Origin of the sequence: Lactiplantibacillus sp. C232 (genome assembly GCF_023806725.1) — a bacterium.
Classification (GTDB): domain Bacteria; phylum Bacillota; class Bacilli; order Lactobacillales; family Lactobacillaceae; genus Lactiplantibacillus; species Lactiplantibacillus plantarum.
This window is the reverse complement of sequence record NZ_JAMSKZ010000001.1, coordinates 173,015-230,685: the sequence shown is the minus strand read 5'-3', so window position 1 is coordinate 230,685 and position 57,671 is coordinate 173,015. Positions and strand designations below refer to the sequence as shown.

At 46.1% G+C, this 57,671-nt stretch carries 52 protein-coding genes, 1 pseudogene, 1 riboswitch and 1 other annotated feature (1 of these 55 cut by a window edge); of the genes and pseudogenes, 18 read left to right on the top strand and 35 right to left on the bottom strand.

Going from position 1 to position 57,671, the window contains the following annotated elements; genetic code table 11:
• Positions 1-254 precede the first annotated feature (254 nt).
• Positions 255-1,517: a replication-associated recombination protein A gene (locus tag MZO41_RS01130; protein ID WP_013355487.1), complete on the top strand. Its 1,263-nt coding sequence runs from the start codon at positions 255-257 to the stop codon at positions 1,515-1,517.
• Between the two features lie 171 nt (positions 1,518-1,688).
• Here the strand turns inward: MZO41_RS01130 and MZO41_RS01125 are convergent, their stop codons facing one another.
• From MZO41_RS01125 to sufC, 19 genes are all read right to left on the bottom strand, one after another.
• A complete protein-coding gene (locus MZO41_RS01125) occupies positions 1,689-2,000 on the bottom strand; it encodes a hypothetical protein (protein WP_003640280.1) in 312 nt (103 codons plus the stop codon).
• 242 nt (positions 2,001-2,242) lie between these two features.
• The gene (gene rplT, locus MZO41_RS01120; RefSeq protein ID WP_003640279.1) at positions 2,243-2,599 is read right to left on the bottom strand and encodes a 50S ribosomal protein L20; all 357 of its coding nucleotides are present in this window, start codon (positions 2,597-2,599) and stop codon (positions 2,243-2,245) included.
• Positions 2,600-2,635: 36 nt separating this feature from the next.
• Positions 2,636-2,830, bottom strand: a complete 195-nt coding sequence (gene rpmI, locus MZO41_RS01115; RefSeq protein ID WP_003638526.1) for a 50S ribosomal protein L35 — start codon at positions 2,828-2,830, stop codon at positions 2,636-2,638.
• Between the two features lie 21 nt (positions 2,831-2,851).
• Positions 2,852-3,352, bottom strand: coding sequence for a translation initiation factor IF-3 (gene infC, locus MZO41_RS01110; RefSeq protein ID WP_003640278.1), 501 nt, complete (start codon positions 3,350-3,352; stop codon positions 2,852-2,854).
• A 44-nt stretch (positions 3,353-3,396) separates the two neighbouring features.
• Positions 3,397-3,520: a sequence feature (ribosomal protein L20 leader region), on the bottom strand.
• 74 nt (positions 3,521-3,594) lie between these two features.
• Positions 3,595-5,559, bottom strand: coding sequence for a threonine--tRNA ligase (gene thrS / locus MZO41_RS01105; protein WP_003644287.1), 1,965 nt, complete (start codon positions 5,557-5,559; stop codon positions 3,595-3,597).
• Positions 5,560-5,891: 332 nt separating this feature from the next.
• The gene (gene dnaI, locus MZO41_RS01100) at positions 5,892-6,827 is read right to left on the bottom strand and encodes a primosomal protein DnaI (protein ID WP_003644286.1); all 936 of its coding nucleotides are present in this window, start codon (positions 6,825-6,827) and stop codon (positions 5,892-5,894) included.
• 3 nt (positions 6,828-6,830) lie between these two features.
• Positions 6,831-8,234, bottom strand: a complete 1,404-nt coding sequence (locus MZO41_RS01095; protein ID WP_003644285.1) for a replication initiation and membrane attachment family protein — start codon at positions 8,232-8,234, stop codon at positions 6,831-6,833.
• A 21-nt stretch (positions 8,235-8,255) separates the two neighbouring features.
• The gene (gene nrdR, locus MZO41_RS01090; RefSeq protein ID WP_003640274.1) at positions 8,256-8,771 is read right to left on the bottom strand and encodes a transcriptional regulator NrdR; all 516 of its coding nucleotides are present in this window, start codon (positions 8,769-8,771) and stop codon (positions 8,256-8,258) included.
• A gap of 41 nt (positions 8,772-8,812) precedes the next feature.
• Positions 8,813-9,406, bottom strand: coding sequence for a dephospho-CoA kinase (gene coaE, locus MZO41_RS01085; protein ID WP_022638675.1), 594 nt, complete (start codon positions 9,404-9,406; stop codon positions 8,813-8,815).
• 9 nt (positions 9,407-9,415) lie between these two features.
• Positions 9,416-10,240, bottom strand: coding sequence for a bifunctional DNA-formamidopyrimidine glycosylase/DNA-(apurinic or apyrimidinic site) lyase (gene mutM / locus MZO41_RS01080; protein WP_003640272.1), 825 nt, complete (start codon positions 10,238-10,240; stop codon positions 9,416-9,418).
• An 11-nt stretch (positions 10,241-10,251) separates the two neighbouring features.
• Positions 10,252-12,900, bottom strand: a complete 2,649-nt coding sequence (gene polA / locus MZO41_RS01075; protein ID WP_003644284.1) for a DNA polymerase I — start codon at positions 12,898-12,900, stop codon at positions 10,252-10,254.
• Between the two features lie 262 nt (positions 12,901-13,162).
• The gene (locus tag MZO41_RS01070) at positions 13,163-13,879 is read right to left on the bottom strand and encodes a Bax inhibitor-1/YccA family protein (protein WP_003640270.1); all 717 of its coding nucleotides are present in this window, start codon (positions 13,877-13,879) and stop codon (positions 13,163-13,165) included.
• 539 nt (positions 13,880-14,418) lie between these two features.
• Positions 14,419-15,306, bottom strand: coding sequence for a helix-turn-helix domain-containing protein (locus MZO41_RS01065; RefSeq protein WP_003640269.1), 888 nt, complete (start codon positions 15,304-15,306; stop codon positions 14,419-14,421).
• Positions 15,307-15,329: 23 nt separating this feature from the next.
• Positions 15,330-15,668, bottom strand: coding sequence for a metal-sulfur cluster assembly factor (locus MZO41_RS01060; protein ID WP_003640268.1), 339 nt, complete (start codon positions 15,666-15,668; stop codon positions 15,330-15,332).
• 293 nt (positions 15,669-15,961) lie between these two features.
• Positions 15,962-17,368 (bottom strand): Fe-S cluster assembly protein SufB, encoded by a 1,407-nt coding sequence (gene sufB / locus MZO41_RS01055; RefSeq protein WP_003640267.1) that lies wholly within the window; start codon positions 17,366-17,368, stop codon positions 15,962-15,964.
• Positions 17,365-17,832: a Fe-S cluster assembly sulfur transfer protein SufU gene (gene sufU, locus MZO41_RS01050; RefSeq protein ID WP_003640266.1), complete on the bottom strand. Its 468-nt coding sequence runs from the start codon at positions 17,830-17,832 to the stop codon at positions 17,365-17,367. The genes sufB and sufU overlap by 4 nt, the downstream gene beginning before the upstream one ends.
• Positions 17,819-19,057 (bottom strand): cysteine desulfurase, encoded by a 1,239-nt coding sequence (locus tag MZO41_RS01045; RefSeq protein WP_003640265.1) that lies wholly within the window; start codon positions 19,055-19,057, stop codon positions 17,819-17,821. Before MZO41_RS01045 ends, sufU begins: the two co-directional genes overlap by 14 nt.
• Positions 19,041-20,342, bottom strand: coding sequence for a Fe-S cluster assembly protein SufD (gene sufD, locus MZO41_RS01040; protein WP_003644283.1), 1,302 nt, complete (start codon positions 20,340-20,342; stop codon positions 19,041-19,043). Before sufD ends, MZO41_RS01045 begins: the two co-directional genes overlap by 17 nt.
• Before the next feature lie 12 nt (positions 20,343-20,354).
• Positions 20,355-21,152: a Fe-S cluster assembly ATPase SufC gene (gene sufC / locus MZO41_RS01035; RefSeq protein ID WP_003640263.1), complete on the bottom strand. Its 798-nt coding sequence runs from the start codon at positions 21,150-21,152 to the stop codon at positions 20,355-20,357.
• A 255-nt stretch (positions 21,153-21,407) separates the two neighbouring features.
• Between sufC and MZO41_RS01030 the strand changes: the two genes are divergently transcribed.
• From MZO41_RS01030 to MZO41_RS01020, 3 genes are read left to right on the top strand one after another with little or no spacing between them, the layout of a single operon-like run.
• Positions 21,408-21,632, top strand: a complete 225-nt coding sequence (locus MZO41_RS01030; RefSeq protein ID WP_022638673.1) for a FeoA family protein — start codon at positions 21,408-21,410, stop codon at positions 21,630-21,632.
• A gap of 1 nt (position 21,633) precedes the next feature.
• Entirely contained in the window at positions 21,634-23,622 is a 1,989-nt protein-coding gene (feoB, locus tag MZO41_RS01025) for a ferrous iron transport protein B (protein ID WP_058906890.1), read from the top strand.
• A gap of 16 nt (positions 23,623-23,638) precedes the next feature.
• Entirely contained in the window at positions 23,639-23,803 is a 165-nt protein-coding gene (locus tag MZO41_RS01020; protein ID WP_003640260.1) for a FeoB-associated Cys-rich membrane protein, read from the top strand.
• Positions 23,804-24,091: 288 nt separating this feature from the next.
• Here MZO41_RS01020 and murC read toward each other — a convergent pair whose 3' ends face one another.
• From murC to ytpR, 3 genes are all read right to left on the bottom strand, one after another.
• The gene (gene murC / locus MZO41_RS01015) at positions 24,092-25,402 is read right to left on the bottom strand and encodes a UDP-N-acetylmuramate--L-alanine ligase (protein WP_003640259.1); all 1,311 of its coding nucleotides are present in this window, start codon (positions 25,400-25,402) and stop codon (positions 24,092-24,094) included.
• Positions 25,403-25,464: 62 nt separating this feature from the next.
• Entirely contained in the window at positions 25,465-28,458 is a 2,994-nt protein-coding gene (locus MZO41_RS01010) for a DNA translocase FtsK (protein ID WP_003644281.1), read from the bottom strand.
• A 32-nt stretch (positions 28,459-28,490) separates the two neighbouring features.
• Positions 28,491-29,132, bottom strand: a complete 642-nt coding sequence (gene ytpR, locus MZO41_RS01005; RefSeq protein WP_013355484.1) for a YtpR family tRNA-binding protein — start codon at positions 29,130-29,132, stop codon at positions 28,491-28,493.
• A 168-nt stretch (positions 29,133-29,300) separates the two neighbouring features.
• On the opposite strand from ytpR, the gene MZO41_RS01000 reads away from it, so the two are divergent.
• Entirely contained in the window at positions 29,301-29,624 is a 324-nt protein-coding gene (locus MZO41_RS01000; RefSeq protein ID WP_003640256.1) for a PepSY domain-containing protein, read from the top strand.
• Between the two features lie 143 nt (positions 29,625-29,767).
• Here the strand turns inward: MZO41_RS01000 and trmB are convergent, their stop codons facing one another.
• The 4 genes from trmB to MZO41_RS00980 form a co-directional block, all read right to left on the bottom strand.
• Positions 29,768-30,412, bottom strand: a complete 645-nt coding sequence (gene trmB, locus MZO41_RS00995; protein WP_003644279.1) for a tRNA (guanosine(46)-N7)-methyltransferase TrmB — start codon at positions 30,410-30,412, stop codon at positions 29,768-29,770.
• A gap of 85 nt (positions 30,413-30,497) precedes the next feature.
• The gene (locus MZO41_RS00990) at positions 30,498-31,283 is read right to left on the bottom strand and encodes a phosphotransferase family protein (RefSeq protein WP_003640254.1); all 786 of its coding nucleotides are present in this window, start codon (positions 31,281-31,283) and stop codon (positions 30,498-30,500) included.
• 118 nt (positions 31,284-31,401) lie between these two features.
• Positions 31,402-32,607 carry an ABC transporter permease gene (locus tag MZO41_RS00985; RefSeq protein WP_003644278.1) on the bottom strand — a complete coding sequence of 402 codons (1,206 nt, stop codon included), beginning with the start codon at positions 32,605-32,607 and terminating at the stop codon, positions 31,402-31,404.
• On the bottom strand, positions 32,600-33,337 hold the full coding sequence (locus MZO41_RS00980) for an ABC transporter ATP-binding protein (protein WP_003644277.1): 738 nt from the start codon (positions 33,335-33,337) through the stop codon (positions 32,600-32,602). Before MZO41_RS00980 ends, MZO41_RS00985 begins: the two co-directional genes overlap by 8 nt.
• Positions 33,338-33,536: 199 nt before the next feature.
• On the opposite strand from MZO41_RS00980, the gene MZO41_RS00975 reads away from it, so the two are divergent.
• From MZO41_RS00975 to MZO41_RS00940, 8 genes are all read left to right on the top strand, one after another.
• Entirely contained in the window at positions 33,537-33,989 is a 453-nt protein-coding gene (locus MZO41_RS00975) for an HIT family protein (RefSeq protein WP_003640251.1), read from the top strand.
• Between the two features lie 10 nt (positions 33,990-33,999).
• The gene (locus MZO41_RS00970) at positions 34,000-34,341 is read left to right on the top strand and encodes a YtxH domain-containing protein (protein ID WP_003640250.1); all 342 of its coding nucleotides are present in this window, start codon (positions 34,000-34,002) and stop codon (positions 34,339-34,341) included.
• Positions 34,342-34,573: 232 nt separating this feature from the next.
• Entirely contained in the window at positions 34,574-35,470 is an 897-nt protein-coding gene (locus MZO41_RS00965; RefSeq protein ID WP_003640249.1) for a peptidylprolyl isomerase PrsA, read from the top strand.
• A gap of 473 nt (positions 35,471-35,943) precedes the next feature.
• Entirely contained in the window at positions 35,944-36,648 is a 705-nt protein-coding gene (locus MZO41_RS00960) for a WxL domain-containing protein (RefSeq protein WP_003640248.1), read from the top strand.
• 18 nt (positions 36,649-36,666) lie between these two features.
• Positions 36,667-37,347: a WxL domain-containing protein gene (locus tag MZO41_RS00955; RefSeq protein ID WP_003640247.1), complete on the top strand. Its 681-nt coding sequence runs from the start codon at positions 36,667-36,669 to the stop codon at positions 37,345-37,347.
• A gap of 9 nt (positions 37,348-37,356) precedes the next feature.
• A complete protein-coding gene (locus MZO41_RS00950; RefSeq protein ID WP_003644276.1) occupies positions 37,357-38,403 on the top strand; it encodes a WxLIP family cell surface protein in 1,047 nt (348 codons plus the stop codon).
• 59 nt (positions 38,404-38,462) lie between these two features.
• Positions 38,463-38,834 (top strand): LPXTG cell wall anchor domain-containing protein, encoded by a 372-nt coding sequence (locus tag MZO41_RS00945; RefSeq protein WP_058906894.1) that lies wholly within the window; start codon positions 38,463-38,465, stop codon positions 38,832-38,834.
• Positions 38,835-38,839: 5 nt separating this feature from the next.
• Positions 38,840-42,127 (top strand): WxL domain-containing protein, encoded by a 3,288-nt coding sequence (locus MZO41_RS00940; RefSeq protein ID WP_013355481.1) that lies wholly within the window; start codon positions 38,840-38,842, stop codon positions 42,125-42,127.
• A 301-nt stretch (positions 42,128-42,428) separates the two neighbouring features.
• Here MZO41_RS00940 and MZO41_RS00935 read toward each other — a convergent pair whose 3' ends face one another.
• Positions 42,429-43,745, bottom strand: a complete 1,317-nt coding sequence (locus tag MZO41_RS00935; RefSeq protein ID WP_003640243.1) for an FAD-dependent oxidoreductase — start codon at positions 43,743-43,745, stop codon at positions 42,429-42,431.
• A 153-nt stretch (positions 43,746-43,898) separates the two neighbouring features.
• Between MZO41_RS00935 and MZO41_RS00930 the strand changes: the two genes are divergently transcribed.
• Positions 43,899-44,525 (top strand): TetR family transcriptional regulator, encoded by a 627-nt coding sequence (locus MZO41_RS00930; RefSeq protein WP_003640242.1) that lies wholly within the window; start codon positions 43,899-43,901, stop codon positions 44,523-44,525.
• Between the two features lie 135 nt (positions 44,526-44,660).
• Here MZO41_RS00930 and MZO41_RS00925 read toward each other — a convergent pair whose 3' ends face one another.
• On the bottom strand, positions 44,661-45,302 hold the full coding sequence (locus tag MZO41_RS00925) for a Crp/Fnr family transcriptional regulator (protein ID WP_003640241.1): 642 nt from the start codon (positions 45,300-45,302) through the stop codon (positions 44,661-44,663).
• Positions 45,303-45,390: 88 nt separating this feature from the next.
• Between MZO41_RS00925 and MZO41_RS00920 the strand changes: the two genes are divergently transcribed.
• Together MZO41_RS00920 and MZO41_RS00915 are read left to right on the top strand one after the other, a co-directional pair.
• On the top strand, positions 45,391-45,954 hold the full coding sequence (locus MZO41_RS00920; RefSeq protein ID WP_003640240.1) for a hypothetical protein: 564 nt from the start codon (positions 45,391-45,393) through the stop codon (positions 45,952-45,954).
• Between the two features lie 176 nt (positions 45,955-46,130).
• On the top strand, positions 46,131-46,691 hold the full coding sequence (locus MZO41_RS00915) for a nucleotidyltransferase family protein (protein WP_003640239.1): 561 nt from the start codon (positions 46,131-46,133) through the stop codon (positions 46,689-46,691).
• A 30-nt stretch (positions 46,692-46,721) separates the two neighbouring features.
• Here the strand turns inward: MZO41_RS00915 and ribH are convergent, their stop codons facing one another.
• Genes ribH through ribD form a run of 4 tightly spaced genes read right to left on the bottom strand, consistent with a single transcriptional unit; the run spans position 46,722 to position 50,084 of the window.
• Positions 46,722-47,201, bottom strand: a complete 480-nt coding sequence (gene ribH / locus MZO41_RS00910) for a 6,7-dimethyl-8-ribityllumazine synthase (RefSeq protein ID WP_003640238.1) — start codon at positions 47,199-47,201, stop codon at positions 46,722-46,724.
• Positions 47,198-48,412 carry a bifunctional 3,4-dihydroxy-2-butanone-4-phosphate synthase/GTP cyclohydrolase II gene (locus MZO41_RS00905; RefSeq protein ID WP_003645212.1) on the bottom strand — a complete coding sequence of 405 codons (1,215 nt, stop codon included), beginning with the start codon at positions 48,410-48,412 and terminating at the stop codon, positions 47,198-47,200. The genes ribH and MZO41_RS00905 overlap by 4 nt, the downstream gene beginning before the upstream one ends.
• Before the next feature lies 1 nt (position 48,413).
• Positions 48,414-49,016 (bottom strand): riboflavin synthase, encoded by a 603-nt coding sequence (locus MZO41_RS00900; RefSeq protein WP_003640236.1) that lies wholly within the window; start codon positions 49,014-49,016, stop codon positions 48,414-48,416.
• On the bottom strand, positions 49,017-50,084 hold the full coding sequence (ribD, locus tag MZO41_RS00895) for a bifunctional diaminohydroxyphosphoribosylaminopyrimidine deaminase/5-amino-6-(5-phosphoribosylamino)uracil reductase RibD (RefSeq protein WP_013355480.1): 1,068 nt from the start codon (positions 50,082-50,084) through the stop codon (positions 49,017-49,019).
• 158 nt (positions 50,085-50,242) lie between these two features.
• Positions 50,243-50,373, bottom strand: a riboswitch (FMN riboswitch).
• Between the two features lie 227 nt (positions 50,374-50,600).
• Here ribD and MZO41_RS00890 point away from each other — a divergent pair.
• Positions 50,601-53,150, top strand: coding sequence for a YfhO family protein (locus tag MZO41_RS00890; RefSeq protein ID WP_027822069.1), 2,550 nt, complete (start codon positions 50,601-50,603; stop codon positions 53,148-53,150).
• 81 nt (positions 53,151-53,231) lie between these two features.
• Here the strand turns inward: MZO41_RS00890 and MZO41_RS00885 are convergent, their stop codons facing one another.
• The 3 genes and pseudogenes from MZO41_RS00885 to MZO41_RS00875 all read right to left on the bottom strand — a co-directional run bounded on the left by MZO41_RS00885 (position 53,232) and on the right by MZO41_RS00875 (position 56,792).
• Positions 53,232-53,645, bottom strand: a complete 414-nt coding sequence (locus MZO41_RS00885; protein WP_013355478.1) for an NUDIX hydrolase — start codon at positions 53,643-53,645, stop codon at positions 53,232-53,234.
• Positions 53,646-53,764: 119 nt separating this feature from the next.
• Positions 53,765-55,801 carry a glycosyltransferase-like membrane protein gene (locus MZO41_RS00880; protein WP_013355477.1) on the bottom strand — a complete coding sequence of 679 codons (2,037 nt, stop codon included), beginning with the start codon at positions 55,799-55,801 and terminating at the stop codon, positions 53,765-53,767.
• Positions 55,798-56,792: pseudogene (locus MZO41_RS00875) on the bottom strand (glycosyltransferase family 2 protein). Before MZO41_RS00875 ends, MZO41_RS00880 begins: the two are co-directional and overlap by 4 nt.
• Positions 56,793-57,478: 686 nt before the next feature.
• Here MZO41_RS00875 and MZO41_RS00870 point away from each other — a divergent pair.
• Positions 57,479-57,671: the start of a VTT domain-containing protein gene (locus MZO41_RS00870; protein ID WP_013355475.1), read on the top strand. Its footprint extends 443 nt past the window's final position; 193 of the gene's 636 nt are visible here — the first part of the coding sequence; its start codon is at positions 57,479-57,481; the stop codon falls past the right edge of the window.

Genomic DNA, 57,671 nt, shown 5'->3' with positions numbered 1-57,671 from the left:
AATCTCCCCAAGCTGACTCAATACCATCTACGAAACAATATCGCCTTTCTCATTCATCAACAAGCATGAAAACTTAAATCAATACGCCTTCAACCCATCACTCGAGCCAACGTCAAACCTATGGTATCAGACTCACTCATTTCAGCATCGTTCCCCGCTAACCTGCCAAACTTTCTTTTTCAGTTTCCAAAATATTAGTGCTATGATGATAGCATCAATTTGACTAAAACACTTAATCAGAAAGGACTTTGAAATTGGCATTTAAAACACCACTGGCTGATCAAATGCGCCCGCAATCACTGGAACAGATGGTCGGGCAACAGGATCTGTTGAAGGCAGGCCAGCCATTACGCCAGATTATTGATCAACATGTTAATATTCCCCTCATTCTGTGGGGGCCGCCGGGAACTGGCAAAACTAGTTTGGCGCAGATTATTGCGAGTCAAGACGATTATCCATTCGTGGCTTTTACTGCTTCGACCGAAAATAAGGCACAGCTGACGAAAGCCATCGCACAATACCCAGAGCAATCGTTTGTTCTATTAATTGACGAAATTCACCGAATGACTAAAACATTGCAGGATTTTTTGTTGCCCTACTTAGAGAATGGGCACGTGATGCTAATTGGCTCAACGACCGAAAATCCGATTATGTCAATCGTTCCGGCCATTCGTTCGCGCTGTCAAATTTTTGAGTTTCAACCACTGAGCGATACAGATATCGAGATTGCTTTACGCCGTGCGGTAACCGACATTTACAACCTAACCGACGATCAGGTGGATGCTAAAGCCCTCAACCTGATCGCTATTTCGGCCGAAGGGGATCTGCGAATTGCGTTAAATATCTTGGAAACGCTCCACGCTATTGACCAGAAGCAAATCACTGTTGCTGCGGTACAACACTTTGCCCAGCAACAGCATTTTAGCTACGACCGGAAGGCAACTAAGCATTATGACTATCTGTCGGCTTATTCGGATTCGATGGCTGGCTCAGATACTGACGCGGCGCTCTACTACTTAACCATTTTGTTAAAAAATGATGACTTACCCTCAGTGGTCCGCCGGCTACGTGAAATTCCATACACTTATATCGGCTTAGCTAACCCGGAACAGGTCACACAAATTGTGGTCGCTGCCAATCAAGCCGAAAAGATTGGCATGCCCAAAGCAAAATATCCACTAATGTTTGCCACCATGCTGATGTGCATTTCACCCAAGTCTGGTTCGTTTGACCAATCTTGGGAAAAACTAGACCAGGACACACAAAATCCAAGTCAGCACCCCATGCCCCGTGGATTGCGCGATATGCACTACAAACACTCCGAGAAAATTACAGGTGGTGGTCTGATCGATAATCCATTCCAAATGCCACATCAGATTGCCCAACAAAACTACATGCCTAAAGGATTGGCTGGTCGTCGTTATTATTACCCTAAAGATAATGAAAATGAACGCAAACTCGGTGCACAATACCTAAAACTGCATCGCTTTATTTATAACGAAGATTATCACGAATAGACAATGGCAGACTGGCTTAACCAATCAGAAATCACACTCGATTTTCATAAATCAGAGTCGCGCACTAAATGGCTCACTTAGGCCGTTATCCACGTATACTCCAAGCGGCATCAAAAAATGGACTCAGTCAAATGACCAAGTCCATTTTTATTTGGCATCATCTTTTATGAATCAGTGCACGCCAGAGACCAAGTCAATTCGCGTCACACTATTATGCCAAAGTTCTTGGGCCGTATAAACATCCTTTTCGAACAACACGACAGTGCCATCCGGTTCAATCCGAGCATTGGCACCCAACCATTCCCAAGATGGCATTAACCACAAATTGCGCCGCTTCCCCTTACCCTTTTTTGGTGACCACGCAGAAACATAGTCATCAATGAAATGTGTACGCATGTATCGAAACTCCCCATTATCAAACTCAATCTGCAAGATGTTGGCGCCCATCCAGACCTTAACTGCTTTAGGTAAAACTGTTGCCATGATGACACCCCTTCTCCAAAGCTCCCAGCCAAATAATTAATCAACACATAAGTAAGCGCTTACATCGTTACTATATCACAATAATGTGTCAAATCAATCTCAAGATTCAGTAAGGACGTCAACACACCGAACCATCTTGTCCAGGAATCGTGTTCCCTTAATCAAGCGTCAAAAAAACGGCCGCCACCCATACAGGATGACGGTCGTTCAAACATTAGAGCAAGCCCTAATTAAGTTTTAAATTAAGCAAGTGCCTTTTTAGCAGTGTCAACCAATGCCTTGAAAGCATCAGCATCGTTAACAGCTAAATCAGCTAACATCTTACGGTTAACGTCAACGTTAGCTAACTTTAAACCGTGCATTAATTGACTGTAGCTGATGTCGTTAATCCGGGCTGCCGCGTTGATCCGGGCAATCCAAAGACGACGGAAGTCACTCTTACGCCGGCGACGATCGCGGAAGGCGTATAGGTATGACTTCATTACTTGGTCCTTAGCAACCTTAAATTGGATGTGCTTAGCACCACGGTAACCTTTAGCTAATTTTAAAATCCGTTTGCGACGTTTACGTGTTACAGTTCCACCTTTTACTCGAGCCATGTTATTTCCTCCTAGATTTAACTAAAACGTTGTGAATTATTTTTGTAATAACTTGTGGTATGTCTTGACCATTGGCTTTTCGATAATAGCCGTACCACGTAATTGGCGACGTTGTTTCTTAGTCTTACCATGGAAACGATGACTAGTAAAAGCGTTGGCGCTCTTAATCTTACCCTTAGCAGTTACCTTGAAACGCTTTGCAGCAGCGCGGTTTGTCTTTTGTTTTGGCATAATCAATAATCCTCCTAGAAATTACTTATCTGTTTTTGGTGCTAGTACTAGGAACATACTCCGACCATCCATCTTAGGATAGGCTTCGACCGTAGAAAATTCCTTAGTAGCTTCAATCATTCGATTTAAGACTTGCCGACCAATATCCTTATGGGTAATAGCGCGGCCCTTAAACCGGATGGAGACGCGAACCTTGTCACCTTTTGACAAGAACTTTTCAGCATGTTTCAGCTTCGTGTTAAAGTCATTGGTGTCGATAGCTGGGCTCAAGCGGACCTCTTTGATGCTGACCACTTTTTGCTTCTTACGGGCTTCCCGATCCTTCTTTTGTTGCTCGAAACGGTACTTCCCATAATCCATAATTCTGGCCACGGGTGGTTTCGCTTTCGGCGCAACCAATACTAGATCTAAACTAGCGTCTTCAGCAATCTGCATTGCTTCTTGTCGTGACTTGACACCTAATTGTTCACCATCGCTGGCGATCAAACGTACTTCGCGAGCACGGATGCCGTCATTAACCATTGAATCTTTAGCTATGGTAATTCACCTCCGAAATATTTTAGAGAAATTCACAAAAAGAGCGGGCGCATAGTACGCCCGCTCAACCCCGTTAATGGGAATCAATTCATCGTTCATCTGCCCGATGACTCTGGTCACCAAGGCGAGAAGCGGGTGCTTCTGCTTTTTTTCTCAACTCCAATATATTAACAAGAACCACGGCCCTTGTCAACCCATCAATCAATATTGATGCCATTGGCTGTTAATTATTTGCTTGCACCACGACTGTAATGCTTGATTTCTTGCGTGATGGCACCAATGAACATGTCAACGGCTTCGGATTCAGTCCGTTCTTCACCGTACTTCCGAACTGAAACACTCCCGTTAGCAACTTCTTGATCACCGACAACTAACAAGTATGGAACCTTCTTCGTTTGTGATTCGCGAATCTTGTAACCCATCTTTTCGTTACGGTCATCGATACTTACCCGAACACCTTCAGCTGCCAAACGACGACGAACGGTTTCAGCGTAGGCACCGTGCGCACCATTGTTAACTGGGATGATTGTTACTTGCTTAGGTGCTAACCAGGTTGGGAAAGCACCCTTGTAAATTTCAGTTAAGTAAGCGACGAACCGTTCCATCGTTGAAACAAGACCACGGTGAATCATAACTGGACGATGTTCTTCACCATCAGCACCAACGTACTTCAAGTCAAAGCGTTCTGGTAACAAGAAGTCCAATTGGATAGTTGATAAGGTTTCTTCACCACCAAGGGCCGTCTTAGTTTGAACATCCAACTTAGGACCATAGAAAGCAGCTTCACCTTCAGCTTCGAAGTAATCCAAGCCCATATCATCCATAGCGGACTTCAACATCTTTTGACTGCGTTCCCACATAGCGTCATCATCGAAGTACTTTTCCTTGTTTTCAGGATCACGGTAGCTCAAACGGAACCGGTAATCAGAAATGTCAAAGTCTTCGTATACTTCAACCATCAAACTCAAGATCTTTTTGAATTCTTCTTCAATTTGATCCAACGCAACGAAGGTATGACCATCGTTCAAAGTCATTTCACGAACCCGTGATAATCCAGTTAAGGCGCCAGACTTTTCGTAACGGTGCATCATGCCGAGTTCAGCGATCCGCAATGGTAATTCACGGTATGAGCGAATGTGATGGTTGTAAATCTGGATATGTGATGGGCAGTTCATCGGCCGTAATTCCAATTGTTCGCCGTCACCCATGTCCATTGGTGGGAACATGTCCTCACGGTAGTGGTCCCAGTGACCAGATTGCTTGTAAACGTCCAAGTTAGCTAAAACTGGCGTGTATACATGTTGGTAGCCATTTGCAACTTCCTTGTCGATAATGTAACGTTCGATTTGGCGACGAATCGTTGCACCATTTGGCATCCAGTAAGGCAAGCCATTCCCGACCTTAGGATCAACGAAGAATAAGTCTAATTCGTTACCAATGACCCGGTGATCACGTTCGCGGGCTTCTTGACGCCGCTTGAGGTCAGCATCTAAGTCTTTTTGCTTTAAGAAGGCCGTCCCGTAGATCCGTTGTAACATTGGATTGCTGGACTTACCTTGCCAGTATGCACCGGCAACGGATAATAACTTGAAGACCTTGACTTTCCCCGTTGAAGCTAATTGGGCCCCGTCAGATAAATCAACGAAGTCCCCTTGCTTGTAAACAACGACTTGATCATTGTTGGCAGCGGCACGTTCGTTAACTAAGTCTTGTTGGTAAGGGTTGTCACCAACTAAAGCTAAAGCGTCAGCCTTTGATAAGACTTCGCGTTCGATTGGTAAATCTTGTTTGATAATTGCAGCCATCTTATCACTGATGGCTTCCAAATCATCTTCACTGACTTGTTTACCGTCTTCGTCAGGATTGTCGGTATCAAAGAAGAAACCGTTGGCATTCCCTTCACCACTCCCAAAATGAATGTTAGGGAATAATTGTTTAACCGCGTTAGCTAATACTTGGGCAGCCGTTTGCCGTAAAACATTGAGGCCGTCTTCACTATCAGCAGCGATAATTTCGATACTACCATCGGTTGTCAGTGGTTGGCGATAGTCCACGATCTGATCGTTGAACTTACCAGCAACCGACCGTTTAGCCAATGAAGGACTAATTGACTTTGCAATTGCTTCCGTCGTTACGCCGGCATCAAATTGCTTTTCAGCACCATCTGGGAACTTAACATTAATACTTGCCATATACTTGACACTCTCCTTAAAATTTACCCACTCACCAAAACACCGCGCCGGGACGACAAAAAAGTCCCTAATGCCAGACTGAACTAGCATTAGGGACGTCATTGACGTGGTTCCACCCGATTTTTCAGTGTCATCAAAGACACTGACTCATTAGCGCTAATAACGGAAGCGTTCCGGCTCAATTGAGCATGTTCACAAAAGTGGTATCTTCGTAAACCCGGTCCAAGACTTCCAGAACAAGGTCTTGGTCTCTGCAATCCATGGTAAACAAAGCGTGTCTTTTGCATCTGTTTTCATTAAACCACTTTTAAACTAAAAGTCAACTCTTGATTTTAAGCATCGGGATTGAGTCGTCGATTACGACCGACCATCTCAATCTCACTCGCAAGGTAACGTACCCGTTGCATGATTCGCTGCGCTTTGACTGGTTCTTCATCACCCTTTTGTGAGAGCGTCAAATAACCATCTTGCAATTCTTGCATCGAAAAATTAGACGAGAAACAAGTTGGCAGTTCCTCCTGCATTCGATACTCCAGAATAACCCCGAGCACATCGTCCCGAATCCAAGTCGACGAAGCATCCGCACCGATATCATCAATCATGAGAATCGGTGCCCGTTTAATCGCATCGACCTTATCCGCCGACGTATTGTTACTAATCGAGCGCTTCATCTCGACCGCAAAACTCGGAAAATGAATCAAGGTCGTATTGAAACCCTTAGCTGCCAACGCGTTCGCCATCCCACCGAGTAAATAAGTTTTACCGACACCAAATGAGCCGTAGAGATATAAGCCCCGGTGAAAACGCTTGGGCGCTTGTGTATAGGCATCAATAAAATCAAGTGCTGCCATTAATGCTGTCGCCCGGTCACCATCTTGATCATACGTCTTTAAGTCCGCCGTCTGAATATTTTTCGGCATGCTGATTGATCGAACCCGCTGTTGCAATGCGTGAGCAGCTTGCTGTTCTTGCATTTGTGGTGTTGGCTGATAAGCAATGTCAATCAAGTGATTACTCATCACTAATGTCGGCTGATACCCAGGTGCTTGAGTTGGCTCGTGCCGCGCAATTTTACGTTTCTCTTCACAAAATTCATATAATTTAGCCGCTGAACGTTCTAGCGCATCCGAAGATAATTCGTTTTGATGAGCAGCTAAAAACTGGCGAACATCTGGATCTTGGTACACAGCTGTCATTAACGCCTCATACCGATGATTCAAGTTTTTCCGATTCATTAACGTCCGGAGTGTTTCTGAGATATTCTCCATGTTTTAGTCCTCCTTTTCCGAATTTGTCTCAAGCTTTGCTAGTCGATCAGCAAGCTGTTTGCGTTGGGCAGCAGTAATTTGTTTACCGGTCTGAGCTGGTTGCTTACCACTCTCAGTCTGTTGCTGTTGTTGGGCCCACTTTGGCATAATCTCCTTACGCGTCGGTCGATTGTTCTTGCGCCGTGTTGGTGTTGATTTCGGCTGTTTACGTTGCTTCAAATACATCAAAGCCGCTTCCGGCGTCGTAATGCCGTGTTGTTGCCAATCATTGGCGACTGTTTCTAGCAAATTACGATTAAGGGCAGCTAACTCCCGATTTTGCAATAAGTAGTAGATCACCATGTTGATGACGGCATTGGGTAATACCCCCCGACCAATTAAATCATGAACTAGTCGGTTCTCACCGCTCGTCACAAAACCATGTTTCTCCTGCTTCAAAGCTGATAAAAAGTCATACGGCGCTGTCTGCTTAGCATACGTCACGAGTTGCTGCTCAGCCGTTGAGAGCTGTGCTGAAGCCTTGTTATCCTTAGTGGTCGTCGTTGCAACCGTTGCTTCCGTAGCGACCTGCTGACTCGAAACTGCGGGCCGTTCATAGCGCCGCGCAATCAATAATTTCAATTGATTTTCATCAAACTGACCCGTTGTTAAACTAGCCACTTCACTGATTAACTTAGCCATCTCAATCTCACTGATGCCGTAGACCCGACTTTCCGTAATGATCAGTTGCCGTGAACTCGCAACCTGTTTGAGATCAACATAGTTCTGCTTCAAAATTTGCCCCAACAGTTGCCAGTCAAAGTCATCGTCACTGAGCACGGGCGAGTGATCCTCGGCCGGTTCATTGGCCGCCAATTGGGCGCGCACCTTTTGCACTGAAAGAGGTGGCGTCGTAACTTTTTGACTATCAACGTGAAACACATCTAAGATATTTGCCGTCACGTCTTTGGCAGCCGTCAAGTCAATCGGCTGTGCTGCAAAATCGCCAGCAAGTTGTTGATAACGTAACTCACCGACCGTATCTAACAATAGGACACTCAATAGATCATCCGCAAAGAATTGTAACGCCAGTAATGGTGCTTGTAATTGATAAATGTACATGGCACCCAATTCATCTTGTTGATAATAGCTGCGCAACAAGCCAGTTGCTTCAAGTTTACGCCGAGCCGCTAACACCGTCGGCAAGTCCACATTTAGGATGCCCAGCAGTTCCGCGTGACTGCGTCGATTGCTCAGCTCATTCTCGCTACTCTGTAAGCTACGTAACGCCGCGTACAAGCTATATGCCAATGGCCCCATCAGTGGCAAGTATAATTCCGCCAATACAGCTTGTTGCGCCGCACTGAGCGCTGGTGCTTGCGGGACCACTAACCCAGTTTTGGGTGTTAAGGGTTCATCATTTGGCATGTTGTTCACCATTCTTTTTAACTAATCTTTTTTTCGTTTAGGTGCGTGGGTCGTCTTCGCTGACGGTTTTGCCAGTTTGACCTTATCACGCTCCATCATATCTTGGAGTTCATTCAAGAAGACGTGCATATCCTTGAATTGCCGGTAAACACTGGCAAAACGAATGTACGAAATTTCGTCAATATCTGCCAATTGCTCCATGACATACTCGCCGATAACTTGGCTTGAAATTTCATTTTCGCCCAGTGACCGGACCTTATTTTCAACATCATCAACGACGCCCGTCATGGTTTCCATGCTAACGGGTCGTTTCTCGGCCGAGCGAATAATTCCGCGCAAGACTTTTTCACGATTGAATTCTTCGCGGGCACCATTTTTCTTAATGACTAATAATGGCGTGGCTTCGACCCGTTCAAATGTTGTGAACCGGAACCCACAGTTTTCGCATTCCCGGCGCCGTCGAATCACGCGACCATCATCAGTTGGTCGACTGTCAACCACGCGGGAGCCATTATGATGACAATGTGGACATTGCATAGACTTCTCACCCCTTGTAACAACTAACAATCAGTTTTTCTTTATTTAGTAATAGTTTTCAGCCATTTTAACACGGCTGCTTTAGTTTTATCAATGTTGGCCCCGTTATCAATGACAACGTCAGCCCTTGCGACCTTCTGTGCAAGTGGCATTTGGCTGTCAATTCGTGCCTGAGCCGCCTGTTGCGATAAGTGGTTACGCGCCATCAACCGCTGCAATACTACGGCGGGTGATGCCGTCACAACCAACACTTGATCACAAACATGTTGCCAGCCACTTTCAAATAACAACGGCACATCTAAAATAATTGCGTCGGGCTGTTGCTGGTTTGCCGCGACAATCGCTTCGAACATCGCGTACTGAATCGGTAACCGTGTAATTGCGGTTAAGTCTTGTAAAGCTTGAGCATCGTTAAAAACCAACTGGCCAAGCCATGGCCGATTCAGTCGCCCGTCTGCCAGCACTGCTTGCTGACCAAAGTGCGCCACAATCTTTTGGGTCGTCGGTTGGCCTGGCCCTTCAACCTGCCACGCGATTTTATCCGCATCAACGATTGGTAACTTAGTTGCCAGCAGCTTAGAAACAGTCGACTTACCAGTGGCAATGCCACCAGTCAATCCAATCAACTTTGTCATCTTGATCACCTACAACCGTTGTTCTAACGGGCAAAAATGGGTCCCTCGCTGTGCCACTTTGATTTTCTCAATAATTGTGCCACACCGTTCGCAAGGTTCCCCTTCACGACCATAGACGTGTAAGTGATTTTGAAACTGACCGGCTTCACCAAATGCCGTTGAAAATGAATGAACAGTGGTGCCGTGACCTTTAATTGCCATCGCCATTTCATCAATAATGTTTTGGCGCAATGTTGCAATCTCATCAGTAGTTAGTGAATTAGCAGGCCGCATTGGATGAATCTTACTCATCCATAGCGTTTCGTCCGCGTAAATATTCCCAATGCCCGCAATCTTACTTTGATCCAACAATAGTGGCTTGATCATCTTTTTCGACTTGCCAAAAGTGGCCGTCATATAAGCCAGTGTTAACTGTTCAGCAACGGGTTCCGGGCCAATTGTCCGCAATCCCGCCACCGTGTTTTCTTCACCGGTCGGCACGAGCGTCATTCGCCCGAACTTACGCGTATCGTTGTACAGCAAATCACGATCATCGGTCAGATGGAAGATCACGTGCGTGTGTTTACCTTGATCTTCACCACGCGGTACAACATTATACTTGCCTTCCATCCGCAAATGCGACACCATCGTCAGACCATTGCTAAAGCGAAACAACAAATACTTCCCCCGCCGATCAATGGTCTGGATCGTTTGGTTGGCTAAACGCTGTTTGAAACTATCGACATCATTATTAATAATTTTCGGCCAAAAAACCTCGATACTAGCAATCGTTGCCCCGCTAACCAGACGATTTAAGCCGCGACGAACAGTTTCAACTTCAGGTAATTCAGGCATGGTGGTTCCCCCTATTTTGCATCGTACCAAGTATCACCGTAGTGGCTCTCAACCTTTAACGGTACGGCTAACTGTACGGCGGAATCCATCACGCTTGGCACTAATTTTTCTAAAACTGGAATTTCTTCTTTTGGCGCTTCAAAAATCAATTCATCATGAACTTGTAACAGCATGGTTGCTTTCAAACCCGCAGCCTGTAACTTATCTTGCATCTTAATCATCGCAATCTTGATAATATCAGCCGCACTCCCTTGGATGGGGGTATTCATGGCTGTCCGTTCAGCGAATGAGCGTTGGTTGAAGCTCTTGGAATTAATATCTGGCAAGTACCGGCGTCGATGTGAAATGGTTTCCACATAACCTTGTTTTTTCGCCGTTTGGACAATTTCATCCATATACTTTTTGACACCCGGATATTCTTTGAAGTAAGCGTCAATAAAGCTGCGAGCCTGTTTACGCGTAATGCCGATATTTTGTGACAAGCCGTAATCACTAATTCCATAGACGATTCCAAAGTTAACCGCCTTGGCTTGCCGTCGAATATTTGGCGTCACCTCTTCAGCTGAGTTCAAATGAAAGATTCGCATGGCCGTTGCGGCATGAATATCATCACCCGCTTTAAAAGCGGCCTGCATATTTTCATCATCAGTAATATGCGCGAGAACCCGTAATTCGATTTGCGAATAATCAGACGAGAAAATCTGCCAACCTTCATGACTAGGAACAAAGGCTTGTCGAATCTTACGTCCTTCTTCCAAGCGCACCGGAATGTTTTGTAAGTTTGGATCAACGGACGATAACCGGCCAGTTTGGGTCAACGTTTGCAAGTAGCGCGTATGCACTTTTTGATCAGCAGAATGAATGGCATCTAACAAACCGATAACGTAGGTCGATTGAATCTTCGAGATCTGCCGATATTGTAAAATATTAGCGACGATTGGTGCTTCCGGTGCTAACTTTTCTAGAACGTCTACGGCGGTAGAATACCCTGTCTTGGTCTTCTTGATTACGGGTAATTTCATTTCTTCAAACAAGATGTGACCTAGTTGCTTAGGTGAATTAATATTGAACTCTTCACCGGCTTCTTGATAAATCGTCTGTTCAATTTCACTCAACCGTTCTGTAAACTGACTGCCCATGGCTTTAAGTCGACTGCTGTCGACCGTAATGCCGGCGATTTCCATCTGAGCTAAGACATTAGCCATCGGTTTTTCGATATCATCGTAAAGTTGATCCTGCTCATTGGCTGCCAATTCCTTTAATAACTGTGGCTTCAAACTAGCGATTGCGGCCAATTTCCGGGCGAGATGACTAAAGAAGACGTCATCATCTTCAGGAATGGCACGCTTAACGCCCTTACCATAAACGGTCTCGTCACTCGGCAAGTCAGTGTACCCGTGTTGCTCAGCTAAACTTCCCAAGTCGTTACTGTTATCATTTGTATCTAATAAGTATGAAACGAGTAAGAGATCAAAGTCGACTTTACCTAGCTGAATACCCAAACGATTAAGCCCGACCGTCGTGCGTTTCATATCAAAAACGTCCTTGGTAATCGTTGTGCTACTCAAGAGGTCAGCCACAGTCGGTTGCATTAATAATTCCACATCCCGACTGATGTACCAGTGATCATCCGCTCCGATGGCAAAGCCAGCAAAGGCCGACGTGTGGTAGTTTGGCGTTGGCATCTCCAAGTAAAAGTCCACGTGGTCGGTAAATTGTTGCAATTCCGTCAGGTTAGCTTTCGTCAAGACGGTATAATCAATGGGCGTTGCTGGTTCGTCCGACTGTAGGTGTAATTTCTTCAAAAATGATTGAAAGTCCATCTTCTGATAAAACGCGGCCAGCTGGTCAAGATCCGGGCCATCATAGGATAAATCAGCCAATTGAACATCAATCGGCGCATCCCGCTTGATTGTTGCTAGCACCTTAGCTTGCGCCGCTTGTTCGCGATCCTCAATCAGATGTTCCTTCATCTTGCTCTGCTTCATGGCATCGATGTTTTCATAAATGCCTTCCATCGTACCATACTGTTTGAGTAATTTAAGGGCGGTCTTCTCACCAACCTTGGTGACACCCGGATAGTTATCCGAGGTATCACCTGTCAACCCCTTCATATCAATAATTTGTGCCGGTGTGATGCCCAGCTTTTCTTCAACGTGCGCCGGCGTATAGCGTTCCACTTCAGAAACACCTTTAACGGTCACGGCCACCGTGGTATGCTCGGTCGTCAACTGCGTCAAATCACGGTCACCAGTGACGACCGTCGTGGTGTAGCCGGTTTGATCCGCTTGACCGGCCAGTGTACCAATAATGTCATCGGCTTCGTAGTCTTTTAATTCATAATGTTTGATACCATATGCGTCTAATAGCTGTTTGATATACGGCATTTGTTCAGAAAACTCACTGGGCGTCTTAGCCCGGCCACCCTTGTAATTATCGTACATGGCTGTTCGAAACGTGGTCTTACCCGCATCAAAAGCCACTAACATATCCGTGGGTTCGACTGCCTTGATCATGTGGTCAAGCATTGTGTTGAAGCCATAAATGGCGTTGGTATGCAGGCCGTCTGGATTTACGAACCGTTCCAGTTGACTATGCAACGCAAAGAACGCCCGAAATGCCACACTGTTACCATCAATCAGTAATAATTTTTTTGCCATTAGTTTGCTCCCCATCTCTTAATTTAAATCATCATTTTTATGAAAATCCGTCACTCAGACCATTAATACCACTCGATTGACGGTCTGATTCGCAGCGCCTGTCAGTACAGGCTGAACGACTAATTATTTACCCTTATAATTGTACCAAACAATTAAGTAAAACGGGAGTTCGGTCCACCGAAAACCCGTGAAATAACTCATTTTCGGTAAATTAAAAGGATTATGACATCTTGGTCATAATCCTTAATAATTATCTTAATGATTAGTCGCGGCTTGAGCCACCGAAGATTTGGACGAAGTAGAGGAACAAGTTAACGAAGTCCAAGTATAATTGTAAGGCCCCAGTAACGGCCAAACCAGTCGATGAAACCTGGTCACCATATTGTAAATACATGTTGCGCATCCGGTTAGCGTCCCACATGGATAAGCCGGCGAAGATCAATACACCAATGTATGAAAAGATGTAACTAATCATGGCACTTTGTAAGAACATATTGACCAGTGAAGCGACAAACAACCCGATTAAAGCTGCAATCAAGTGCGTCCCAATACGTGAAATATCACGCTTAGTCGTCGTCCCAATCACCGCCATGGTCGCAAATACAGCTCCAGCTGCAACGAACGCACCGGTGATAACGGCACCCGTGTATAAGGACAAGGTCACTGACATTTCAACCCCAAAGATGATGGCAAAGAGCATCAGTAAGGTGAAGCTCATCGCTGGATTGCGTGTCGCGTTGACTTGAATCCCACCAATCATCACAAACATGCTGACAATGAAGATCATCAAGAAGATGAATGGGTGTTGTGAAAAGGCGGCATTAATTTGTGCTTGGAACGTGGTCATCGCTAAGTAAACGGTAAAGGCCGAAACTAACACGGCGATTGTCATAAACCCATACATTTTAGTTAGGAAACTACGGAGGCCAACTTGTGTGTTGATGGTCCGTGGTTGTGGGTCATTTTGAAAATTGTTCATAAAATCCCTCTTTCACCTAAAAATTGACTACTCGTTACTTTTTCCGAGTTAAGATTAAAAATTGAGTTTGTGCATCGTTACTAACGCGGACTGCGCTAGTAACAACACCACACTAGTTTGTCAATCATTTGCCTATGACTAGCCATCTCAATCAGTCACCTCAACTTTCTTAACTTAAGTCTATCAAATTAGTCAAAGAAGGTAAAATAGTTTGTGCCTGTGAATTTAATAAGAATTTCTTATGTCTAAGTGAATTCCATTCAATCATTGTCTTTAATGGATTACCGCTACATTAGGATTTTCCGGAATGGGACACCATAAGCGTTTATAATAGAACTTCAATCGGTAGGACTTTTTGCGGGACATCCGGGGAAGATTTTTTAGGGGCGGGCGGCGTCATACATAACTTTCTAAATAAGAAGTCCCACACTAGTATTGACTTGCTAGTGTGGGACTTCTTATTATTTAATGTACAAAGCATTGATTAGTTTTAGCATGTTGGAAACTACAATAAAACACTAAATCTAGCCATTGTCTTGTTAATTGTTTTCTGAAGCAGAAATACCCTGCAAATATCGTTGTCGCAATGCAGCTACCTTAACCTCAACAACTTGATTATGATTAATCCGTGCAAAAGCTTCTGTTTCACTCATTAACCGCTTAATCAATTTATCCGAAAGTTGTTGCTTAACAGCATTCTCGGTCGCTAAGTATTTCAATCTTGGTAAGTAATACGTGACATGTTCATCTGAGCAAAGCGCTACCCCATCATCTATTAGACGATTACTTGTGACGAAATCACCACTAATTGCGTAATACTCTGCCGTATAAAAGATTAGGGTTAACAGCCGTAAGTAATCATTTGCATATCCTGATGAGCCAGCGTGCTCGACATAGTATCGTACTCTCCTGAAATAAAATTGAGCTTTCTCAGGCTCAGCTAACCGGCCATACATGACACCCAGACCGACATAAGCTAGCGGTGTGAAAATTGTTTGGTGAGCCCTATCCAAATCATCAACGATTTGCGAGAAGGAAAAACAAATATCACTGGCTGTTCCATTAATCAACGAACTTAGCATGCCACATAAATAGTAATATTGCATCCGTGAAGGTACCGCATCAATTTGCTCAACTTTCAGGTCTACCAATGATTGCAGGACTGATTGATAATCTTCCATCATCAGTCGTCGCTCAATCTCATCAAGTTGCTGTCGAATTTGGGTCACTGAATTAGCCTGGTTTTCACTTAGATCATCAACTGTCAATCCCAGACGAGCGCAGAGCTGATTTAAAATTGCTAATGCTGGTACTCGCCCACGCCGTTCAAACTTACTTAAAGTCGCCTGCGTACAAATTCCGTTTGATAATTTGACTTGTGAAATTTTTAAAGCTTTTCGCCGGGCAATAAACTTTTCAATATCCATCGCACACCACCTTGTCTCACCCGTTAGCCATGAATGCCAAGGGCAACCTTAGCAAAACGACTCATTTTATCAATTCCCCAAGCAGGTTCCCAGACCAAGTCAAGTTCACAATTCTTAACACCATCCACACTCATAATTGCTTGATTAATTTGACTTGCCAATAAATTTCCTAATGGGCACCCCATCGTCGTCAACGTCATCGTTACCGTGCAGCTACCATTATCGTCTACGTCAACACCATAGATCAAACCAAGGTTAACCATGTCAACGCCCAGTTCTGGATCAATCACCTGCTCTAACGACTTCATGACCGCGTCTTCAACGGGTGAGAGGGCCTTATCCTCGCCAAGTTCGTCTGCCATTCTGCCACACTCCTGTCTGTTTAAAACTGTTTTTAATTATACCATTGTTAGAATATACGTTAATAATCCTAATTTATAATAAAGTACGTCGCCAATATTAACGAAAAGGCGAATCAGCATGATAAAAACACTAACCGAGATACAATTTTAAATTACTACAATTATCAACCATCCTAGCTGGCACGATTATAATGGCTAACATTCATCAACAATCATTTAACCAAAAAACTCGAATCGCAATCTCGCATGCCACTCAAGTTTTATTTTAACATCAGCTTAACCAATCCCCCTTACTACCCGATTGAACCTTCCATCTCAAAGCTGATTAACCGGTTTAATTCAACAGCATATTCCATCGGTAATTGCTTCGTAAATGGTTCTACGAATCCCATGATAATCATTTCGGTTGCCTTAGCTTCTGAAATTCCTCGGCTCATCAAGTAGTAGAGCTGTTCTTCTGAGATTTTGGACACCTTAGCTTCGTGTTCCATCGCGACGTTAGCACTGTCGATTTCATTATACGGAATCGTGTTGGAAGACGACTGGTCATCCATGATGATCGTATCACACTCAACATGCGCTTTGGAACCGTCTGAATGCTTGGCAAAACGCACGGTTCCACGGTAATCAGTCGCACCACCAGTCTTAGCGATGGACTTCGAAACAATCGAACTGGAGGTATTCTTAGCATTATGAATCATCCGAGCACCAGAATCTTGGTGGATGCCATTGCTGGCAACCGCGATCGATAACATGGTCCCGCGGGCACCTTCCCCATTCAAATAAACGCTTGGGTACTTCATCGTAACCTTCGAACCTAAATTCCCATCGACCCATTCCATCGTGGCATTTTCGGCCGCTGCAGCTCGCTTAGTTTCCAGGCTATAAACATTGTCAGACCAGTTTTGAATCGTTGTATAACGGCAGTAAGCGTTGGGCTCAACATTGACTTCAACAACGGCCGCGTGCAAACTATCTGAAGAATAATTAGGGGCCGTACACCCTTCGACATAGTCGACACTGGCACCATCTTCCACGATAATCAAAGTCCGCTCAAACTGACCCGAGTTTTCAGCATTTAACCGGAAATATGACTGAATTGGCGTCTTCGTCTGGACACCCTTAGGCACATAAATGAAGGACCCACCTGACCAGACTGCCGCGTTTAAAGCCGCAAACTTGTTATCGGTTGGTTTGACGAGTTTCCCAAACCACTTCTTGAACAGTTCTGGATAATCGTGAAGCGCCGTATCGGTATCGGTAAAAATAATACCTAACTTTTCAAAATCTTTACGCATATTGTGATAAACGACTTCAGATTCATACTGCGCCGATGAACCGGCTAAGTATTTCCGTTCAGCTTCAGGCACACCTAACCGGTCGAACGTCCGCTTCAAGTCAGCTGGGACTTCTTTCCAGTCACGGAACTTTTTATCGGTCATCTTCTGATAATACAGCATGTCCTTCAAGTCGAGTTTCGTGAGATCCGGGCCAAACTTAGGCATCGGCATCTTTAAATACTCATGATAGGCATTTAACCGATAATCCAACATCCATTGTGGCTCATGTTTTGCCGCGGAAATTTCGCGCACCGTGGCTTCCGTTAATCCTCGCCCAGTTGAATATGCTGGTTTGACATCGTCATGAAATCCATATTCATAATCACGGTCATTTTTGACCACGTCAGGTACTTCACTCATACTTCTGATTCCTCCTCATTGCCATTTTCAGCAAGCAATGCCCGTTGCAAAGCCCACCAAGCTAGCGTGGCACATTTGATTCGTGCCGGAAATTGCATAATATTCGATAAAATTGCGGCGTCTTCTAAGGCATCCATATCGGCCTGCGGGTGTTGCTTGCCAATCGCCATATCCGAAAATGTCTTAGCCATTGCCAATGCCTGTTCTTTCGACTTACCCATCACCGCATCCGTCATCATACTGGCCGATGCTTGACTGATGGTACAGCCCTCACCCGTAAATCCAATATCTTCGATTTGATCATGCGCATCCAATTGAATAGCCAAATTGATGACGTCGCCACAAGTTGGATTTTTCAACGTAATGGCATGTGTTGCGTTTGGCAACGCATTTTTATGATGCGGATGATCACCATGATCTAAAATCACTTCGCGATATAAGCCACTTAATTTAGACAGTCCCATGTTCGAAAAACTCCTTTGTTGCTTGGAGTGACGTTAATAATTGATCAGCGTCCGCTTGTGTATTGTAAATGTAAAAACTAGCCCGTGCAGTTGCTACTAAGCCGAGCGCTGCCATCAGGGGTTGTGCACAGTGATGACCCGCGCGAACGGCGACACCTTCCATATCCAACGCGGTAGCCGCGTCGTGCGGGTGCAAACCGTCGATATTAAAGGCGATGACGCCCGTATGATGTTGGGGATCTTGGGGACCGTAGACCGTGACACCAGGCATTGCAATCAACTTAGGCAATAAGTAATTGACTAATTGCTGTTCGTGTTGCTGAACTTGATCCATACCGAGTTGCGTCAAATAATCAACCGCCGCGCCCAAGCCGATCGCACCGGCAATGTTCTGAGTGCCCGCTTCAAACTTCCACGGTAGTTCCGCCCAGGTACTGTCATCACGGTGAACAAAGCCAATCATCTCACCACCAAATTGATACGGTGGCATCGTAGCTAATAAATTCTCACGACCATATAGAACGCCAATGCCGGTTGGTCCCAGCATTTTATGCCCCGAAAATGCGTAAAAATCAACATCGAGTGCCTGGACATCGACCGGCATATGAGGGGCTGCTTGCGCCCCATCCGCAATCATCAGGGCACCGTGTTGATGCGCCAATCGTGCTAACGCCTTGATTGGATTGACCGTTCCCAATACATTACTAGCATGGGTCACTGAAACGATTTTTGTTCGATCCGTAATCTTGTTGGCAGCATCGGCCATGTCCAATTCACCAGTCGCCGTTAACTCAATATATTTCAAGGTGGCGTGCTTACGCAATGCTAACTGTTGCCACGGAATTAAATTACTATGGTGCTCCATAATGGAAATGACGATCTCATCACCCGCTTGAATATTGGCTTCGCCATAAGTACTGGCAATCAGATTGAGACTATCCGTCGTCCCTTTGGTGAAGACGATTTCATCCGTTTTTGCAGCATTGATGAACCGTTGCACCTTGGCGCGCGCAGCTTCGTATTGACTAGTGGCCCGCTCTGCTAAGGTGTGCACACCGCGATGAACATTGGCATTATCGTGTTGATAAAAGTGAACGAGCGCATCCACGACTTGGTTGGGGCGCTGAGCAGTCGCCGCATTATCCAGGTAGACAAGTCGTTCATCATTCACTTGTTGGTTTAGAATGGGAAAATCTGACCGTAACGTCTCAAAATTGGATTCCATCTTCAAGCTTCCTTTCAATCGTGTTCGTTAAGCGAGTCCGGACAGTCTTCGATGGGATCGCACCAATCACGGTACTTAAGAAGCCCCGAATAACCAACCGTTGGGCCTGTGGTTTATCAATCCCGCGACTCATCAAATAGTACATTTGATTTTGATCAATTTGACCAACACTTGCTGCATGTCCAGCTAACACGTCATTTTCATCGATCAATAGAATCGGGTTCGCGTCACCATGGGCATCATCAGACATCATCAAAACCCGATTTTCCTGTTCAGCATGTGCACCGGAGGCCCCGTGAATAATGTGACCGATTCCGTTAAAAATCAGGTTAGACTTTTCCATAATGACCCCACGTTGTACGATATTGCCGTCAGTCTTCTTACCACGGTTAGTGACCCGCGTATTAACGCAGACATCCTGGGCCTTAGTCGTCACTGTGATGACCTTGGCATCGGATTTGGCGCCTTCACCGATCAGTTCCGAGTCAAAGTCCCCGAAAGTGTTACCATTATTCATCATCCCGATAGCCCAATCGACTTTGGCTCCCCGACTGATTGCGGCCCGCCGATTCAAATAAGCAGTCGTGTTGGCCCCGAGTTCATCGAACGCTGAAAAATGCACTTCACTGTCAGCCCGTGCCAAAATTTCTACAACACAGTTGGCGATATTATCGACGTCACCCTTCGTTGTCAGGTGCTGAGTTACTGCGAAATGACTGTCTTGTTCAGCCACAATCAAGACATGACTAATTAACGGTTGCACTCGGGTACTATCCTGGATCGTGGTGATCTCGATTGGTTCTTTGACAGTAACCCCTTTAGGAACATAGAGGAAGACCCCGGCGTTCAAAAACGCGGTATGGTAACTGGTCAATCGGTCCTCGTCAGTTTTGACGACTTTGTCCATAAAATGTTTTTCAGTTAGTTGCGGATGTTCGCGAAAGGCCGTGAACATATCGGTCAAAATGACGCCTTGATCATCTAGTTCATCAGGCAAATTGACGGTCACCGTTGTCTGCCCAACTTGTACGATTTGGATATGACCAGCTTCGGCCGTTACATCAGTTGCTAAAGTTCGATCCGAACGACTGAACTTTAGTGGTTGGTCGGTGGGCGTCAGTGGCCAGTCGCGAATACTAAAGCGATCAGCTTTGGGAACCGCTAGGCCTTGCATCGCATCTAAAGCCGCTAAACGGCGTTCAACGAGCCAGTGCGGTTCACCATGTTCGTTAGCAGCCGCAGCTAGCGTTGTTTTGATAGTTTCATAATCAGCAGTTGCTTCCATTACTGCCACCCCCTAATCTTCGTCGTCAACAAGTTTGACATCAATGTTCAAATCGTCACGTAAACCAGCATAACCTTCTTTTTCAAGGGTCTTTGCTAAGTCGGCGTTACCAGTCTTCACGATTCGACCACCCATCATCACGTGAACGACATCGGGCACAATGTAGTTTAACAGCCGTTGATAATGCGTGATAATCAATGAGCCGAAATTATCGCCCCGCATCGAATTAACACCCTTAGAAACCACTTGTAACGCATCGATATCAAGCCCGGAATCAATTTCGTCCAATAAGGCGAATGATGGCTTGATCATCAATAATTGCAAAATTTCGTTACGCTTCTTTTCACCACCGGAGAAACCTTCGTTTAGGTAACGTTCCGTCATGGATTCGCTCATATTAAGTAGTGCCAAGTTCTTGTCGAGTTCTTTAAGAAAGGCCATCACTGAGATTTGATCATCGGCTGGTCGGCGTGCGTTCATTGCTGCCCGTAAAAATTCAGCGTTGGTGACCCCTTGAATTTCAGCTGGATACTGCATGCCGAGGAAGAGTCCCTTACGTGCACGTTCATCAACTGGCATGTTTACGATACTTTCGCCGTTCAACAAGATATCACCCTGAGTAACGTGATAAGCCGGTTGGCCCATAATAGTTTGTGATAAAGTGGACTTACCAGTCCCATTTGGTCCCATAATGGCATGAATTTCACCAGTTTTCATAGATAAATTGACGCCTTTTAAAATCTCACGAGACTTTTTTTGCTCATCATCCGTCACTTCAACGTGTAAATCTTTAACTTCCAAGGTTGCCATTTAAATCATCCTCCAACAATTGAATTTATTACCCAAGCCGTTATTCCTTCCGTATATAATGATTAGTCAACGGCTTCAACAAAAATAGCGTAGCATCGGCCTTTTTGTATTCTATACTTAGAGTATAACCGTTTTCATTTCAAAAGAAAATAAGGCTTTTCCCCATATTAATAAAAGCCCTTTCATGCTATGATGTAGGTATAATATTTTTGATGAATTATTCACTATTGGAATATTCAGAAAGGACTGAGCCTTATGCTAAGTCAATCCGTTACTAATACATCACAACTACATATTCAACAATTCACAGGTTTGGATAATCAGACCGTTCAACGATTGCACAGCTTAGGGCTACATGTCGGCAGTCCGCTGGCCGTTGTCCGCTACTATCCGTTTCACGGACCAGTAATTGTTCAGATTGATCAACAACAGATTGGGATTCGGTACACCGTATTTCAAACGTTGATTGGAGGCCATTAAGATGACGACGGTTACATTGCTCGGAAATCCCAATACTGGTAAGACCACGCTATTCAATGAACTGACGGATAAATACGCGTACGTCGGTAACTGGACCGGCGTGACCGTTGAGAAGAAGATGGGCCGGATTCGGCACTCTGAAGTTGAAATGGTCGATTTACCCGGAGTCTATTCACTTAATCCAATCACCAAAGATGAAGCAGTCGTCACCAACTATCTGCTACATAACCACCCTGATCTAATTCTGAACGTGACCAACGCGAGTCAGCTCAAGCGTAACTTACTACTGTCGATCGAAGTGTTGGAATTTGGCGCACCGGTGATTATCGCACTCAACATGATTGATGACCTCAAACGGACGGGCCATTATTATGATTTTGACACGCTAGCTGAACAACTTGGCTGTCAGATCAAAGCGACTAACGCCCGCAATAAAGAAGGGCTGCATCAGCTACGCGAAGACTTATTGGCAGGTCCCCATCCGGCCGCGACACCGCTCAAACTCAACTATCCTTTCATGATTGAGCAAGCCATTCGTCAGGCTAGCCAACAGCTCATCAAAAAATTTGATTTGACAGCAGACTTCGCACGGTGGCTGACGATTCAATTTATTAATCAAAATAAGCCAATTCGAGCCTACGCGAAACACATGGGATTGACACCACTCACTAGTCAAGCCGCTTATTACGACGCTCAAAAATTCGACGAGCAGATTTTCCAAACCCGACTAGACTTTATTGAGCAAACCTTAGCCAGCGCTAGTCAAAACTTGGCAAGCACCAGCCACGTCGAGATGACTGCTAAAATCGACAAGTGGGTCACCAATCCGTTCTTAGGGCTACCCGTCTTCGTGGGAATCTTCTACTTGATGTTCAAATTATCCTTTGATTGGGTCGGCACGCCCCTGTCAGATTTGTTAGATAGCTTCGTCTCCGGACCACTATCCACCACCGTGAGTCACTGGTTGACCATGGCTGGAGCCATCCCGGTCTTGCGCTCACTGATTGTTAACGGCCTAATTGCAGGGGTCGGTGGCGTGCTCGTCTTTATTCCCCAAATTTTTGTCTTGTTTGCCTGTATTTCAATCTTGGAAGATTCAGGTTACATGGCACGAGCAGCACTAGTTACGGACCGCTTGATGCAGATGATTGGACTCAACGGGAAGGCATTTATCCCCCTAATTATTGGATTTGGATGCAACGTCACTGGTATTATGGCCGCCCGGACAATTGAACAACCTAAAGAACGCTTAATTACAACGCTGATTTCCCCATTTATGAGTTGCTCCGCCCGTCTGCCAATCTACAGCCTATTTGTGGCCGCTTTTTTCCCGAAAAATCAGGCCCTAATTGTCTTGTCGATTTACTTTCTTGGCATTGCGGTCGCCCTCGGTATGGCTAAATTTTATCAACTGATTTTCAACGTCGATGATAGTTCCGTCTTCATCGTTGAGTTACCACAGTATCATATTCCCCGGGCTGACATTATTTGGCGTGGCACCTGGGATAAGGGTAAAGGGTTCATCAAAAAGGCAGGTACTATCATTTTTGCCGGTACGGTCTTGATTTGGTTACTTTCCTCATTCGGCACTAGCGGCTTAGTCAGCGACATCGACAACAGCTTTGCCGCGACACTTGGCAAAACACTATTACCGCTGTTCGCGCCACTCGGTGTGACTGCTTGGCAAGTTATCTCAGCCCTCTTTACTGGGATTCTAGCCAAAGAAGTCATCAGCTCTAGTATGATGGTAATGTTCCACAGCGCAAATCAGGCCGGCTTGATTGCCATGATGGGGCGCTTTTTCACACCGTTATCCGCATACGCGATGCTCGTCTTCATCTTGCTATATGTCCCGTGCTTCGCCACGATTGGGACCATCAAGTCCGAGACTGGATCGACCAAGTGGGCTGTTTACGCCGTCTGCTCGAGTTTGGTCATTGCTTACACCTTGGCCTTCGTCATTTACCAAGTTGGTCAATTATTTATCTGAAAGGAGTTTGATTCACATGGCATTATTCGTTAATTTCTTAATTATCGCACTAATTATTGGGGCTGCTGGCTATCAGATTTATCGCGTGGTCAAACGTGCTAAAAAGGGCAAATGTGCGGCCTGCGACTATGATTGTGAAGCTAAGAAAATGTTAAACAAAGCCCAGAAGCAACAAAACTAAGACTACTGCACCTGCCTCACTAACCACGTGGTTAATCCTTAGAAATCATACACACTAATAAAACACCAATGACGGAGATTCTAGTGAATTATCCTCATTGGTGCTTTATTTATCGACTGCATAAGTTCCATTAAAACTTGTAAGGTCAAAATAGGTCGCACAACTGTTGTCTAGCAATAATCTAACATCTCTCATAGGGTTTCATCTTGGATGCTAACGCCGGTTTACGCTAAATCAATTTAAAGACGGACTAAAAAAGCGGCCCTGCTGGGGCCGCTTTTTTAAGAATTATTTCATTTGGTCTTCATAAATTTTTTCGTACTTTTGAATGTCACCAGCACCCATAAAGACAGCGACGGCATTGTGGTAAGCCGTTAAAGCAGACATGTCATCGGTCGTGATAATTTCACCACCATTGGGTAACTTAGCAGCTAAGTCTTTGGAGGAAACATCACCAGATTTTTCACGGGCAGAACTGAAGATATTGGTCAAAAAGACGTGATCTGCCTTGCTTAAGCTGGCTGCAAAGCCATCCATCAATGCTTTCGTCCGTGAGAACGTATGTGGTTGGAATACGGCCAAGATTTCCTTATCCGGATACTTTTGGCGTGCAGCATCCAATGTTGCTTTAATTTCTGATGGATGATGTGCGTAGTCGTCGATCATGACCATATCGCCAACTTGATGTTCTGAGAAACGTCGTTTAACCCCACTAAAGTCGAGGAGTTCCCGCCGAATTTCGTCCAAGTTCACCTTTTCAAAGTAAGAAACCGCAATGACAGCCGTGCTGTTTAAGACATTGTGTTCACCAAACAATGGGATTTCAAATTCCCCTAACGATTCATCGTGATACTTCACTTCAAATGAAGACCCCTTAGTCGTTCGTTTGATATTAACCGCTTGAAAGTCGTCACGGTCATTCGTCCCGTAATAGTAAATTGGGGTATCAACATCGAGGTGTCGTAAACTTTCATCGTCACCCCAAGCAAAGATGCCCTTCTTCACTTGATTGCCAAATTGTTGGAAAGCGGATTGAACGTCAGCTAAATCCTTGTAGTAATCAGGATGGTCAAAGTCAACGTTCGTCATGATGGCATAATCGGGATGGTAAGCAACGAAGTGCCGCCGATATTCATCCGCTTCAAAAACGAAGAAACGCGCGTCAGGGGTGCCTTTACCGGTCCCATCACCAATCAAGTAACTGGTGGGAGCGATATGACTCAAAACGTGGGACAACAAACCAGTTGTCGACGTCTTCCCGTGAGTCCCGGCCACACCAATACTCGTGAAGCCTTCCATTAATTTTCCAAGAAATTCATGATAGCGATAAACGGGCAACCCCATTTCACGCGCCTTTTTGATTTCAGGATGGTCATCAGTAAATGAGTTCCCCGCAATCACTGTGAGGCCTTCGCGAATGTTATCTTCGGAAAACGGTAGCATCTTAATGCCAGCTGCAGCTAGACCTTTTTGCGTAAACGTATATTGTTCAATATCTGAGCCTTCAACTTGGTAACCCTTGTCATGTAAAATCAAGGCTAGTGAGCTCATCCCAGAGCCCTTGATCCCAACAAAATAATAAACCGTTGCTTTATCCATTATGCTAATAATCTCCCATATTCACAATTCATCAATCATGAGGTGAATCGCTTTATTTTTAATTATGAATTGGCTTGTAATTTAGTTAAATCTGCCGCTGTGAAATAAACATCTCGTGGTTTGGAACCCTTAGCTGCTGAAACGTAGCCGCGACTTTCCAAATCATCAATAATATTGGCCGCCCGATTATAGCCAATCGAGAAGTTTCGTTGCAACTTCGATGTCGACATGGTATCTTCATCAGCAATGTAAGCCAATGCTTCAGGCATCAAGTCATCTTCATTGCGTGCTGCTTCCTCGTGCTTCACTAGGCTGTCTGGTTGAAATTCATAGTGCGGTGCTGCCTGATCACGGACAAACTGAGTGATACTGTCGATCTCACTGTCCACGAACGTCCCCTGCAACCGAATCGGTGCGGGTTGACCGTTGCCAAGATACAACATATCACCGCGTCCCAACAGACGTTCCGCCCCACTCGCGTCCAGAATCGTCCGCGAATCGATCTGGCTGGCAACCATGAAGGCCACCCGCGTTGGGATATTATTCTTGATCAAACCAGTGACCACATCAACACTTGGCCGCTGAGTCGCAACTAATAAATGAATCCCTGCCGCACGGGCTTTCTGGGTGATTCGGGCAATGTAATCCTGGACCTCACTAGAAGCAACCATCATCAAATCAGCTAATTCGTCGATTACAATCACGATATACGGCATTTTTAGAGCCGGCTCGTCATGTTCGTCGGCCAGTTTGTTGAATTGCTCAATGTTCCGGGCACCACCAGCGGCAAGTTTATCATACCGGTTGTCCATTTCATCAACGACCCATTTCAGCGCTGCCGAAGCGGCTTTGGGTTCTGAAATCACGGGTGCTAATAAATGTGGAATCTCGTTGTATGGTGCTAGTTCTACGGCCTTCGGATCAATTAACAACAATTTAACTTGTTGTGGGTTCGCTTTGTACAGAATCGAAACCAAGATACTATTGATGAAGACTGATTTTCCAGAACCCGTAGCCCCCGCAATCAAACCGTGCGGCATCTTCCGCAGGTCAGTGACTTGTGGTTGCCCGAATAAATCGACACCGAGTGCGACCGTCAATGGTGACTTACTGTCGCGGAATTTGTCAGAATCTAAAACTTCAGACAGCATCACCGGCCGCGATTTCGCATTTGGAATTTCAATCCCAATCGTATTACGGCCAGGGATCGGCGCTTCAATTCGAATATCTTTTGCAGCCAAGGCCAATTTCAAATCATCATTTAAGTTGGTAATCTTGCTGACCTTGACGCCACGAGCAGGTTTTACTTGGAACTGAGTCACAGTTGGTCCAATCGTCCAATCGACAACGTTGGCATTGACACCAAATGCGTCCAGAGATTCATCTAACGCACTGGCCTTCTGCTCGATCCAATCATCCATCTCAGATTCATTGGCCACGATCGGTGCTTTCAACAGATTCAGCGGTGGCAAATGATAAGCCGCTAATTCTTTATCCTCAAGGACGGGGGCCGCTGAACCGCCACTATGAACTAACTCAGGTTGTGAAGCCACTGCAGATGTCTCTGACAAAGCGGGACTAGTTGTAACTGCAGAAGTAGCCGCCTGTGACGGTGCCATAGTCACACTAGTCGCTTCCCCACTTTCTTGTGAAGGGACCGTGGATGATGCCACAACGCTGACTGGCGTGGCCGTTGCTGACGTCACAGCAGGACTTGTGCTAGTTGGCCGCATGCCAACCGGTTGATAAGGTTCTTCGTTAACGTGTGAACGAGTCTGCGCAGTACTTGACTGTGGTGCTGCAGAAGCCGCCGTTGTTGGCTGATCCTTAAATAACGCTAAGTCCGCCTGGGCATCGTGCTCAGCGGTCATAATATCCCCTAAGGATAGTCCTAGCCCATGTGCTGACTTGGGTGTCGCACTAGTCGCAGCAGATTCTATTTTATCATGATCAGCAGCCGCATTAACAGTTGCAGCAGATTCAGCAAGCGCGGGATCAGTTGGTTCAAACACTTCTGTCGGCCCTGCCGATACTGCCAAACTTACCGCGCTAGGCGCATTTATGGCGGCCGCCGACGCTGCTAAACTTGGGTCAGTGGGCTCAAATACTTCCGTGGGGCCTGCCGATACTGCCGAGCTTACCGCGCTAGGCGCATTTATGGCGGCCGCCGACGCTGCTAAGCTTGGGTCAGTGGGCTCAAATACTTCCGTGGGGCCTACCGATATTGCCGAACTTACCGCGCTAGGCGCATTTATGGCGGCTGCCGACGCTGCTAAACTTGGGTCAGTGGGCTCAAATACTTCCGTGGGAGCCGTCACTACCACTGAATCATCGGTTTTAGGCGTATTAATTGCCGCAGCCGACACAGCTAATTCAGGAGTGGTAGGTTCAAACACTTCCGTTGGTCGCACAACCGTCGCCGAAGCTGCGGACACCGTGGAATCACTGCCGGTCTGTGACGTGTTAGCCACGACCGTTTGAGCAGCCACGCTCGATGCTGCCTGACTAGTTACCGTTGTCGGGTCAACACTTGAAGCCATCTTCCGTTCCGCTTGACTAAGAACTGCCGAATCACTCGGGTGTTCAACTTGACTCGTGTCCGTCCCACTATCAGAAAGCGGTTGTTGCAAATCAACAGCCGGTAAATCATTAGCTGCTGCATCCGCAAACAATAAGAAGGTCTCGGGCCGCTTATGCAAGCTCGCTTCAATTTCTAAATAATTACGGTCATCGTGATCCTGAATGATACCGCCATTTGTCAGCGCCGCACTAAGCTGGGCTGGTACCCGGGATGGGTGAAAAGTCCCATGGGTGCCACCGTTAAAGAGGGTCGCACTAGTTGCAGCACTGCTACTCGAAGTAGTTGCCTGACTCGTCACCTGCTTGGCGCTAGTTTGACTGGCTGGCCGTTTTGGCGCCGCACTAGGTGCACCAGCAGTCGATTGTGGACTAGCCGATGCCGCTACAGGAGTTGATTGACTGGCCGCTGAATTATTCACTTGTGGTTTGTTAAATCGATATTTCCGGAAAAATGCCGGGCCATCATAATGGTTCATTTTCAATCATCCTAGTTTTTAATATCTGCAAATTAAGCGGTAAATAACGTCTGAGCGCGTTTGAAATCAAATGGCGCACCCACTGGCTGATAATCGGCGGGCAAAATCAAAGCCCCTGGCCGTTGTGGCGCGTTCGGTAATTGTAATTCTCGGCCTGAAACAATCATGCCATCACTCTCAACGCCCCGTAATTCGCCCGGCCAAATAATTAAGCCACTGGGCATCATTGCACCGACCTTGGCAACAACAACCAAAATATCCGCCTGCATATTAGGTGAACCACTCACGATTTGAAGTGGTTGATCCAAACCAACATTCGTCTTGGTAATCTGTAAATGATCAGACTTCGGATGTGCTTCGGCTGATTCCACATAGCCGACCACAAACTTAGGGTCAGTGTCTAAAACTAATTCAGGTTCAAAATCATTGGTTTTTAATAAATTATTTAATTGCTCAACTTGTTCGGCCGTTAAGTGAACTTGACCATTGGCATCTAAGTCGCCTAACGTCTTGGAAACGTCAAAGAAATTATAGCCCAAGGTTTCCCCACTGTCAGCATCGCTAATACGCGTCACATTGGCATGTGTTTCAATCGTTTGGGTGGCCGCATCTGGTCGTAAAATGGTGATTAACGTGTCACCTAATTCGGATGGATTATAACTTGTAATTAACATGTGAAACCCCTTTACTCTCATTTTAGCGTTCAACACTATATTATAGCGTATTTTACTTAAATCATACTGATTAATTATGACTTTTCTTTGTATTCTCGTCAATCATTGGTATACTAAATTTAAATAAAACATTTCCTAGTCAAGTTAGCTGAAAGGAGACGCAACATCATGAATAAACAATTACAATATGGCGGCTTGTTAGCGGTTGGGATGGCTGGTATCGCCGGGGGCTTTTCCGTTGGCGGCCTGTTCAAGCGGTTGCGCCGCCCCACCCCTAACCAAATTCTTAGCCAAGTCAAGCGCGCGTTTTTGAAGGAAGCACCGATTGAAGGCTCGTGGATTGAAATGAAAAAATCCCCATTACAAAAGTTCGCATTGCGCACGGATGTCTACTATGGCGGCATTACCCGCTATGAAGATGGTCAGCTGGTACAGTACGAGTTTTTGGCCGATGCCAATACTGGTAGTATTTTAGACATTTACCGGCTTTAATAACTCACAATTGACTATCCGCATCAAAAATCAAAAATGAGCTTCTGGAATTAAAATTCTGGAAGCTCATTTTTGATGTTTCCGACAATTACACTCAATTAAAAAACAGCGATCGCCGACGCGTTTCGCTGTTCTCATTCAGTCTATTTTGCTGGGAAAGTTGCAATAATCTTATAAATTGGGCCCGCCGCACTGAACTTCTGTTCATATTCAGTCTCGACGTTATCCTCAGGTGTGGCAACTGCATGCAAGTCTAACCAAACTTGTTCAAATTGCATCCCAAAGTTATTCATGCTCGTTAATGAAAATTCGAATAGCCCCCGGTTATCAGTCTTAAATTCGATCTGACCGTTGGGTTTTAAGACTTCCCGGTAACTGCTCAAAAACGACTTGTAGGTCAAACGCCGCTTTTCATGACGCGACTTCGGCCACGGATCAGAGAAGTTCAGATATAAGCGATCAACTTCATGGGGTTCGAAAAAGGCAGTCACCGCTTGACCGTCCGCATGTGCCAATTGCAGGTTAGGCAACGGGGCCTCGACTAGCTTTTTCAAAATAATCGCAATCACCGAGGTCTGAATTTCAATGGCAACGTAATTTATCTCAGGATGACGCTTAGCCATTTCAATGATGAACTGGCCCTTTCCACTCCCCACTTCAATCTGGAGTGGCTGGGGTTTGGCAAAACGGCTTTGCCAGCGGCCTTTTAGCTGAGTTGGATCTTCGGTAATAAGTTCGGGATGGGCGGCAATTAACTTTGGCGCCCACGGTTTATTTCTGACACGCATCTTGATTGACTCCTTCTTCATTTGCTTACTCAACAAAATCGCCGCGAATTCCATCTGGGACTCGCGGCGATTTTGTTGCTCGTCGTTACACTTCGTACTGCGATAATTCTTCTAAAAAGATAATTTCATGGTTCATCTGATGGTACTGATTCCGATAATAATTATCTTTGATATTCAATAGTAAATTGATCTTAGCATACCAGACCACTCGCGTCCGTAAGGCGGTCGTCATAGTCTCACCGTATTCACTAAGCCACTGTTGCCAATCACTTAACGGGACATATTCGCATAGTAGCATACTAATATCTGACGCCGGATCCGCAAATCGTGCGGAATCCCAGTCAACCAAGTACAGTTGTTGGCGATCAGATAGTAACCAGTTCTTGTGGTTAAGATCACCGTGACAAACGCGATAATCAGTGGCCGGTAAAGTGGGTGCGGTTCCTCTTAATTCATCCAGAACCCGGGCCATTAACGGATGGTGCCGTAAATCATCTGGTAAATCTTGTAAGTATTGCTGAATAAAGTCTTGTGGGCGGACACTCTGACCACCGACTTTTCTTAACATCCGGTGAAGCAACTCGGAATTGTGCACACGTGCCAATAAATGCGCCACTTCAGGCAGCCGCATTTGTTGCTTCGTTAAAGTTTGACCATTCAACCACTCTTGGGCTGTCAGCGTATCCCCGCTTGAGATACGCTTCGTCCAGATTAATCGCGGGGTAATTTCTTCCATCGACAGCGCCGCTAGGAACGGCGAGGCGTTTCGCTTTAAGAACAATCGTTGGTGATTTTTTTTGCCCATGAAAGCTTTATTCGTATTCCCATAGATCGGGTAAACGTCCCAGCCATCATCAAGTTCGAAATCCATCAGCCCCACTCCTCTCAAAATTTATTTAATGACTCATTATTATTTGACTTAACAATCACATTTTATAGACGAAAGTTGAATCCGTCAAGTCCTTTTTAACCCTTGATACATCAAGGTTTTAAGCTAATCTTAATTTTAAATACCAAGTAACTAAGAGATAGATTTCAATCACGTTAATGATGAGCAAAATCCCAACTTGAGCTAACGGTGCGTTGCTTAACCAGAACGCAACTAAAAAGATTAATCCCGTCAAACTTAACACGTTTCGCAATAACCGCTGAAAGTTTTTCAACCGCTGTTTAGTTGCCAGCGGATAAATGTGCGTAAAAACTATATTATCGTATTGCTTGTAAAACGGCAACAATTGAAACCCAATCAAGTAAATAAATAAGGCGTCCAACGCCATCGCTAACCAACCGTGCCCACTAAAGTACAGTAGCACCGCACCAATAACTGTCAAACGAACCACTAACCCGCTAAATTCCGTGCCGCGCAACATGCCACGTGTATATAGGTAGCCAAACGCATGCTGCTGGTCCTTAGGTAACCACCGTAGTAACCAATCCAGGTACCGACGACGTTTGACACTGCCTTGCACCATTGGTACATCCGTAAATAAATTAAAGAATCGATAAATCCCTAACATACGGTTGGCTTCGGCTTTGATGTCGTCACGCCAAGCAATCACCGTGGTCGACCAAATTCGTTGGTGCAAATAACGTTGTCCCACCGCAATCGCGATGGCCATTGCGGCACTCAACCACGGCGTCACTAATAGTCCCACTGCCAACGTGACGAACGCGCCGGCCCAGTTCAGGGGGCGCAACCACCGCTTCATGCTTGGCTTCACTTGATAGAGATGCGTCACGCTCAGCGTTAACTGGGCATCCTTTAACGCCAACTGGGTGATGAGTAACGCCAGCAACGACCAGCCCGTCATCTGATCAACGATCATGAGCAACGGCACGGTCAAGCCAACAAAAATCACTTGGACTGCTTGCGCCAACCACCAACTGTAGCGCCACGCTTTCACGAAGTACGCATGCACATCCCGTTCACGTGGTAACAGGAAAACGGTATCGGCCGGTTCTAATAACGTTGCGATATGACTGACACTTAGACCCGCCCATAATAAGAGACCGAGCACCCAGACGATCCACGTCTGCTGAGGGCCAAGCGTCTTGAGCCAATTGGAATAAGCCAGCCCGAGTCCGCCGACAAAAAACATTAATGCAATGACAAAGTGATCATTGAACACCAATCTTAGGTAGCGCAACATCCGACGCAGATGCCGCTGCAACCGCGTTTGAAATAACTCATTCATCACGGGTCACCCCGGTCAATGAAAGATAAATATCGTTTAACGACTCACCCGCATCCGGATAATTCGCTTTGATTTCAGCAAAAGTCCCCTGTGTCTGTACTTCACCAGCATGCAATAATACAAACTTATCACAAGCTTTTTCAGCCGTGTCCAAAACGTGCGTCGACATAAGGACAGCGGCTCCCTGTGCTTTGACTGTCGCAATCAATGCCAACAAGTCGTGCACCGCCAAAGGATCCAGTCCTAAGAAAGGCTCATCAATAATGAACAACTTAGCGTTAGTGATGAACGCACAAACAATCATGACTTTCTGTTTCATTCCCTTTGAGAAGTTCGCGGGGAACCAATCCAACTTGTTAGCCAATCGGAAAGTTTTCAATAAGTCATGAGCCCGTTGCCAAGCCTGTTCTTGGTCTAAACCATACGCCAGCATCGTCATTTCTAGATGTTCTTTTAATGTTAACTCTTCATATAAGATAGGTGTTTCTGGAATGTACGCAATTTGGCTTTTATAGCTTTGAGGATCTTGTGCTAATGTCACGCCATTGAGCGCAATTGATCCTTTCATGGGCGTCAACAAACCGATAATATGATTAATGGTCGTTGACTTACCGGCCCCGTTAAGTCCGATCAAGCCCACTAATTCACCGGGCTCAACTTGAAAACTAATATCTTTTAAGACGGGAATTTGCGAATACCCACCAACTAAGTGTTGTACCGCTAATGTCATAACGTTAACCTCTTTCTGTGTTGGTATAAGTGCTCCCATTATAGCATAGCCATCACGACACCCTCTATTTGGTTGGCTCATTGATCCCCGACTTTACCGAAACTTCAGTAATTTGTCGTCAATCAAGCTACCTAGTTTTGATTGCCGCAACATCGATAGTGTATAATGAACCCAACTAATAAATAAAGAAGGTTATCACATGACAGCTTTTGAACCAAAACTCGATGACGATTGTATCTTTTGTAAAATAATTAAGGGCGATATTCCGAGCTATACCGTTTATGAAGACGACATGGTCAAAGCCTTTCTTGACATCTCGCAAGGTACTCCTGGTCACACCTTAGTCGTACCGAAGACGCACGTTGCCGATATTTTCGGTTACGATCGTGATCTTGCCAGCATCGTGTTTGCGCGGATTCCTGAAATCGCCCGCGCTATCAAAGCAACTGACGAGAATATCATTGGCATGAATATCGTTAACAATAATGGTGCGGTCGCTTATCAGTCCGTCTTCCACTCCCATTTTCACCTCATCCCCCGCTACAGCGATAAAGATGATTTTCGGATGATCTTTAAGGACAACGCCAAAAAATATGACGAAACCGACTACACTCGCTTACAGAACGCCATTAAAACTGAATTAGCTAATTAGGAGGTCTCCCATGGCAAAGTTTATTCGTAACAGCCTGATCGGTCTGGGTCTCAGTGCTGCTACCTACATGTTGATCAATCAGAAAACACCTAAAGCGCTCTACACAGACATCAAAAGTTACGTGCAAGACGTTTTAGATGCTGCTGATAACTTACAAGACGCACGTGAAGAGTTTAGCGATGCCCAGAGCAATCTCAGTGTTCAAATGGCCCACGCTGCGGAAGTTTTTGATGACATTCAGACTGAATTGGATAAATTTCAATTTAAGATTGAACCCCACGTAACCATCATGAAAAAACGTGCGGATCACTTACAAGACACTTTAGACCATTTAACCAAGACAACCGACTGAGCAAGTAATCGTGAGGTCGCATTAGGCCCACGATTCTTTTGTTTGCTATCTTAACAAGCTGATTTCGTTTAAATTCACTGACGCATTAGGTAGAATTTATGAAGAGGCTGTGAAATCTCTGAAAATTTTGTAAAGATTTCCATATGCATGCAGAAGCTTTAATAGATATGGTATAGTAGTCGTTGAAGTCTGCTAACGCAGAACGATTTCAAGAATAGGATGTGTTTTAGGAATGAAGAAATGGCTCATTGCCCTTGCTGGTGTCTTACTAACCTTCACCTTAGCTGGTTGTGGTAGCAAGACCGTTGCATCAACTTCCGGTGGTAAGATTACCGAAAGCCAATATTACAGTAGTATGAAGGGAACCTCTTCAGGTAAGCAAGTCTTGCAACAAATGATCCTGAATAAGGTGCTCGAAAAGGATTACGGCTCAAAAGTTTCGACTAAGCAAGTGACGAAGCAATATAATACTTACAAGTCACAATATGGTAGTTCTTTCTCAACCGTCTTATCGCAAAATGGTTTGACGACCAAGACCTTCAAGGAACAATTACGTTCTAACTTATTATTGAAGGAAGCCGTTAAAGACAAGGTCAAGATTACTGATAAAGCTTTGAAGAAGCAATGGAAGTCTTACGAACCTAAAGTCACGGTTCAACATATCCTAGTTGCCAAATCAGCAACTGCTGACAAAGTCTTAGACGCTTTGAAGAAGGATTCTAGCCAAGCCAACTTTACGAAGTTAGCCAAGAAGTATTCAACTGATACAACGACTAAGAATGATGGTGGTAAGTTATCAGCCTTTGATAACACTAACACGAGCTACTCATCTAAATTCTTAACGGCTGCTTTCAAGCTGAAGAACGGTGAATACACGACTTCCGCTGTTAAGACCAGCAACGGTTATGAAATCATCCGGATGATCAAGAACCCTGGTAAGGGTAAGATGTCTGATCACACCGCTGATTTGAAGAAACAAATTTGGGACAATGATATGAGCGACTCCACTGTCTTACAAAACGTTGTTTCTAAAGTGCTTAAGGGTGGGAACGTTTCAATCAAGGATAACGATTTGAAGGATATCTTATCGTCATACCTTTCAACCTCATCTTCATCAAGCTCTAACTAATTAAATTAATTAAGCCACCCTGACGTTTAACATGTCAGGGTGGCTTTTTTTGCGTCGTACTAAGTCTAGCGCGTCAAGCATGAATTATTATTGCGCTAGAAATATACGTCTCTATTTAGCAGATCAATCAGCTGACAAGTTAATTATGATTAATCATTTCACGCACACTTCGCTAGTCAGTCTAATTATTCAAAGTCATCAATAAAAATTTATGATTTTATTATCCCCTATCGCCAGCATTGGCGCAAATATCAGTGCTATCACAATAAATTCAGAACCCCCTCGGAACATAATAAGCTAAGACTAATTGCTAATCATTAAATATATGCATAAAAATAGCCGCAACCTAATAGATTATGCTAGCCTTATAGCAACGATAAACGCAAGACAATCTTCTGGCCAGGAGTTGATTATCGTTACCAAACATTTGTTGATCACCGCAGGCACGGACAACCAAAAAGGAGCGATCCATCATGAAAAAAACAGTGCTTACCGCGACCATGTTGTTAAGCTTACTAGGAATGCCCGCCGTCATGGCAACCGCCGATTCAACTGCGAACACAACTACTAATTTGGAATTGACAGAAAATACTGGACCAACTATCCCAGTAGATCCCACTAACCCGGCCAATCCACAAGTTCCAGAAGATCCAGACAATCCAGCTACTGGTAATACTGGTGCTCTAACATTAGACGTGGCTCCTCGAACTTTCGACTTCGGCTCCGTTCAAACTTATGCCGCCGAACACACTTATAAGGCCACGACGACCACTAATGGGCAACAATATTTACAGGTCACCGATAACCGTGGGACCGATGAACAGGGTTGGACCGTAACCGTCGAGCAAGATCAAGATTTAACCGAAACTAGTGGAAGTTCACCGCATGTTTTGACCGGTACCACCATCCACGTACCAGCCGGGATTGCACGTAATAGTCTGGCAACTGACCCTACGGCGGTCGATACCAACCTGACGACTACAGCTGCCGATGTTACCAATACGAGTGGTGCCGTGACCGTTTTTAATACAACGGCCACTACCGGCGCTGGTAAAGGCACTTCGGTTAAAGTTTGGGATCCAAGTGATGTCACTTTGACGATTCCCAAAAACACGGCCAAACCAGGAGCCTACAGCAACACTTTGACATGGACCTTGACCGCTGCTACCCCTAGCTAACCATAAGGAGGGATTGCCATGTTTAACCGCTTTTGTCTTAGTACGGGGTTAGCGATTTTAGGGTTAATGGCAACCAGTTTGACGGCTCTCGGGGCAACGACTAATGGTACCGTGACTTTTCAAGATGATACTAGTGCCACGGCCCCAGTTGATCCCACTAGTCCCAACGTCCCGTTGACAACCACCGATCCGAATAATCCGGCAACTAACAATACCGGAACATTGACCCTCGATGTAGCCCCAAAAACTATCGACTTTGGTACCGTCACTACGTCCAACGCAGCCAAAACTTACACTGCAATTGGCAACTACAATCAATATCTACAAGTCTCGGACAAACGCACCACTGCCAACGGCTGGCAAGTCAACGTTAAGCAAGACCGGACGTTAACTAACGCTAGTAATAATCACGTGCTGACTGGTGCGGTGATTCACCTACCCCAAGGAACTGCGCGTAATTCGCTAAACGAGCCCGCCTCAGTAGCCGATTCCAATTTAGTTGTTGCCCCCAGTGTAAGCGTCACCACCGCTGACCAAGTCGTTTTCAGTGCCCCCAACCGGGCGGGTGTTGGTAAAGCCACTTCCACAAACACTTGGAACGCGGGTGCCGTGACCCTTTCAATCCCCAAGCTGACAGCCCAAGTCGGTAACTACACGAACAACTTAGTTTGGACGTTAGTCGCCGCTACCACTAACTAGGAGGTAATCATGAAAAAATTGATGTGCTTATTCGGCGTAATTGGTGGCTTGGTTTTCATGAGTTGGACCTCACCAAGCGTCCAGGCCACCGCTACCAATGCCGAAGTTCAATATAGTGTTAACAAAATCAGTCCCGGCCAAGAAGTCGATGCTAGCAGTCCGTTTTTCGACCTTAAGGCCAAGGCGGGCACCACTCGTAAAATTCAGGCGCGGGTCTATAACCCGACTGACCAATCAATTACGGTCAAGACCCAGCTACTCACGACATTTACGAATGATTCAGGCCAAATCGCTTACACCCAAACAGCCAAACGATACGATGCCAGCTTAAAATATCGTTTTGATCAAATTGCGACTTTGGCAGCCGGTTCCGATAAAGTCACGGTCCCCGCCAAAAGTAACCGGGTCGTCAGCGCCACAATCAACATTCCCAAAGGATTCGATACCGGTGTAATCTTAGGCTCATGGTACTTCGAAAAAATGGGGCAAGGCGCGAAAAAAGCATCCAAGGGCGTCAATATTAACCAAAAATATAGTTATGCGTTAGCGGTTAAACTGACGGCCAAAGAAATTGCACAGCCTAAGTTGACTTTGGGGACGGTCACTCCCGGATTACGCAACTATCGCAAAGTCGTGCTCGCGACCATTCGGAACCCAGAACCAGCAGTGGTCTCGCAATTAAAACTGACCACTAAGGTCACGAGAAAAGGCAGTTCCAAGGTACTCTATCAGAACAGTAGCGACAACTTGATCATGGCCCCCAATTCGAACTTCACTTACCCCACTTTTTTAGACGATCAAGTCATGCGGGCGGGTGATTATACCTTATCCGTCACCGCAACGACTAACGACTCCAAATGGGCCAAAAAAACTTGGCATTGGTCCCGGGACTTTAAGATTACGACTGAACAAGCACGTCAAAATAATCAAAAAGCCAAGAATGACCCGGCCGCCCCCATCAGTATCTGGTGGTACGTCCTAATCGTCATTGTAATTGCTGGCTTATCCGCCGGAATCGTTTATCTAATTATGAAACGACACAATCGCAGAACCTAAATAAGCAGTTAATTTTAGATTATCTTCTAACTTGGTACTCAAACAAGGAGGTTATCGTTATGGCTAAATTCAGGCGGCTAGTTTTACTATCATTAAGCCTTGGACTAGCCCTCGCTGGTGGCTGTCGGAGTCCCGATGCCCTAGCGGCTACCCCAACTGACACTAGTGTGACATTGACCGACTGGCAAGCCGGGACGGACCTGACAAACTTCCAGCACCCCCGTCCCTATCAATATCTAGCGGTGCCCAACATCATCGCCACTGCTAATCAACAGGCTTCGACTCAGACACCATCATTCGCGGCAATACGTCCAGATAAATCAGTGCTACCACAAACGAATGAAGCCCGCCAACTGTTAGTCTGGTTAGGTCTGTTGACAGCTGTCTTAGCCGGTTGGCTCGTGTGGCTCATGCAACGCCGAAGGGAGTGAGCAATTTGCAACGACCACGAAGATTAATAACGGCTTGGCTCGGGTTACTCGTTCTCTTAATGAGTCTACTCGTTGTCAACGGCGGTGCCATTTATGCGACAGCGACCACCACGGCCACACCAATCAAATTCGAGGAACCACCCACGGAATTAGTGATTGGGCAACCTTTTACACTTCAGTTGGCCGTACAAGGTTCCCAGGAACACCAAGTCATGGTCGCTATTCCTGAGGCCCTCACCGTTGACCAAACTAAAACCCGGCAAGCCAACAGAGCGAGCCTCGCTGAGCTGGATTTTGATGCTGACAACCGGAAACTAACTTTGACGCCATCTGATCCGACAGCCAGTACCACGTTCGATTTGGTATTGAGTGCCAGTGAAGCGAAAACCTACAAAGTGACCGCGGAAGCACTGATTACTGGGCCAGCATTAGCGACCACTACCGCTTCAGCTGTCGCCAGTAGTGAAAAACCGACGACCCACACCATGACCGCTGAACCAATAACTTTCACCGTGGCCGCGGGCTCCGCAGTCGACTCACCTCCTGAAGAAGCCGGCACTGAATCAGCACGTGAGGTCAGCAATGATGCCGAAAGCACCTCTTCGGCCAGTCAAGACCCGACCACTGACGATTCGTCAGCAACAGCAACACAAGCGGCTACCACGAAACGTGATGACAACAATGCCACAAGCAAATCGTCCGAACAGTCGTCTAGTACCACCGCGACATCGGACCCAACTGCTGACAACGACACTGCTACTAGTCGCACAGCGCAGGCTGATTCGGAAGTAGAACGGACACCGAAAGCGACTAAAGCGACTGCCACCAAAGCCGCTAATGATATCACGACCGCCGCAATCGTGGTCAATCCAGATGGTAGCACGACCGTCTCAACTTACGATGATTTAAAATCAGCGTATACCAATACCGCCGTCACGACGATTAAATTGGGGGCCAACATTACCCACACGTCAACAAGTGCTACAGAATTAGGCACTCGTACCACCAGCCTGACAATCGACGGGCAAAATCACAGCCTTGATTTCGGCATCGGCAACTTCACATTGGGTTCCACAACCACCGCCCAGACAATGACAGTAAAAAACTTCAGTAGTATTCGTGGCGCAATTGCGAGTGGAACGAGTAGTGGTGGCGCCGCCGGAATCATTCAAAGCGGGACCGATGGTGGGGCTAATGCTGGTGGTGCCCGTTGGACGATTACAGTGACCGATTTAATCACTACCAGCGACGTTTACCGCCTAGTCAACGCTCCTGGTAATCAAGTCAATGTCAGTGGCGCAGTCACCGCAACAACTGTCGCTGAAAACATGATTACTGGTGGAATGACCTTTGCCGCCAACAGCACGTACATCGGTCGCAAGGCTAATAGCAGTGCCGCCAACAAAGCTTTCTTCAACTTCACGGCAACTAGTACAGTCGGGACTGGAGACCGTAAAGTCACCATTGGCAGCGCAGCCAATGTTAACTTGCTAGGCAGCGCATCAGACGCGACTCGGGGTATTTTCTATGACCAGTATGATGCCGTCACGGTGGGTACCAATGCTATCCTAACCGCCAAGATGTACGGTAACGTCTATCGGGCAGAAACAGCAAACGCGTTTACCGCCAACGCTGGCAGTAAGGTCACGTTTGAGAACTTAGCCACAACTAGTAGTAATGCGCTCTACTACGTTACCCCGTTGATTCCGCTTGGCAATAACAGTACGTTTACCGTGACGGGTGGCGAGTTGTATATCACTAGTAGTGGTTCAGCCCCCATTTTTGGTGGCTACATGTCCGGTTTGAGCGTCTTGCTAGATTCTCCTAAGGCCTACGACATTAAAAATACGGACTTTGCAATTCTCGTTCAAACGGGTTCAATCGTCGAGACGACCATTAAAAGTTTCAAAATCACGAACAGTAACCTGAGTATGTGGTCATTGTCCTTATTGAACCTGTTGAGCGCCAGTGTGACCTATCAAGGGATCACCGCCATCGAACAGAACGGGGTCCTGATTACCAACAGCGGTAGCGTCTTACCGGGACTACTCACCTTCTCGGCTGCGCGCCGAATTGCGAACACCCTCTCATTACCGACTGTGCAATTCAGCTCACCGTATACGAGTGACTTGAACGCCCAGCTCGTCACCAATGCCGACAAGAAGGTCCGCGTTCGCGTTATCACCGGTTATACAGAATCGAATGGCACACAAACGCCGATTTACGCTGGAACGGGCACGGCAACCGTCAAGTTAACAGATGATCAAGGCGCAACGCAAAGTGGTACGACTGACAGCAGCGGTTACGTTAATTTCACCTTAGATCATTTTCCAACGGCCGGCACGACTATGACAGCTCAAGCAACGACCACCTATACTTCAGATCCTGTCACCATAACCGTCCAAGATAAGACGCCACCGACGCCGGTAACCGTTAAAGATGGAAAAATCGTTGCCGACCAAAAAACGATTGCCAGCGGTTCCACGACGACGGCTGGTAACACACTTCGTTACACGGTTAACGGGACCTCCGCAGCTGATAGCAACGGCAATGCCATCACAGCAACCGCTGCCAGTGATGGGAGTTGGTCCCTTGCGATGCCAGCCACTAAATTAAAAGCTAACGACGTCATTCAGATTTTTGTGAAAGATAGTGCGGGGAACGAAAATCCGGTCACCAGTACAACTTATCATGATGCCACGTTTGCCGCCGCTACCCAATACACCGTCGCACCGGCAATCGGCCCGACAGCACCAACTGAGCCCGAGCACCCTGGTACGACCAATACCAGTGGGAGCGAAAACACTGGGACCGGTAATACGGGCGAACTTCGTTTAGACTACGCGCCCAGCCAATTTAACTTTGGCAGTGTCACAACAAGTATGCAGCCTAAAACTTACGCCGCCCAGACAATCAACGGTGTCGCGAAACAGTGGCTCCAAGTTTCGGATAATCGGTTAGCAACTCACGGTTGGACCGTCACTGCCCGTCAGAACAGTCCTTTTACTAGTACTAGTGGCGCCCAACTCACCGGCGCGAAGTTACACATTCCTGCCGGGCAGACCTATAATGAACGCGCTACGGGCCAGCTCAAAAGCTACGCGGTCGATCTCACAACCGCCGAACAACCCGTCTTTGCAGCCCCAGCAACGGCCAACGTGGGGAAAGACCTTTCAACCAACGTCTGGCAACCCACCCAAGTTCAATTGACCGTTCCTGGCAACACCGCCCAAGCGGGCCAAACCTATAACACAACCGTAACTTGGACGCTAACGGCTAACGTGACGAACTAACGATTAAATATGCCAAACTGAGGCTCCTCGGCCGTACACCTTAAGTACTGGCCCCAACTCTAGCAATTGGAAGCGCGACTTCAAAGCACCATTAGATCACCACAATAATTGTCGATTTCATCACTTAAATTTGACCGTCGCTGGATTGCCCATCATTATTGATGACGCGACGGTTTTTTCCTGTGAGTTCCTAATGAGCTAATCATCAGTAACCACTAGTTTTCCATGTCATATACTGAGCTTAAGCAACACATCAACTTAAAATTGCCAAGTCCGTATAATGGGCTTGGCAATAATCAACCTAGTTAGTGGCTAAAGTTTGTAACGCCTGTAAACTAGCCGTACTGAGTACATCCACCGGCTGGCTTAATCCCGGTTGAAAGAAAAAGTCACCATAGGCTAATTGCTCGAGCGTTGCTCCCATCTGGATTGCGAGCGAAACGGTATTGATGACCGCCGTTAATTCTGCTGTAGACATTATTTGTGCACCTAGTATCCGATGAGTTTTATCATAAAACAACTTAAAATGAACGGTCGCATTCAATCGAGCTGGTGCGGATGCCACCAATCGGGGAACCGCGATGTAAGTTGCTAACACCGGTTGTTGCATACGGACAGCTAGTTGCGTGTTTAGGCCCGTAGCAGCAAAGTAATATCCCGCCGCATTAAGCGCGGACGTTGCCTGAACGCCGGGAAACACAATTCGCTGATCCGTTAACAAGTTATGCGCTAATAACCGACCGGCATGACTGGCCGCGCTGCCTAAAGTGATCCGCTCTTTAGTACCCGTGGGCGTAAACCGAACTTTAGTCGCATCGCCAATCGCGTAAATATCTGGAACACTTGTTTGAAAATAATCATCCGTCTCAATTAATCCCTCAGAATCTAGCGCCAAAGTTCCCCGTAGCCATGCAGTATTCGGTCGATTGCCGACTGCGACAAGGACTAAGTCGGCAGCATACTGACCACGATTCGTTTGTACCGCTGTCACGTGTGTTGAACCTAATACGGCCGTCACCCGCTCTTCCATCTTTAATTGCAGCCCATTCTCAACACTCGCTGCAGCTAAAATTTGCGTAAATTCTGAATCAAGATTGTGACTGAATGGCCGAGCGTTCACATCAATAACAGTTACTTGCTTGCCGGTTTGTTTAAATAAGGCTGCAAAATTCATCCCAATATAGCCGCCTCCAATCACGACCACGTTTTTAATGGCTGCTGACTTAGCGGCCAATTTTAACTCATTGATGCTGGCACGGTTTTGAATCGATCGAACACCAGATAATTCGGCTCCGGGAATCGGTAACTGGATTGGTAACGATCCAACGCTCAATACCAATCGATCGTAATGATCAGTCTGTAATTGCCCCCGTTGATTACGAGCAGTAATCGTGTGGGTCGCTGGGGTAATTCTTGTGACCGTCGTTTGGTCGAATAGAGTCACCTGCTGGGACAAGGCCAACCGCTCTTTTTCAGCATCCGCCGGAGCCCAATCCAAAGCCGTCGCGAATTGCCCGTGCTCGTACCAATGAATCTCATTATCCGTATTAGCTGCTAATAAGCCATTGACCGTTTCGCGGCCGCCATGTGCAGCCCCGACAATAATAATTTTTGCCATATTTTCCGCCTCTGATTACTTAAATTATTGTTAACAACGCTATTTAAGATACACGTTGTCTTTAACTACAACAATCGTTTGGCTACGGAAATCACTATTATTAAGGCACAAAAAGCAGTAAACTGTTTCTAAAACCAATTAGGAGATCTTTTTGTGACCCAACTCAATCAACGTCGACGTGGCAACCGACTGGAAAACGCGATTTATGACACCACCTATACCCTGCTTAGTCAATACGGCCTCGACCAGGTCACTTTTTCACGAGTAGCCACTGCGGCCGCTACCAGCCGCAGTGTTCTTTATCGCTACTGGGATTCGACCTTTGACCTCATCTTTCATACTATTATTCATCAAATACAAAAGACTCCCATTGCACTTACGACCACGCCATTAGATACTGGCAGTCTTCGTACCGATCTCATTCTGTTAGCGCAACGCTTTATCCAACAAACTAGTACGGGGCCCTTCCGCTATTTTCGGCTATTGTTTGCCACAGCCTTGAACGCGCAGAACCAGCGCGATCTCACGCAGTTAGTGACTCAAATTGATCATGCCAACTTGACCTTGATCGAGCCACTTCTGACGAATGCACAAAACCACGGTGAACTTCAGATTTGGCCTAACCAAGCCGCACAATTAGTATTGTTTCAACAATTACGGTACTGCGACATCATCAACCAACCGATGAACACTGATCAGCAACTCACCAATCTCATTGATCAAGTCGTTTTGCCGGCATTGCGAGCAAGTGGCGTTGCTAACCGGCATTTTCATCATTAAAGAACCTCTTCCTCACAAGTCAAATAAAGTCTGATTTCCTAGCCCATACTGCGTTGGAAATCAGACTTTATTTTTAATATTGAACCAGCGTCACCCTTAACTAGCCAAAACCAGGCGACGCCCCCCTTTACCCGTCTAACAAATTGTAATCTGGCGCTTATTGACGATAATCTGCCCTTCAGCCGCCAATTGTTTAAACTGACGACTCAGGGTTTCGGGAGTAATCCCCAAAATATTCGCCAATTCCTTCTTCTTCAACGGCAATTCAAATTCGATTTGTCCGGATTCAACGGCACAATCGCGCAAATACGCCATCAAACGCGCTTTAGCATCCAGCAAATCTCGTCGCAATTGATTCTTCTCAGCTTCAATCAATTGGTTCCCAAAATTATTGATCATTGCTAATGATAAACTGGCTGATTCACCTAATAATCGCTGAAAATCATCATATTGAATGGAACAGACCCACGCATCACTCGTGGCTTGAATAAATCCCTGATTCTCATGCGGTGCAAATAGCCAGTGTTGTCCGACGACATCACCACTACGCAACAACTCAATAATTTTCTCCTTACCATTAGCAGCTAAGGCATAAATTTTAGCCATTCCCTCATCTAAAATGAGCATGCCTTCCTGATGGTCGAGTGGCTGACGAATCAACTGCCCTTTTTGATAAAATTTCCGGTGATGGGTCACCGTGATTAATTTGGCTTTCACCGCTGGCGCTAGCGGTGAAAATAATGGTGAACGACTCACACAATCCATTTTTGAATGCATAATTTCTCCTTTTCTTGATCTATGTCAATTTTTATATGATTAGACTAGCATATACTGACCATATAATGAAGAACTGGAGGAATTATTCATGACTAAAAAATACGTTGCTAACATCGTCCCGCTGAACGCCGAAGGAATCGGTACTGCCCCACACGGCACAGCGACTTTCACTGAAACTGGTAACCAATTACACGTCACCATTGAAATGTTCGATACCCCGGCCAACACGCAACACTGGGAACATTTCCACGGCTTTCCAGATGGCAAAGCGGCACAGATTGCTACTATGGCCCAAGATGTCAATCACGACGGCTTTGTAGACTTGCCTGAAACTGAACCTGTTTCTGGGACGACGATGGTCCCATTTGATAATGCGCCCCATCATATGGACGTACCAAATGATAATTACCCAGTTGCCGACGCGCAGGGCCACTTCGCTTATGAAATCGATGTGCCCTTAGGCGACCTACAGGCTAAGTTCAAAGAAGTCTTCGGTACCGATGACTTAGAACTAGACAAGCGGGTCATTTATATTCACGGCGTCCCACAAGACTTAGCCCTACCTGCATCAGTCGCTGGTGAAGTGGGCATGTATGATGCTCACGTAACCCTACCAATTGCAGTTGGTAAGATTGAGGTTACGGAAGACTAGGCAATTATTACTTAAACTCACAACCAAAAACTAAGACCGCTTACCACTATCAGTTAGTAGTGGTAAGCGGCCTTAATTTTTTATGAAATCAGCAAAAGCAAATCCTTTATTTGAATTGCACGATATCATTACTATGTTAGACTATTTTTAACCAACATTAAATTGAGGTGTTTTCAATGACCAACGAACAACGAGTTATTCATATTATTAAAACAACTCCTGCTTTAATGACGATTCTTCAATTAATTCAAGACTGTCATTTAAAACAAGGCGCATTGGCGGCTGGTAGCATCCGTAATACTGTTTGGCAAGTACTCAGCGGGCAGCCAGTGATGTTCAACAGTGATATTGACGTCGTCTTTTTTGACCCTGAGCGACCAGCCAGCGATGATTTAAAAATCTATCAGCAACTTACTGATAAAGCCCCACAATACCAATGGCAAATAAAAAATGAGGTCTATATGGCACATTATAATTTTGATAAGGATCCCGAATTCACTTCCGTTACCGATGCAATTGGTCACTTTGTCGAAGTTCCAACTTGTATTGGCGCCTTTTTAGACGAAAATCAAATCAAGCTAATCGCCCCATACGGTGTAGACGATTTGATAAACTTTCGCTGTTCCCCAATCCCCTACTATCGCCAGGATGCCAAGCACATGGCAATCTATCAGCAGCGAATGGCACAGAAGCAGTGGCATCAACAATGGCCCAAGTTACAAATTGATGGTATTTGAAATATTATGCATACCCTTAATTTACGTCATTTAGGCCAAGTCAGCTTTTAATATTGCCCGCTGCACGTCCAACGTTTCTAACAAACTGACCGCACAGTCAGCACCCTTATTGCCACTCTTAAAGCCAGCGCGATCCATAGCTTGTTCAATGGTATCCGTGGTTAAAACGCCGAACATTATGGGCGTATCGGTTGCCAAACTGACGGTCGCAATCCCCGTCGTCACGCCACGACAAACATAGTCAAAGTGCGCGGTTGCACCCCGAATGACTGCCCCAAGTGCAATCACGCCATCATAGCGCTTGGTTGTAATCATTTTTTGAACCGTCAGTGGAATCTCAAAAGCTCCCGGTACCCAGGCCACGTCAATATCGGTTTCATTGACCCCATGCTGTACCAAACTTTCTTGTGCCCCAGTTAAAAGCTGCTGCGTTACAAACGCATTGAAACGCGCCACGACAATCCCAATCTTAAGCCCGTTGCCATTAATTTTGCCGTTAAAAGTTGTCATTCGTGTCCCTCCGTTAGTGTGAGTTGATGATGAAATCGATCACGTTTTGTTTTTAAGTAAGCTTGATCGTACTGATTGGCTGGTATTTCTAAGGGGACCCGTTCAACAACATCAATCCCCGCTGCACGTAACTGCTCAACCTTGTCAAGATTATTAGTCAGCAAACGAACCCGTGTAATCCCCATTTGGCGTAGAATTAATGCCGCAATATCATACCGGCGCTCATCCGGTTGAAAGCCCAACTGCACGTTCGCATCATACGTATCAACCCCGTGTTCTTGGAGTGCGTAAGCTGCTAGTTTGTTAGCCAAGCCAATGCCGCGACCCTCTTGCCGTAAATAGACGAAAACACCGCGCTGAGCTTGACTGATCTTTTGGAGTGCGGCGTGTAATTGATCACCACAGTCACACCGCCGCGATCCTAAAACATCGCCCGTAAAGCATTCAGAGTGTAACCGCACTAACACTGGTTCATCGCCACTGATATCACCAGCTTGCAGTGCCACTGGCAACGCCGTATGACCGGGGGCTTCGAAACCAGTCATCGTGAACTGACCATCCTTGGTCGGTAAGTTGACACTCGGGGTCGTTGTTAGCTGGGCGGCACCCGTTTGAATCACGTAGGTGGTAATATCTTCAATGGTGATTAGCGGTAATTGTAAGCCCTCTGCCAAAGCTTTGAGATCACGGCGCCGCGCCATTAAGCCATTTTTCTTGATAACTTCACAAATATAGGCCGCGGGGGTCACACCTGCTAATTGTGCTAACGTGACGGCCGCTTCAGTATGACCACGCCGCGCTAACAATCCACCAGTCCGCGCAATCAATGGAAAAACGTGCCCGGGATGATAGAAATCAGCGGCCTGACTATTGGGATTGGCTAACGCTTGAATCGTGGTCGCCCGATCAGCTGCCGAGATTCCCGTGGACGTCGTATGGTGATCCGTTGAGACTGTAAATGCCGTTCCAAACGCATCGTGTTCACTAGTCATCGGTGTCAAATGTAGTCGCGTGGCGATACTTGGCGCCATCGGAACACAGAGTAGTCCCCGCGCTGATGTAATCATCCGATTCACTGTCGCAGTGGTTGCTTTAGCGGCTAGGCCAACCATGTCTCCTTCCGCTTCACGCGTCTCATCATCCGCAACAATAATCAATTCGCCCCGTTTTAATGCGGCCAAGGCCGCTGCTACCTTTTTCATTGTATCCATCTTAATGACTCCCCTCTAATGCTAATTGCCGGGCCAAGTACTTGCCCAGAATATCCGTTTCTACATTCACCAGCGTTCCAACTTGTAACTTAGACAAGGTCGTCACCGCTTGTGAATGCGGAATTAAATCGACTTCAAACGTTGTCTCCGTGACCGCTACGACCGTCAAACTAACCCCATCAACTGCCACCGAACCTTTAGTGACTACTAGTGCGCGATATTCTGACGGTAAACTGATCAACAGACGCAGCGCGTGCGCATCAGATTGTCGCTGCATCACTTGACCACAGTAATCGATGTGCCCCTGAACAATGTGCCCATCTAAGTGCGCGTTCACTTGTAACGCACGTTCTAGGTTCACCAATGAACCGACCACAAGGATCTTTAAGTTCGTTCGACGCACCGTTTCAGGCATCACCACTACACTGAAAGCATCCGCTTGTCGGGTCGTTACCGTTAAACAAATGCCGTTCACCGCTATACTGTCACCAATCTTAAGACTCGGTGTCATCAGCGACGGTGCGGTAATCGTAAGGGTCATTTCCAACCCTTGTTGGTGCACTTGGCTGACGCGGCCCTTGGTTTGAATAATTCCAGAAAACATTTACTTAACTTCCTTTCGAACGGCCCGTAGCCGGATATTCGTCCCTAAACAAGTTACCGTTGGTTGTTCAAATGTCAACGGTGTCATCGCAGCGGCCCCGGTAACGGCTGGCAAACCCGTCCCACCAATCATCATTGGTGCGATGTAGCTGACCCATTCGTCAATCAATTCAGCCGCAACAAATTCAGCTTGCAGATGAGCCCCACCTTCAACTAAGAGTGACTGCCAGCCTTGTTCGACACATAGTTGACTGATTGCAGCGGGTGTCCAGTTGCCAATCAGGACGTGTACATTGGGACTGTTTCGAAGTTGGTCGTCACTAGCCGCAGCCTGACGACAAAGTAACCAGGTTGGTGCCTGACCGTCCTGAACAAGCCGGTGGTTTAACGCCACGGTACTCGTATTCAACACCACCAATCGAACCGGTGGCCGCACCATTGCCGTCAGTCGGACGGTTAATTGTGGATCATCAATCGTTAGCGTCCGTTCACCAATCAGAATTGCTTGAAACTGTGACCGTAAGCACTGACTATCGATATAACTAGCATGATTGGAAACCAGCGTCCGAGTCGGCGTTTCAGTATTAATTTTGCCATCAAGCGTTATCGCCGTTTTTAGGGTGATCCATGGTCGCTGCTGCACATAAAAATGATTGTAGTGGGGGTTCAACGCGCGAACTTTGTCCGTTAAACAGCCCGTCACCACATCAACTCCGTGGTTCAAAAGATACTGACGTCCCTTACCACCCACGATTGGATGGGGATCTAATTGACCAATCACGACTTGCCGAATTCCAGCCGCGACGATTCGCGCACTACACGGCGGCGTCTTCCCATAGTGTGAACAAGGTTCCAGTGTGACAAATAACGTGGCCCCACGCGCCTGTTCTGGTGTGACCTGCCGCAGCACATCCACCTCAGCATGGTCACCGCCAAAATAATGATGATAACCTTGAGCTAACACGTGGCCGTCTTTGACTAATACCGCACCGACCTGGGGATTTTGGTACGTCGCCACCCCCGCCAATTTGGCTTGATCGATAGCCATTTGCATAAAATCAGTTAACATTGGTTCACCTCCAACAAGATAAAAAAACACCCAATTATCAAATCATCGATAATCGGGTGTGAAGTGTTCGCCAAATAGATTTCACCAGTAGGATCCAGCTAAATAAACCTACTTAAAGGTCGCCAATAGCCACTACTGCCTAGTAAAATTTAAGCAATAATTTTCTTCTCCCATCCAGACTATACTGTCGGTCCCAGACTTGCACTGGGTCCACCGCTCACGCGGGTCACGGACTTCAACTTACGTTGTTACCGTCGGTCGGGAATTGCACCCTGCCCCGAAGAAATCGTATTCAGTTTTCACCTTTTATAAAAACACTTTCTTAATCAATTGTCAATCACCCCTTTTAGTTTAACCTCGTGAACTGCTGTGTTAAACTGCTAGCAAACTTTATAAAAATGATAATGACTAACACTAATTCTTAACTTTTTTCAGAAAATTGTTCGCTTTTCTTAACTAGTTTTCAAGTTTCAGTACGGTACAATGAAATCATTCATAATATCGGAGTTGAATAAAATGTGGCCTAATTATCAAACAAGGCGCTGGCAAGTGGCAGTGACAGCTGGATTACTGTCCCTTGCTATCATGGGGATTGTCTTCGCAATTTGGGGGATCACGCCCTTCGGTAACCATAACTTATTAATTAGTGATATGGGTGGCCAATACTTATCATTTTTCACCGCGTATCGGCATGCCATTTTAACGCATAGTTTTCAATTATATTCATTTTCACAGTCATTAGGCGGTAACGCACTACCCACGATTGCTTACTATCTATTAAGCCCATTTAACATTTTGATGTTGTTGTTTCCGGCGGCCAATTTGCCAACCGGACTTAGTCTACTCATCATGTTAAAAATCAGCTTGATTGCGGTCACTATGACGGCTTTTTTACAAACGCATTTTCAAACAAAGCGGTGGTCGACTGCCATTTTTGGTGTTGCTTTCAGCCTCTCTGGCTTCGTTGCCCTCAACTATTTTACGATCATGTGGTTGGATGCATTAATTTGGTTACCACTGGTCATTCAAGGACTCGACCACTTAATTGCAACTAGTCATCCCGGACGCTTTTTCGGCTGGTTATGGGTCAGTATCGTCACCAATTACTACTTAGGCTATATGACTTGCCTATTTGTGATTTACTATTTTATTTATCAACTATTTGAACGCAAACGCCCTCAGGACAGTCTTTGGCAAACTGTTCGTCATCAATTTTCGTTAATTCGGCACGTCGTGGTCACCATGCTACTCAGTGGGTTAAGCACGATGTTTGTCCTGATCCCCACTGGTTTAGGCATGCTGACCACGGCTAAATCTGCGGTCAAATTATCGAGCTACTTACCGGTCCCACAATTCGGTTTAGCTGTTTTGAGTCAATTTGGCTTAGGTGCCGCCAATTTTACGACTCGGCTCGTACACGCACCAACCGTCTTCAGCAGTAGTCTGGTCGTCTTGCTGGCCCTAAGTTTCTGGGTGCAGCCCAACTTGACTAAAGCTCACAAATGGCATAGCTTCGGACTATTACTTGCACTCTTCTTGAGTATGGACATTCGTACCTTAGATACGATTTGGCACATGTTTCAAACGCCCGCTGGCTTTCCATACCGCAATGCTTTTTTCTTTAGCTTTGTCTTGATCATGATCGCTTTTGAAGCCTGGTTAGCAGGCCCCCGGCGGATCGCCTTGCGCTGGCAATGGTTGTTACCGACACTCATGGTCAGTGCGCTGATATTAGGCTGGTTTGCCCAACGAACTGCTAAGCACCCCTTAACAACTTCAACGCTGGCGCTCAGCTTAGTCGCTGTCATCTTAACCGCAATTGCCTTATTCGCAACGGCGAAGCGGTGGCAAACGCTCAGCTTGGCAGGTATCGTCGCCTTAGAATTAGGGACTAACAGTACCCTCATGATGGCGAAGTCACCACTAGGGAATCAGGCTAAATTTGTAACTGCCTATCGAACCGAATACCGCCAAATGCAAGCCGTCAACGATCCTGATGGTCAATTATATCGCGTTGAAAATCAAAATACGCTAATCAATCAGGCCTACAATTATGATAGCAAGTATCGTAATTACAACGACCCGATGTTATTTAACTTTCACGATATTACCTACTACAGTTCAACTTTTGCGAACCAAACACGTCTCATGTTGAAGTCACTTGGGCTATTTTCTAAAAACGCCCGGCGTGTCAGTTCAGAAGGCCTAAATCCGGTCACTGATTTACTCTTAGATGTAAAATACGCTGTGCAATTAAACGCCGTGGGTCAAGCGACAACGCGGCTCCGTAGTCAAAACGGGTTAGGGTTTGCCGTGCCAACAGCATTTAGACAGTTAAAGCTTCGTCAGAATAGTGCCATTATCAATCAAGAACGCCTCTTACAAAGTTTGCGGCCATCGAAACGCGCCTATTTTGGCAACGCCACGATGCTCTCAGATCACGTCATCCAAGATTCACAGGCCAAACGCTATCCGTATTTGCATACGGTTAAATTAAGGATGACACGCACCGGGACGCTGTATTATAACGACACGACTCGTCAAACAAAATACACCACGATGCGGGTCAACGGTCACTTAGTCCCGACTAAGTTCAATGCCAACGGTGAGTTAGTGCTCCGATCGCTAGGTTATTTTGACAAAGGCGCTGTCGTCACGTTAACGGTCAAACGTACCCAACCAACGCTTGGCACCCATGTCCACATCGCCAGCCTGGATCAAGCCCGGTTCAACCAAGTCAAACAGCAACTGCTATCCACGCGCTTTACACCGACTTACCACGTCTCGGGCATTCATACCGTGGTCAGTGGTCAAGTCACCAATCGCTCCAAGCAAAAGTGGCTCTACGTTGCTATTCCAGCCGACAAGGGGTGGCGCGCCACGGTCAACGGCGTCAAAGTTACTCCTAAAACGGTCATTGGTGGGATGTTAGCCCTACCGATTCAGCCCGGTAAGAATCAGATTCAGCTAACTTACCACGTCCCGGGATTGCTGGGCGGACTACTGATTTCAATCATAAGTGGACTTAGCTTCATTCTTTGGCGTCAACGATATCGCCACCATTAGAATCGTGTCAATCAAAACAATCGGACTGCCAAGCTATTCTGCTAGGCAGTCCGATTGTTGTTTTAATGGTCGCCGTAACTGCTAAACCAGTCGCGTTAATATCGGTTTTAGATAGGACACAATTCTTATATTAGTCAAAATTAATTCAGGTTTCATCCAAAGAAAGGCCATATGTTCAGTAAGTTCTAAGTTGATTGCCGGTCTAGTAACGAATGCCTGTGTACTATACACTAAACGCGTGTATACCTGATTTTTAGCCTTGTCAAAGGTGGCATCTTCCCAAATAACGCGCTCAGTTTGAACTTTCAAGCCAGTCTCTTCCCAACACTCGCGTTTGGCCGCTACTTGCGGTAATTCATTAGCTAATGCACACCCACCGGGAAAATCCCAATAGCTGGCATCAACATTCGGCCGCCCACGCTCAAACTGATTGCGTTTTAAAATTAAAACGTCGTGCCCGGCAGTCACTAAAGTATGCGCAATAATTTGAACCATTTGAATTCACCTCACCTTGATAAGTCACCCAAATTAACGGCTATTATATTTCGTTTAACCACAAATAAAAGTCCCAACACTGGCAACACCAGTTATTAAGACTTTCGCTTCAAGTTTTATTATCCAGTTTCTGGCCGTAACCGACCTAACGACAAAATGGTTGCCAGCGCCACACAGCCGACAACTGCTAGACTGGCGGCACCCGTCGTTAACGCGTGCGGCTTAATAAACTGCTGTTTTATCACGACTTGTAAGTACGCGTGCCGCTTAGCCGTCACCCGGCCTGTTAACGGACTGTAGTTGGCCGCCATCACGCCATACCGGACGGGCGTCTGACCAGTGTTTTTAATCGCTAATCGCAGATTGCCCGCCGCTGTCAACGGATAATTCAAAGTGGTCAGCTCATTGGCCGAGCCCCGCCACCGTTTGACGACATGCGTCTCCTTAGTCAAGGTAATTGTTACGCGCCCATGCGTCGCAACTGGCTTCAACCGTAAAACATTACTCTTACCACTAACGGCTAACGGCGTAGTAACAGCTTGACCCGGTCTAATTTTTTGAACCGTGGACACAACATAACGCCCATTGCCCTGATTGCCACGTACCACATCAGTAATCCGCGTCGCCCGACTCGTCTGCCACAAACTGACCACACTGATTGCCGCCAATACGACGACCAACCACGTCAATTGGCGCCGCATTACTCGGTTAAGGTGCCACACCGGCAACTCACGACCACCCACAATACTGAGAAGCATCAATCCCGGTAGTAGTGGCAACGCATAGCGCCCTTCTACTTCCCAAAGTCCGACATGAAAAGCCGTTAAACCGAGAATTGCCAGGGCAACGAACGTCACGGCCCACTCGCGCCGCCTCATCAAAGTCACGATTGCTTGCACCAGCATCGTCAGGTAAATCGTTTGCGTCATTAGAACCAGCCAAAATTGAAGCTGGCGTTGATGATTCAAATACCAGCGGGGTGCACGAATCCACTGAGTGGTCAACTTAAAGCTATCAAAATCGCCAGTCGCCCAGAAGACCCGCATCTTTTTGAGTAAATGTACGAGGGTCCCCGTAACGCCCATCTGATGTAACCGCTGCTGAATCATTTGCTGGGTCTGTTGGCGCTTGGCCGCCGCAGTTGGCATCTGATTAACGCGCGCAAAATCGGCATGTCGGTACTCACCCGAGCTTTGGGGGTTCAGGCTCATCGCAATCCAGCTGGTTGCCGGTAAGACGGCATCAACTTGGCGCGTATAACCCGCTTGCTGTTGGGCAGTCCGCATCACCGCAAACATCACCCCGAGTGTCATCACTAAACTGACGAGCCAGCCTAACATTTGCCGACCACTGAATTGCCGTTGCCACCACAAGATGACTCCCATCAATACGAGAGTGAGCCAGAGCACAATGAGATTAGTCTTCATCACCACGCCCACGGCCACCAATAACCCATCACCAATCAAAACGCCCCAACGACGCCAGCCGGTTAAGCTTAGTCCGAGTGTGAGCAAGGCCAAGCTGTCTGGAAGTAGCGGCAAAACGAGGGCGTCCGTGTATGCAAATAGTCCAAATGCGGCCACGGGAACGCTGACGAGCCACAACAAACTAAATGAGACCGCCCCCGGTCGCCAGTAACGCCAACGGTTTATTAAATATAACCCACTGATTAGTCCGGTATCGATCCAGATAAATCGGATGACATTTAATAATACCCAGGGTGTCTGCGTCAGTTTCAATAATGGCTTGAGCAGATTCGCAACTAATAACGTAAAATTCACATTATTGGGATAAATCATAAAATAATGTTGCCAATGATGGCTACCCCGCGCTAATAACAGTGCCTGCTGCCGAACGAAAAACGGGTCGGCCCGCGCCACGTCCACAAAACTAGTGGCAATCAGCATTTGCACGATGGCGATTAAGCCGACCAGCCCAATCAACAGCCAACGATACTGACGAGATGATAACTGTTTGAGCACCTGCCGGCCAGCCATCGTCATGACCAATAATCCCAGAACCATGGCTAATTGAACGACCGGTGACGCCCAGTCCGGGTTGCCGAAGAAGTGAATCGGTTGCAACCACGCCATGCCGACTGCGACGACCAATACCGCGGCCGCCAGCCAATTGACGCTCTTAACCACGGCCTTCATCCGTGCACCCGTTGCGAATTTACAATAGCTGGCTGTTGAGTTGCCGTATAATCATCCGTTTCAATAATATAGCGGGCCGGTGCTTGACTTCCGCAAAAATTTTCCCTACATACTCGCCAACAATACTAATACCAATCAATTGCATCCCACCTAAAAACCATAGACTTGTCATGAGTGAGGACCAGCCACTCGTTGCGGTCCCTAGTAATCCTTGTATTAACGCATATAGCATCATCATCAAACTACCGCCACTAATCACCATACCGAACAATAAAATTACTTTAATCGGTGCGATTGAAAATGACGTGATCCCATCAAAAGCAAAAGCCACCATCTTACGTAATGGATACTTTGAAACACCCGCAAAACGTGGTTGGCGATGATAATAAAGTTTAGTTGTTGGAAAACCTAGTCGTGGTACGATTCCACGCAAGAATAAATTGGTTTCCTCATAGGTTAACAGTGCCTGAACTGCCCGTTGACTTAACAATCGAAAATCGGCGTGATTAGGTACTAATTGCACACCAATACGCTTCATTAGCCGATAAAAGCCGTCCGCGGTCCATCGTTTGAAAAGTGAATCACTACTTCGATCATTGCGGACACCTAATACAATATCACTACCAGCACGATAGCGTGCCACCATTTCTGGGATCACCTGTGGGTCATCTTGCAAATCAGCATCAATCGTAATGACTATTTCAGCAGTCGGACTGGCGACCTGCATCCCAGCCATCAACGCGTTTTGATGACCAAAATTACGACTAAACTTAAGACCCGTCACGGTTGAATACTGTTTTTCCAACGATTTAATCAGTTTCCAAGTCTTATCTTGACTACCATCGTCAACAAATAATAACTTGCTCGCCGCATTGACCTGTTTGTGTTGGATCAGATCCGTCAAAATACCATCCAAGATGTGTGTAGACTTAGGTAACACCGCTTCTTCATTGTAGCAAGGCACAATAATGGTTAACCGTGGATTTTGCATGCTAATTCCCCCAATATGACTAAAATAATACATTTAATACTTATCGTTCAGTATAGTCATCGTTTAGTCTCATCGACAGTTGTTTCAATGAAACAACATCTGAAAAAGTCTCAGGTTATTTTCATCATTTCTGCTATTTGATTATCTTATAATCTCCCCATATACTTGCATCAGTAATAACTAGAGAAATCTGCTAAAAGAACCTACCAAACCATGTCAAAAAGAAGAAATACTAAACATATTTAATCCGTCAATTACTAATCACCACGCAATTAGCTCAAACAACAATTAGCGATTGAGCGACCTAATAGTTAAACCGATAGTACCAATATCTTCTTCGCAATTCAAACAAATCAACAATTTTGACGGGGATCATTAACTAATTGTCCGAACTCACAACTATCTTTAACACCCACCAAAATCGTTAGTAGTAGCACTGACTGGAACAAAAATTGCCAACAATTTCATCTGACATCATAGTTGCAATAATAAATTAATTGGTAACTACACCACTCTCGATTATAAATTCGTACTCCTTCTCCTCACTAGAATTTTTTCAGTCGTTTGTCCACTAGCAAATCACAACTGCCACCATTTCTGAGAATTATTCAGGAAGTTTTCAATCAGTCTAAGGGGTGGTCTTCCCAGCAATTCGATATGATAGTAACGAAAGTGAGGTAATTAATATGACGTCAATCTTGACAATCCTGTTCCATCTGAATACCGAATTGCCACAGCTTATTAATAGTATGGGGCCTTGGATCTATGGTGGCCTATTCCTCATTATTTTTATTGAGACCGGCCTCGTTGTTTTTCCATTTTTACCTGGTGATTCCATCCTCTTTCTCTGTGGATCTTTGACAGCCTTACCAGCCCACC

What these genes read in the sequence shown, in the direction of transcription:
- MZO41_RS01125 (WP_003640280.1), bottom strand. Translation starts at nt 2,000, where the DNA reads ATGGCAACAGTTTTACCTAAAGCAGTTAAGGTCTGGATGGGCGCCAAC.
- rplT (WP_003640279.1), bottom strand. Translation starts at nt 2,599, where the DNA reads ATGGCTCGAGTAAAAGGTGGAACTGTAACACGTAAACGTCGCAAACGG.
- rpmI (WP_003638526.1), bottom strand. Translation starts at nt 2,830, where the DNA reads ATGCCAAAACAAAAGACAAACCGCGCTGCTGCAAAGCGTTTCAAGGTA.
- infC (WP_003640278.1), bottom strand. Translation starts at nt 3,352, where the DNA reads ATGGTTAATGACGGCATCCGTGCTCGCGAAGTACGTTTGATCGCCAGC.
- thrS (WP_003644287.1), bottom strand. Translation starts at nt 5,559, where the DNA reads ATGGCAAGTATTAATGTTAAGTTCCCAGATGGTGCTGAAAAGCAATTT.
- dnaI (WP_003644286.1), bottom strand. Translation starts at nt 6,827, where the DNA reads ATGGAGAATATCTCAGAAACACTCCGGACGTTAATGAATCGGAAAAAC.
- MZO41_RS01095 (WP_003644285.1), bottom strand. Translation starts at nt 8,234, where the DNA reads ATGCCAAATGATGAACCCTTAACACCCAAAACTGGGTTAGTGGTCCCG.
- nrdR (WP_003640274.1), bottom strand. Translation starts at nt 8,771, where the DNA reads ATGCAATGTCCACATTGTCATCATAATGGCTCCCGCGTGGTTGACAGT.
- coaE (WP_022638675.1), bottom strand. Translation starts at nt 9,406, where the DNA reads ATGACAAAGTTGATTGGATTGACTGGTGGCATTGCCACTGGTAAGTCG.
- mutM (WP_003640272.1), bottom strand. Translation starts at nt 10,240, where the DNA reads ATGCCTGAATTACCTGAAGTTGAAACTGTTCGTCGCGGCTTAAATCGT.
- polA (WP_003644284.1), bottom strand. Translation starts at nt 12,900, where the DNA reads ATGGCAAAAAAATTATTACTGATTGATGGTAACAGTGTGGCATTTCGG.
- MZO41_RS01070 (WP_003640270.1), bottom strand. Translation starts at nt 13,879, where the DNA reads ATGAACAATTTTCAAAATGACCCACAACCACGGACCATCAACACACAA.
- MZO41_RS01065 (WP_003640269.1), bottom strand. Translation starts at nt 15,306, where the DNA reads ATGGATATTGAAAAGTTTATTGCCCGGCGAAAAGCTTTAAAAATTTCA.
- MZO41_RS01060 (WP_003640268.1), bottom strand. Translation starts at nt 15,668, where the DNA reads ATGGCAGACGAACTTGGCGAGGATAAGGCCCTCTCACCCGTTGAAGAC.
- sufB (WP_003640267.1), bottom strand. Translation starts at nt 17,368, where the DNA reads ATGAGTGAAGTACCTGACGTGGTCAAAAATGACCGTGATTATGAATAT.
- sufU (WP_003640266.1), bottom strand. Translation starts at nt 17,832, where the DNA reads ATGGGACTGTCTAAATTAAGTGGCTTATATCGCGAAGTGATTTTAGAT.
- MZO41_RS01045 (WP_003640265.1), bottom strand. Translation starts at nt 19,057, where the DNA reads ATGGAATCCAATTTTGAGACGTTACGGTCAGATTTTCCCATTCTAAAC.
- sufD (WP_003644283.1), bottom strand. Translation starts at nt 20,342, where the DNA reads ATGGAAGCAACTGCTGATTATGAAACTATCAAAACAACGCTAGCTGCG.
- sufC (WP_003640263.1), bottom strand. Translation starts at nt 21,152, where the DNA reads ATGGCAACCTTGGAAGTTAAAGATTTACACGTTGAAGTGACGGATGAT.
- MZO41_RS01030 (WP_022638673.1), top strand. Translation starts at nt 21,408, where the DNA reads ATGCTAAGTCAATCCGTTACTAATACATCACAACTACATATTCAACAA.
- feoB (WP_058906890.1), top strand. Translation starts at nt 21,634, where the DNA reads ATGACGACGGTTACATTGCTCGGAAATCCCAATACTGGTAAGACCACG.
- MZO41_RS01020 (WP_003640260.1), top strand. Translation starts at nt 23,639, where the DNA reads ATGGCATTATTCGTTAATTTCTTAATTATCGCACTAATTATTGGGGCT.
- murC (WP_003640259.1), bottom strand. Translation starts at nt 25,402, where the DNA reads ATGGATAAAGCAACGGTTTATTATTTTGTTGGGATCAAGGGCTCTGGG.
- MZO41_RS01010 (WP_003644281.1), bottom strand. Translation starts at nt 28,458, where the DNA reads ATGAACCATTATGATGGCCCGGCATTTTTCCGGAAATATCGATTTAAC.
- ytpR (WP_013355484.1), bottom strand. Translation starts at nt 29,132, where the DNA reads ATGTTAATTACAAGTTATAATCCATCCGAATTAGGTGACACGTTAATC.
- MZO41_RS01000 (WP_003640256.1), top strand. Translation starts at nt 29,301, where the DNA reads ATGAATAAACAATTACAATATGGCGGCTTGTTAGCGGTTGGGATGGCT.
- trmB (WP_003644279.1), bottom strand. Translation starts at nt 30,412, where the DNA reads ATGCGTGTCAGAAATAAACCGTGGGCGCCAAAGTTAATTGCCGCCCAT.
- MZO41_RS00990 (WP_003640254.1), bottom strand. Translation starts at nt 31,283, where the DNA reads ATGGATTTCGAACTTGATGATGGCTGGGACGTTTACCCGATCTATGGG.
- MZO41_RS00985 (WP_003644278.1), bottom strand. Translation starts at nt 32,607, where the DNA reads ATGAATGAGTTATTTCAAACGCGGTTGCAGCGGCATCTGCGTCGGATG.
- MZO41_RS00980 (WP_003644277.1), bottom strand. Translation starts at nt 33,337, where the DNA reads ATGACATTAGCGGTACAACACTTAGTTGGTGGGTATTCGCAAATTCCC.
- MZO41_RS00975 (WP_003640251.1), top strand. Translation starts at nt 33,537, where the DNA reads ATGACAGCTTTTGAACCAAAACTCGATGACGATTGTATCTTTTGTAAA.
- MZO41_RS00970 (WP_003640250.1), top strand. Translation starts at nt 34,000, where the DNA reads ATGGCAAAGTTTATTCGTAACAGCCTGATCGGTCTGGGTCTCAGTGCT.
- MZO41_RS00965 (WP_003640249.1), top strand. Translation starts at nt 34,574, where the DNA reads ATGAAGAAATGGCTCATTGCCCTTGCTGGTGTCTTACTAACCTTCACC.
- MZO41_RS00960 (WP_003640248.1), top strand. Translation starts at nt 35,944, where the DNA reads ATGAAAAAAACAGTGCTTACCGCGACCATGTTGTTAAGCTTACTAGGA.
- MZO41_RS00955 (WP_003640247.1), top strand. Translation starts at nt 36,667, where the DNA reads ATGTTTAACCGCTTTTGTCTTAGTACGGGGTTAGCGATTTTAGGGTTA.
- MZO41_RS00950 (WP_003644276.1), top strand. Translation starts at nt 37,357, where the DNA reads ATGAAAAAATTGATGTGCTTATTCGGCGTAATTGGTGGCTTGGTTTTC.
- MZO41_RS00945 (WP_058906894.1), top strand. Translation starts at nt 38,463, where the DNA reads ATGGCTAAATTCAGGCGGCTAGTTTTACTATCATTAAGCCTTGGACTA.
- MZO41_RS00935 (WP_003640243.1), bottom strand. Translation starts at nt 43,745, where the DNA reads ATGGCAAAAATTATTATTGTCGGGGCTGCACATGGCGGCCGCGAAACG.
- MZO41_RS00925 (WP_003640241.1), bottom strand. Translation starts at nt 45,302, where the DNA reads ATGCATTCAAAAATGGATTGTGTGAGTCGTTCACCATTATTTTCACCG.
- MZO41_RS00920 (WP_003640240.1), top strand. Translation starts at nt 45,391, where the DNA reads ATGACTAAAAAATACGTTGCTAACATCGTCCCGCTGAACGCCGAAGGA.
- MZO41_RS00915 (WP_003640239.1), top strand. Translation starts at nt 46,131, where the DNA reads ATGACCAACGAACAACGAGTTATTCATATTATTAAAACAACTCCTGCT.
- ribH (WP_003640238.1), bottom strand. Translation starts at nt 47,201, where the DNA reads ATGACAACTTTTAACGGCAAAATTAATGGCAACGGGCTTAAGATTGGG.
- MZO41_RS00905 (WP_003645212.1), bottom strand. Translation starts at nt 48,412, where the DNA reads ATGGATACAATGAAAAAGGTAGCAGCGGCCTTGGCCGCATTAAAACGG.
- MZO41_RS00900 (WP_003640236.1), bottom strand. Translation starts at nt 49,016, where the DNA reads ATGTTTTCTGGAATTATTCAAACCAAGGGCCGCGTCAGCCAAGTGCAC.
- ribD (WP_013355480.1), bottom strand. Translation starts at nt 50,084, where the DNA reads ATGTTAACTGATTTTATGCAAATGGCTATCGATCAAGCCAAATTGGCG.
- MZO41_RS00890 (WP_027822069.1), top strand. Translation starts at nt 50,601, where the DNA reads ATGTGGCCTAATTATCAAACAAGGCGCTGGCAAGTGGCAGTGACAGCT.
- MZO41_RS00885 (WP_013355478.1), bottom strand. Translation starts at nt 53,645, where the DNA reads ATGGTTCAAATTATTGCGCATACTTTAGTGACTGCCGGGCACGACGTT.
- MZO41_RS00880 (WP_013355477.1), bottom strand. Translation starts at nt 55,801, where the DNA reads ATGAAGGCCGTGGTTAAGAGCGTCAATTGGCTGGCGGCCGCGGTATTG.